The 53969-nt window shown below is 71.2% G+C and carries 42 protein-coding genes and 1 tRNA gene (1 of these 43 running past the window's edge); 25 read left to right on the top strand and 18 right to left on the bottom strand.

Annotated features, from left to right (window positions below; all coding sequences use genetic code 11):
* Positions 1-152 precede the first annotated feature (152 nt).
* Entirely contained in the window at positions 153-1745 is a 1593-nt protein-coding gene (locus J2Y42_RS18110; protein WP_309861439.1) for a S53 family peptidase, read from the bottom strand.
* Between the two features lie 45 nt (positions 1746-1790).
* Entirely contained in the window at positions 1791-3404 is a 1614-nt protein-coding gene (locus J2Y42_RS18105; protein WP_309861436.1) for a phospholipid carrier-dependent glycosyltransferase, read from the bottom strand.
* A 57-nt stretch (positions 3405-3461) separates the two neighbouring features.
* Between J2Y42_RS18105 and rsmI the strand changes: the two genes are divergently transcribed.
* The 5 genes from rsmI (at position 3462) to J2Y42_RS18080 (ending at position 9178) form a co-directional block, all read left to right on the top strand.
* Entirely contained in the window at positions 3462-4280 is an 819-nt protein-coding gene (gene rsmI, locus J2Y42_RS18100) for a 16S rRNA (cytidine(1402)-2'-O)-methyltransferase (protein WP_309861433.1), read from the top strand.
* A 100-nt stretch (positions 4281-4380) separates the two neighbouring features.
* The gene (gene metG, locus J2Y42_RS18095) at positions 4381-5970 is read left to right on the top strand and encodes a methionine--tRNA ligase (protein ID WP_309861431.1); all 1590 of its coding nucleotides are present in this window, start codon (positions 4381-4383) and stop codon (positions 5968-5970) included.
* Positions 5967-6896: a TatD family hydrolase gene (locus J2Y42_RS18090; RefSeq protein ID WP_309861427.1), complete on the top strand. Its 930-nt coding sequence runs from the start codon at positions 5967-5969 to the stop codon at positions 6894-6896. Before metG ends, J2Y42_RS18090 begins: the two co-directional genes overlap by 4 nt.
* Entirely contained in the window at positions 6893-7744 is an 852-nt protein-coding gene (rsmA, locus tag J2Y42_RS18085; protein WP_309861424.1) for a 16S rRNA (adenine(1518)-N(6)/adenine(1519)-N(6))-dimethyltransferase RsmA, read from the top strand. The genes J2Y42_RS18090 and rsmA overlap by 4 nt, the downstream gene beginning before the upstream one ends.
* A 498-nt stretch (positions 7745-8242) precedes the next feature.
* On the top strand, positions 8243-9178 hold the full coding sequence (locus J2Y42_RS18080) for a 4-(cytidine 5'-diphospho)-2-C-methyl-D-erythritol kinase (RefSeq protein ID WP_309861421.1): 936 nt from the start codon (positions 8243-8245) through the stop codon (positions 9176-9178).
* Between the two features lie 465 nt (positions 9179-9643).
* On the opposite strand, the gene J2Y42_RS18075 is transcribed toward J2Y42_RS18080, so the two are convergent.
* Together J2Y42_RS18075 and J2Y42_RS18070 are read right to left on the bottom strand one after the other, a co-directional pair.
* The gene (locus tag J2Y42_RS18075) at positions 9644-12475 is read right to left on the bottom strand and encodes an AAA family ATPase (RefSeq protein WP_309861418.1); all 2832 of its coding nucleotides are present in this window, start codon (positions 12473-12475) and stop codon (positions 9644-9646) included.
* Between the two features lie 130 nt (positions 12476-12605).
* Positions 12606-14411 carry an ABC-F family ATP-binding cassette domain-containing protein gene (locus J2Y42_RS18070; protein ID WP_309861415.1) on the bottom strand — a complete coding sequence of 602 codons (1806 nt, stop codon included), beginning with the start codon at positions 14409-14411 and terminating at the stop codon, positions 12606-12608.
* Between the two features lie 43 nt (positions 14412-14454).
* Between J2Y42_RS18070 and J2Y42_RS18065 the strand changes: the two genes are divergently transcribed.
* Both J2Y42_RS18065 and J2Y42_RS18060 read left to right on the top strand, forming a co-directional pair.
* Positions 14455-16086: an acyl-CoA dehydrogenase family protein gene (locus J2Y42_RS18065; RefSeq protein ID WP_309861411.1), complete on the top strand. Its 1632-nt coding sequence runs from the start codon at positions 14455-14457 to the stop codon at positions 16084-16086.
* A 161-nt stretch (positions 16087-16247) separates the two neighbouring features.
* Positions 16248-19514, top strand: coding sequence for a ricin-type beta-trefoil lectin domain protein (locus J2Y42_RS18060; RefSeq protein ID WP_309861408.1), 3267 nt, complete (start codon positions 16248-16250; stop codon positions 19512-19514).
* Positions 19515-19529: 15 nt separating this feature from the next.
* Here the strand turns inward: J2Y42_RS18060 and J2Y42_RS18055 are convergent, their stop codons facing one another.
* Both J2Y42_RS18055 and J2Y42_RS18050 read right to left on the bottom strand, forming a co-directional pair.
* Positions 19530-22028, bottom strand: a complete 2499-nt coding sequence (locus J2Y42_RS18055) for a glycosyltransferase (protein WP_309861405.1) — start codon at positions 22026-22028, stop codon at positions 19530-19532.
* Positions 22029-22112: 84 nt separating this feature from the next.
* Positions 22113-22616 (bottom strand): MarR family transcriptional regulator, encoded by a 504-nt coding sequence (locus tag J2Y42_RS18050; protein ID WP_309861403.1) that lies wholly within the window; start codon positions 22614-22616, stop codon positions 22113-22115.
* Positions 22617-22683: 67 nt separating this feature from the next.
* On the opposite strand from J2Y42_RS18050, the gene J2Y42_RS18045 reads away from it, so the two are divergent.
* The 3 genes from J2Y42_RS18045 (at position 22684) to J2Y42_RS18035 (ending at position 25206) form a co-directional block, all read left to right on the top strand.
* Positions 22684-22755, top strand: a tRNA-Gln gene (locus J2Y42_RS18045).
* Positions 22756-22785: 30 nt separating this feature from the next.
* Positions 22786-24228, top strand: coding sequence for a bifunctional UDP-N-acetylglucosamine diphosphorylase/glucosamine-1-phosphate N-acetyltransferase GlmU (gene glmU, locus J2Y42_RS18040; RefSeq protein ID WP_309861400.1), 1443 nt, complete (start codon positions 22786-22788; stop codon positions 24226-24228).
* Entirely contained in the window at positions 24229-25206 is a 978-nt protein-coding gene (locus tag J2Y42_RS18035) for a ribose-phosphate diphosphokinase (RefSeq protein WP_309861397.1), read from the top strand.
* Here J2Y42_RS18035 and J2Y42_RS18030 read toward each other — a convergent pair.
* Positions 25163-26506, bottom strand: coding sequence for a nucleotide disphospho-sugar-binding domain-containing protein (locus J2Y42_RS18030; RefSeq protein WP_309861394.1), 1344 nt, complete (start codon positions 26504-26506; stop codon positions 25163-25165). The two genes, J2Y42_RS18035 and J2Y42_RS18030, sit on opposite strands and share 44 nt — an antisense overlap.
* Positions 26507-26578: 72 nt before the next feature.
* Between J2Y42_RS18030 and J2Y42_RS18025 the strand changes: the two genes are divergently transcribed.
* Entirely contained in the window at positions 26579-27244 is a 666-nt protein-coding gene (locus J2Y42_RS18025) for a TetR family transcriptional regulator (protein WP_309861391.1), read from the top strand.
* Between the two features lie 233 nt (positions 27245-27477).
* On the opposite strand, the gene J2Y42_RS18020 is transcribed toward J2Y42_RS18025, so the two are convergent.
* Positions 27478-27828 (bottom strand): hypothetical protein, encoded by a 351-nt coding sequence (locus tag J2Y42_RS18020; RefSeq protein ID WP_309861388.1) that lies wholly within the window; start codon positions 27826-27828, stop codon positions 27478-27480.
* A gap of 110 nt (positions 27829-27938) precedes the next feature.
* Positions 27939-29396, bottom strand: a complete 1458-nt coding sequence (gene gndA / locus J2Y42_RS18015; RefSeq protein ID WP_309861386.1) for an NADP-dependent phosphogluconate dehydrogenase — start codon at positions 29394-29396, stop codon at positions 27939-27941.
* Positions 29397-29622: 226 nt separating this feature from the next.
* Here gndA and J2Y42_RS18010 point away from each other — a divergent pair, with 226 nt between their 5' ends.
* Complete coding sequence (locus J2Y42_RS18010; RefSeq protein ID WP_309861383.1) at positions 29623-30126, top strand: gluconokinase; 504 nt, start codon at positions 29623-29625, stop codon at positions 30124-30126.
* A gap of 80 nt (positions 30127-30206) precedes the next feature.
* On the opposite strand, the gene J2Y42_RS18005 is transcribed toward J2Y42_RS18010, so the two are convergent.
* Positions 30207-30665 (bottom strand): MarR family transcriptional regulator, encoded by a 459-nt coding sequence (locus J2Y42_RS18005; protein WP_309861380.1) that lies wholly within the window; start codon positions 30663-30665, stop codon positions 30207-30209.
* Complete coding sequence (locus J2Y42_RS18000) at positions 30658-31092, bottom strand: polyketide cyclase (RefSeq protein WP_309861377.1); 435 nt, start codon at positions 31090-31092, stop codon at positions 30658-30660. Before J2Y42_RS18000 ends, J2Y42_RS18005 begins: the two co-directional genes overlap by 8 nt.
* Before the next feature lie 227 nt (positions 31093-31319).
* On the opposite strand from J2Y42_RS18000, the gene J2Y42_RS17995 reads away from it, so the two are divergent.
* The gene (locus J2Y42_RS17995) at positions 31320-31937 is read left to right on the top strand and encodes a 50S ribosomal protein L25/general stress protein Ctc (protein ID WP_309861374.1); all 618 of its coding nucleotides are present in this window, start codon (positions 31320-31322) and stop codon (positions 31935-31937) included.
* A 9-nt stretch (positions 31938-31946) separates the two neighbouring features.
* Positions 31947-32561, top strand: coding sequence for an aminoacyl-tRNA hydrolase (gene pth, locus J2Y42_RS17990; RefSeq protein WP_309861372.1), 615 nt, complete (start codon positions 31947-31949; stop codon positions 32559-32561).
* A gap of 218 nt (positions 32562-32779) precedes the next feature.
* On the opposite strand, the gene J2Y42_RS17985 is transcribed toward pth, so the two are convergent.
* Positions 32780-33250, bottom strand: coding sequence for a hypothetical protein (locus tag J2Y42_RS17985; RefSeq protein WP_309861368.1), 471 nt, complete (start codon positions 33248-33250; stop codon positions 32780-32782).
* A 98-nt stretch (positions 33251-33348) separates the two neighbouring features.
* Between J2Y42_RS17985 and J2Y42_RS17980 the strand changes: the two genes are divergently transcribed.
* Together J2Y42_RS17980 and mfd are read left to right on the top strand one after the other, a co-directional pair.
* Complete coding sequence (locus J2Y42_RS17980) at positions 33349-34053, top strand: alpha/beta fold hydrolase (protein ID WP_309861365.1); 705 nt, start codon at positions 33349-33351, stop codon at positions 34051-34053.
* Positions 34054-34109: 56 nt separating this feature from the next.
* Positions 34110-37730, top strand: a complete 3621-nt coding sequence (gene mfd, locus J2Y42_RS17975; RefSeq protein ID WP_309861361.1) for a transcription-repair coupling factor — start codon at positions 34110-34112, stop codon at positions 37728-37730.
* A gap of 86 nt (positions 37731-37816) precedes the next feature.
* Here the strand turns inward: mfd and nhaA are convergent, their stop codons facing one another.
* Positions 37817-39010, bottom strand: a complete 1194-nt coding sequence (gene nhaA / locus J2Y42_RS17970) for a Na+/H+ antiporter NhaA (protein ID WP_309861358.1) — start codon at positions 39008-39010, stop codon at positions 37817-37819.
* A gap of 113 nt (positions 39011-39123) precedes the next feature.
* Here nhaA and J2Y42_RS17965 point away from each other — a divergent pair, with 113 nt between their 5' ends.
* Positions 39124-39831 carry a MazG family protein gene (locus J2Y42_RS17965; protein WP_018191599.1) on the top strand — a complete coding sequence of 236 codons (708 nt, stop codon included), beginning with the start codon at positions 39124-39126 and terminating at the stop codon, positions 39829-39831.
* Positions 39832-39846: 15 nt separating this feature from the next.
* Here J2Y42_RS17965 and J2Y42_RS17960 read toward each other — a convergent pair whose 3' ends face one another.
* The 5 genes from J2Y42_RS17960 to J2Y42_RS17940 are packed head-to-tail and all read right to left on the bottom strand — an operon-like array spanning position 39847 to position 44419.
* The gene (locus J2Y42_RS17960; protein WP_309861355.1) at positions 39847-40314 is read right to left on the bottom strand and encodes a heme-degrading domain-containing protein; all 468 of its coding nucleotides are present in this window, start codon (positions 40312-40314) and stop codon (positions 39847-39849) included.
* 59 nt (positions 40315-40373) lie between these two features.
* Positions 40374-41189 carry an ABC transporter ATP-binding protein gene (locus J2Y42_RS17955; protein ID WP_309861352.1) on the bottom strand — a complete coding sequence of 272 codons (816 nt, stop codon included), beginning with the start codon at positions 41187-41189 and terminating at the stop codon, positions 40374-40376.
* A 1-nt stretch (position 41190) separates the two neighbouring features.
* Positions 41191-42273 carry an iron chelate uptake ABC transporter family permease subunit gene (locus J2Y42_RS17950; RefSeq protein ID WP_309861349.1) on the bottom strand — a complete coding sequence of 361 codons (1083 nt, stop codon included), beginning with the start codon at positions 42271-42273 and terminating at the stop codon, positions 41191-41193.
* The gene (locus J2Y42_RS17945; protein ID WP_309861346.1) at positions 42270-43358 is read right to left on the bottom strand and encodes an iron chelate uptake ABC transporter family permease subunit; all 1089 of its coding nucleotides are present in this window, start codon (positions 43356-43358) and stop codon (positions 42270-42272) included. The genes J2Y42_RS17950 and J2Y42_RS17945 overlap by 4 nt, the downstream gene beginning before the upstream one ends.
* A 5-nt stretch (positions 43359-43363) precedes the next feature.
* Positions 43364-44419, bottom strand: coding sequence for an iron-siderophore ABC transporter substrate-binding protein (locus tag J2Y42_RS17940; protein ID WP_309861343.1), 1056 nt, complete (start codon positions 44417-44419; stop codon positions 43364-43366).
* Positions 44420-44874: 455 nt separating this feature from the next.
* Between J2Y42_RS17940 and hisS the strand changes: the two genes are divergently transcribed.
* From hisS to J2Y42_RS17900, 8 genes are all read left to right on the top strand, one after another.
* Positions 44875-46167: a histidine--tRNA ligase gene (gene hisS / locus J2Y42_RS17935; RefSeq protein WP_309861341.1), complete on the top strand. Its 1293-nt coding sequence runs from the start codon at positions 44875-44877 to the stop codon at positions 46165-46167.
* A gap of 66 nt (positions 46168-46233) precedes the next feature.
* A complete protein-coding gene (gene eno / locus J2Y42_RS17930) occupies positions 46234-47514 on the top strand; it encodes a phosphopyruvate hydratase (protein ID WP_026307240.1) in 1281 nt (426 codons plus the stop codon).
* Between the two features lie 152 nt (positions 47515-47666).
* Positions 47667-47912 (top strand): hypothetical protein, encoded by a 246-nt coding sequence (locus J2Y42_RS17925; RefSeq protein WP_309861340.1) that lies wholly within the window; start codon positions 47667-47669, stop codon positions 47910-47912.
* Positions 47913-48021: 109 nt separating this feature from the next.
* Positions 48022-48555, top strand: a complete 534-nt coding sequence (locus J2Y42_RS17920) for a septum formation initiator family protein (protein ID WP_018191589.1) — start codon at positions 48022-48024, stop codon at positions 48553-48555.
* Positions 48556-48559: 4 nt separating this feature from the next.
* Positions 48560-49075 carry a DUF501 domain-containing protein gene (locus tag J2Y42_RS17915; protein ID WP_309861337.1) on the top strand — a complete coding sequence of 172 codons (516 nt, stop codon included), beginning with the start codon at positions 48560-48562 and terminating at the stop codon, positions 49073-49075.
* 8 nt (positions 49076-49083) lie between these two features.
* Positions 49084-50487, top strand: a complete 1404-nt coding sequence (locus J2Y42_RS17910) for a S8 family serine peptidase (RefSeq protein WP_309861336.1) — start codon at positions 49084-49086, stop codon at positions 50485-50487.
* 40 nt (positions 50488-50527) lie between these two features.
* On the top strand, positions 50528-51943 hold the full coding sequence (locus J2Y42_RS17905) for an FAD-dependent oxidoreductase (protein ID WP_309861333.1): 1416 nt from the start codon (positions 50528-50530) through the stop codon (positions 51941-51943).
* A 179-nt stretch (positions 51944-52122) separates the two neighbouring features.
* Positions 52123-53969, top strand: the 5' portion of a protein-coding gene (locus J2Y42_RS17900; protein WP_309861331.1) for a hypothetical protein. It continues 184 nt past the right edge of the window; 1847 of the gene's 2031 nt are visible here — the first part of the coding sequence; the start codon lies at positions 52123-52125; the stop codon falls past the right edge of the window.

Genomic DNA, 53969 nt, shown 5'->3' with positions numbered 1-53969 from the left:
GGCGCCGGCCTCGGGGGGGCCCTCCGCGCCCCCCCCCCGGGGCGCGGCGGGGGGGCCCCCCCCCCCCGCCCGCGGCCCCCCCCCCCCCCGCCCCCCCCCCCCCCCCCCCCGCCCCCCCCCCCCCCCCGGCCGCGCGTCCGTGCTGCTGCCGGTCAGAGCGACGACAGCAGCCGCGTCCCGTCCGGCACGCCCAGGCCGGTGCACGCATCCCACCCGGCCGTGGCCCGGTAGGCGCCGTTGTCGCCGGTCGTGATGTCGCGGAAGCCGTCCGCGACCTGCCCGGCGGGCACCGAATCGTAGAGCCGGGGCTGGAGGAGTCCGAGCGGCTTGCCCGTCGACTGCACGAGCCGCGCGACGAGCGCAGCCCAGAGCGGGGAGACCGCGCTGGTGCCGCCGATCACGGTGTCCTGACCGTCGACGCGGATGCGGTATCCGGTCTGCGGGTCGGCGACCGCCGACACGTCGGGCACCCCGCGTCCGCCCGGGCCGTTGGCCGAGCCGCCGGCGTCGGTCCCGTCCGCACCCGACGGCACCCCGACGCCCGCCTGCCATGAGGGCAGCGGGAAGACCGCGCTGACGCCGCCGCCGGTCGCGCCGCCGCCCGTGCCGTTGTTCCAGACGATCTCCGAGCGCACGGTGCCGGTCGAGGTGTCCGCCTCGAGCCGCGTGCCTCCGCAGGCGAGCGCATGCGGCGAGGAGGCCGGGAAATCGACGTGCGGCCGGCCGTCGCCGACCCGGTCGCTGCTCCCGTCGTCGCCCGCAGCCGCGGTGGTCGTCACGCCGAGGGCGGCGGCGTCCTGCAGGGCCTCATCGAATGCCGTGCGCGCCTGCGCCGTCCAGCCGTCCTCCGACTGACCCCAGCTGATGCTGATCGCCGCGGGGGTGGGGTCGGCGTGCGCGGCGGTGGTCACCGCATCCAGGAAGCCGGCGTCGGTGTTGGGCGCGAAGTAGACGACGATCTCGGCCTTGGGGGCCAGCGCGCCCGCCACCTCGATGTCGAGCATGACCTCGCCGTCGGCGCCGTTCGGGTTGCCGTCCGGCGCGTTCGAGCCGCCGTCGACCCCGACCGCGCGCACGCTCGGCGTCGGGATGCCGAGACCGGCGAAGTACACGTCGAGGTCCTCCTGCACGTAGCCGCCGCCCAGTTCGATGATGGCGATGGTCTGCCCGCTCCCGTCGGTGCCGTCGGGGAACGCGTAGACCGTGCCGAGCTGCGGCGGTGTGTAGCTCGTGTTGACCGCGGCCGCGGGGACGTAGCGGTACTGCGCCCGCGCCTGGGGCCGGTCGTCGAGACCGAGGACGGCGGTCACCACGCCGGCGAGCGCGGCCGGGATGCTGAGCCCGCCGGTCCGCTGCCGGTAGACGGTCGCGCCCTCGCCCGCGTCTTCGGCGCTCGACTCGGCGAGGTCGGTGCCGAACACTCGGGCGACGGTCTGAACGGGACCGGAGATGCGGACGCGACGCGCGCCCGCATCCACCTCGTCGACCGTCAGCCCCAGGCCTTCGAGCGTGCTGCGCACCAGCTCGACGTCCTCAGGCGACGCGCCGTAGCGTTCCGCGAGCTCGTCGCGGCTCAACGGCTCGGCGAAGGCGCTCTGCGGGAGTGCGGCGCGGCGGCGCAGGACGAGCGTCGCATCCACCCGGGAGTCGGGCGCGAGGCCGCCGTGCGCGCGGAAGCCCGGACGTTCCGGCCGTTCGCTTCCGGGAAGGGGGACGAGGTCGAGGGGCTGTTCCGCATCGGTCATACCACTCGGTCTACCACCGGCCTCCGACACCGCACAGGTCCGCAGCTACACCCAACTGGGCAGCCACATGTGGATCTGCCAGAACCAGAACGGCACCTGCTGGCCCGTCCAGATCGGCCAGAAGAACGCGCTCACCAGGGTGCAGGCGGCCAGGAAGACGCCGGTCCAGAGAATGCCGCGGCGCCGTCGCGGCTCCGGATCGGTGCGTTTCCCGAGCACGATCGCGACGGCCGCCGTGAGCGCGAGGATGAGGTACGGCTCGAAGGCGATCGAGTAGAAGGTGAAGATCGTCCGGCCCATGTAGAGCCACCACGGCAGGTAGCCCGCCGCCAATCCGGTCAGGATGAGGCCGATTCGCCAGTCGCGGTAGCGGATCAGCCAGTACACCAGGAACAGGATGGCCGCCGTGCCCGCCCACCAGATGAGCGGGTTGCCGAGCGAGGTGATCGCCGCCGAGCAGGAGTCCCACTGGCAGCCCGCCTGCCCTTTCGTCGTCCCGACGTAGTACATGCTGGTCGGCCGCAGCATCAGGGTCCACGTCAGCGGGTTCGACTGGTAGGGGTGCGGGGTGTGCAGGTTGATGCTGTAGTCGTACATCTGCGTCTGGTAGTACCAGAGGTTCTGCACCCACAGCGGCACCCAGCTGAAGGCGCCTGTCCACTGCGCGTGCGCGGCTTCGGCCCAGTGTCGGTAGTAGCCGTTGCTCGACAGGATCCAGCCCGTCCAGGTCGCGACATACGTGACGAACGCGAGGGGGACCATGAGGACGAAGGTCGCCGGTGCCTGCTTGAGCAGGGCGCCGCTCGCGTAGAACGGCAGCCTCTCCCGGCGGCGGGCCACCGCATCCACAACCACGGTGTACACGGCGAAGAAGGCGAGGAAGTAGAACCCGGTCCACTTGACCCCGGCGCACAGCCCGCAGAGGATGCCCGCGGCGATCAGCCACGGACGCCACCACAGCACGGGCCCCCACGCAGGATCGCGACCCGCCGACCGGGCGGCCGCGACCTTCGCCGCCAGCCGGTCGGCCGCCCAGCGCCGGTCGAGCAGGATGCAGCAGAACGCCAGCAGCGCGAAGAACATCACGAAGTTGTCGAGGAGAGCGACGCGGCTCATCACGATGGCGTGACCGTCGATCGCGAACAGGAAGCCGGCGATCGTGGCGAGCATCGTGGAGCGGAACAGGGTGCGCGCGATGAGGAAGACGAGCAGCACGGCGATCGTCCCGGCGATCGCGGTGGACACCCGCCAGCCGAACGAGTTCGCCGGGCCGGTGGCCGCCATCCCGAGCCCGATCAGCCACTTGCCGAGCGGTGGATGCGCGACGAACGACGGATCCGCGTCGAAGATCTGCGTCTGGCCGGCGGCGAATCGCGGGTCGGCCTTGTCGGGCCAGCTGCCCTCGTAGCCGAGGTTCCACAGGCTCCAGGAGTCCTTCACGTAGAAGGTCTCGTCGAACACGAGCGCGTGCGGTTGACCCAGGTTCCACAGTCGCAGCACGGCGGCGAGCAGGGTCACCGCGACGGGCGCGCCCCACATCCACAGCCGCAGGCGGGCTGGTGTTCCGAGGACGCGCGCCCACCAGTCGTCGAGGCGCGTGCCGACGGGGACCGCGGCGACGTGCGCGGCCGGGAGGTCGGTCGGAGGAGCAGAGGTCACCCAGCCATGCTAGGGGCGGAGGCTCGGTGTCGCCTTTCGACTGCCACACTAGAAGCCATGATCATCCTCGCCGCGACCCCGATCGGCAATCTCGGCGACGCGTCCCGGCGGCTGGTGGAGGTGCTGTCCGAGGCGACGGTCGTGGCGGCGGAGGACACGCGGGTCGCCCAGCGGCTGCTGGCGGGGCTCGGCATCGAGAACCGCCCCCGGTTGATCGCCCTGCACGACCACAACGAGCGGGATCGGGCGGCGGAGCTCGTGGAGCTGGCGCGCGATCAGGATGTGGTGCTGCTCTCCGACGCCGGGATGCCCACGGTGTCCGACCCCGGATTCCACCTGGTCGAGGCGGCAGCGGCGGCGGGGGTGGGCGTGACGGCGCTGCCCGGGCCGTCGGCGGTGCTGACCGCGCTCGCCGTCTCCGGCCTCCCGACCGACCGCTTCACCTTCGAGGGCTTCCTGCCGCGCAAGCAGGGGGAGCGGCTGTCCACCCTGCGGGCGGTCGCCTCCGAGCCGCGGACCATGGTGTTCTTCGAGTCGCCGAACCGGCTCGCCGCCTCCCTCGGCGACATCGCGACGGCGCTCGGCGACGACCGGCGCGTCGTCGTCTGCCGCGAGTTGACGAAGCTCTACGAGGAGGTGCGTCGAGGCACCGCGGCGGAACTGGCCGCCTGGGCCGCGGAGGGCGTGCGCGGGGAGATCGTCGTCGTCGTCGCCGGGGCTCCGGCGCGAGCGGCGGACCCCGAGGCGGCGGTGCAGCAGGTGCTCGCGCTGGTCAGCTCGGGCACGCGGCTGAAGGATGCGGCGGCCGAGGTCGCCGAGGCGATGGGCCTCGGGAAGCGCGACCTCTACCAGGCGGCGCTCGAGCGCCGCGGCTGACGAGTCCGTCCACGGCGCTCGTTCCCCACAGCACAACCCGTTCTCCACAGGCGGAGTAACACACCGGATCGCGTGCTCCTGCGCCCGTAGGATAGTCACCATGTCCGACGGCTCTTCCTTCTACATCACCACGCCGATCTTCTACGTGAATGATGTCCCGCACATCGGGCATGCCTACACGGAGGTCGCCGCCGACGTCCTCGCCCGCTGGCACCGCCAGGCCGGCGACGACACCTGGCTGCTCACCGGCACCGACGAGCACGGGCAGAAGATCCTGCGCACGGCGACCGCCAACGGCACGACGCCGAAGCAGTGGGCCGACAAGCTGGTCACCGAGGAGTGGCTGCCCCTCCTCGACACCGTCGACATCGCCAACGACGACTTCATCCGCACCACCGATGAGCGGCACGAGGTCAACGTCCAGAAGTTCCTGCAGAAGCTCTACGACGACGGCTACATCTACGCCGGCGAGTACGAGGCCCTCTACTGCGTGGGGTGCGAGGAGTTCAAGCCGCAGAGCGAGATCGTCGACGGCACGGGGGAGTACGAGGGTCAGAAGGTCTGCGCCATCCACTCGAAGCCGCTGGAACTGCTGCAGGAGAAGAACTACTTCTTCCGGATGAGCCAGTTCGCCGACCGGCTGCTGTCGCTCTACGAGGAGCGCCCGGACTTCGTGCAGCCCGAGTCGGCCCGCAACGAGGTCGTCAGCTTCGTGCGCCAGGGGCTGAGCGACCTGTCCATCTCGCGATCGAGCTTCGACTGGGGCATCAAGGTGCCGTGGGACGAGTCGCACGTCGTCTACGTCTGGTTCGACGCCCTGCTCAACTACATCACCGCCGTCGGCTACGGACAGGACGACGAGGAGTTCGCCCGCCGTTGGCCCGCGAACCACCTGGTCGGCAAAGACATCCTGCGATTCCACGCGGTCATCTGGCCCGCCATGCTGATGGCGGCGGGTCTCGAGGTGCCGAAGCGCGTGTTCGGTCACGGCTGGCTCCTCGTGGGCGGCGAGAAGATGTCCAAGTCCAAGCTGACGGGCATCGCGCCGACGCAGATCACCGACACGTTCGGCTCCGACGCGTTCCGCTACTACTTCATGCGCGCCATCAACTTCGGGCAGGACGGCTCGTTCAGCTGGGAGGATCTGGCGGCCAGGTATCAGGCCGAGCTCGCCAACGGTTTCGGCAACTTGGCGTCGCGCGTGATCGCGATGGTGACGCGGTACTTCGAGGGCATCGTGCCGCCGGCGGGCGAGTACCAGGAGGTCGACCTGCACGTGCAGGAGGTCGTTCGCACCGCGGCTGCCGACGCCGACGCGGCGATCTCGCGGCTGGCGATCCACGACGCCCTGACGGCGATCTGGCGGATCGTCGACGAGCTCAACGGCTACATCACCGAGCAGGAGCCGTGGTCCCTGGCGAAGGACGAGGCCAAGCGCGAGCGCCTCGGCACCGTGCTGTACACGGCGGCCGAAGGGCTGCGGTCCCTCGCCGTGCTGCTGTCGCCGGTGATCCCGGCGGCGACCGGCAAGCTGTGGGAGTCGCTCGGCGTCTCCGGCGAGCTGGGCGCCCTCGATGCGCAGCCGCTCCGGACGGCGGGCGACTGGGGTCAGCTGCCCGCGGGCACCGAGGTCAACGGTCTCGAGGCGCTGTTCCCGCGGATCGACGCGGAGGCGGTCGCCGCGGTATGACGGACCCGTCGTTCGTCCGGCAGCGGCACGTCACCGACGGCCGCGACCTCAGCTACCCTCCGCTGCCCGAGGCGCTGACCGTTCCCGTCTACGACAACCACACGCACCTGGAGATCGCCGACGGCGAGCAGCCGCTCGACTACCGCGAGCAGCTCGACCGGGCGTCGAGCGTCGGCGTGCGCGGCGTCGTGCAGGTGGGCAACGACGTCGAGACGTCCCGCTGGTCGGCCGAGACGGCGGCCGTCGAGCCGCGGATGCTGGCGGCTGTCGCGCTGCACCCGAACGACGCACCGGACTACGACGAGCGCGGAGAGCTGGATGACGCCCTCGCCGTGATCGCCGAACTCGCAGGCCGGCCCCGGGTCCGCGCCGTCGGCGAGACCGGCCTCGACTTCTTCCGCACGGAGGAGGGTCCGCGGCGCGATGCGCAGTTCCGCTCGTTCGAGGCCCACATCGAGATCGCGAAGCAGAACGACATCGCGCTGCAGATCCACGACCGCGACGCGCACGCGGCCGTCGTCGCCACGCTGAAGCGAGTAGGAGCCCCCGAGCGGACGGTGTTCCACTGCTTCTCGGGCGATGTCGAGCTGGCCCGCATCTGCGCCGAGAACGGCTGGTACATGTCGTTCGCGGGCAACGTCACCTTCAAGAACGCGCCCAACCTCCGTGCCGCCCTGGAGGCGGCCCCGCGCCACCTGGTCATGGTGGAGACGGACGCCCCCTTCCTCACGCCGATGCCGTTCCGTGGCCGCCCGAACGCGCCCTACCTCATCCCGCACACCCTTCGGGCGATGGCCGAGGTGATGGGAACGGACGCCTCGACCCTCGCGGCACAGATCAACTCCAACACCGAGCTCGTCTACGGCCGGTGGGACAGCGAGCCCGTCGGCCCGCCGCCGACCCGCCCCATCGGGATCATCGCGTGAGCGAGCTGCGGCTGCTCGGCCCCGCGGAGATCCGCGACCTGGCGGAGCTGCTCGACGTCACCCCGACGAAGAAGCTCGGGCAGAACTTCGTGATCGACGCCAACACCGTCCGCCGGATCGTCCGCGTCGCGGAGGTGCAGGCCGGCGACAGCGTCGTGGAGATCGGGCCGGGCCTCGGATCCCTCACCCTCGGCCTGCTGGAGGCCGGAGCCGACGTGGTGGCCGTCGAGATCGACGGCCGTCTCGCCGCGCAGCTGCCCACGACGGTCGCCCAGCTGGCGCCGGACGCAGCACCGCACCTGACCGTGGTGCATCGCGACGCGCTTGCCATCACCGAGCTGCCGGTCGATCCGGTGCGCCTGGTCGCGAACCTCCCGTATAACGTCTCCGTGCCCGTGCTGCTGCACTTCCTCGAGCACTTCCCGACCCTCCGCTCCGGTGTCGTCATGGTCCAGGCCGAGGTCGGTCACCGGATCGCGGCACAGCCCGGCTCGAAGGTCTACGGCGCCCCGAGCGTGAAAGCCGCCTGGTACGGCACCTGGCGCACCGCCGGTTCCGTCAGCCGCCAGATCTTCTGGCCGGTGCCGAATGTCGACTCCGTCCTCGTCGCGTTCGAACGCCGCGACGACCCGCCCGGCGACGAGCAGCTCCGCCTGCGCACCTTCGCCCTCGTCGACGCGGCCTTCCAGCAGCGCCGCAAGACCCTCCGCCAGGCCCTCGCCCCCGTCTACGGCGACCCCGCGTCGGCGGAGGCGGCTCTGCTGGCGGCGGGGATCTCCCCGTCCCTGCGCGGTGAACAGCTCGCCCTGAGCGACTTCGCGCGCCTGGCGGCGGCCGGCGCGGAGTAGCGGCGGCGGCATCCACGCGGCGGCATCCACGCGGTGGCATCCCGGCGGCGGCATCTCCGTGGCGGCCTCCCGGCGCCGGCATCCACGCGGCGGCATCCACGCGGCGGCCTCCCGCGGCTGCAGCGCCCGTCCACCGACGCGCGGTCTTAGCGGCCGGTGGTCGCGACCTCATGGTGACCGCCATGGTGCCGACCTGCGCCGCCCGACGGCCCGGCGCGGCCCGACGTAACCTGACGCAGCCCGGGCCTGCCCGGCGCGGCTCGACGTAACCTGACGCAGCCCGGGCCTGCCCGGCGCGGCTCGACGTAACCTGACGCAGCCCGGGCCTGCCCGGCGCGGCCCGACGTAACCTGACGCACCCCGAGCCTGCCCGGCGCGGTCCGGCGCGGTCCGGCGCGGTCCGGCGCGGCCCGGGGGCTGGCCCGGCGCCGCCCGCGACGCGAACAGACGCTCAGGCCGTGCCCAGCGTGGACGTTCCGGTGTGTGTAGGTTGGAGGCATGGTGGACGCGTGGGACGTCGACGGCGTGCATGTTCGCGCCCCGGGCAAGATCAACGTGTTCATGCGTGTTGGAGCCGTCATGGAGGACGGCTACCACGACGTCGCGACCGCTTACCAAGCCGTCTCCCTCTACGAGGATGTCCGGGCGTATCACGCCGATGACTTCTCGGTGAGTTTCGGCGGCACCGTCGACACGAGCGGCCTGCCGCGCGACGAATCCAATCTGGCGATCAAGGCCGCCCGTCTGCTCGCGAAGCGGACGGGCTACTCCAGCGGGGTGCGCCTGGAGATCGACAAGCACGTTCCCATCGCCGGCGGGATGGGCGGAGGCTCGGCCGACGCCGCCGCCACGCTCGTCGCGTGCGATGCCCTCTGGGGCACCGAGCTCGGGCGCGAGGAACTCCTCACGCTCGCCGCGAAGCTGGGCGCCGACGTGCCCTTCGCGCTGGTCGGCGGCACCGCCATCGGCACGGGTCGGGGCGACCGGCTGAGTCCCGCCCTGGCGACGGGCCAGTTCCACTGGGTGCTCGCGCTCCCGGACGGCGAGCTGAGCACACCGCGCGTCTACAGCGAGCTGGATCGGCACCGCGAGCGCCACGCGGCCGACATCGCTCCGGCGCAGGTCTCCCCGACGGTCGACTCGGCCGTGCTGCAGGCCCTCCGCGCCGGCGAACCTGCCATGCTCGCCGAGGCGCTGACGAACGACCTGCAGGCTCCGGCCATCCACCTCGTGCCCGAGATCGCCGATGTCATCGAGCTGGGCGAGATGAACGGCGCGCTGGCCGGAATCGTGTCCGGATCCGGCCCGACAGTCGCCTTCCTGGCGGCCGATCTGGACTCGGCGATCGATCTGCAGATCGCTCTCAGTGCCGCGCGCGTGAGGGCCGTCCGGGCCACCGGGCCCGTGCATGGAGCACGGATCCTCGGCGACTGATTGCGTGGCGCCGACCGGAAGGTCGGTAACGGCGGTGCTCGCGGGTGTGGCGCACCAGGTGCGGTGATGTCGGGTCATGGATCCAGCATCCCGGCAGCAGTCTCGAGGCATATTCCGATCGCGGAATCTGTGGAGAACCCGCGCCGCGCACCTTTGGGTGCAACGTAGGAGAAAGTGCCGCAAATCTCCGACCGGCCGCGGTGCGGATGGAGATTCGGAGCGATCAGCCGCGAATCTCCGACGCAAGCGCCCGGAGGGCCGACGCAGGCGCCCGGAGGGCCGACGCAAGCGCCCGGCGATCCGACGCGACACGGCGGACTGCCCGAGGATGCCCGGCCACGACACGCGTCGGGTTGAGACGATTCGTCGGAATGTGAAGCGTATCCACGTCCCGGGCCGGGCATCCCAGGTCTCTCCACCTTAACCAGCGCTCGGCCCCGGAAAGGTGCCGGCAGCGCGAAACCGTCAAGACTTGACGGGTCTCCTTCGGGACAGGGTCCGGAGGTCGCGGCGCGAGCGCAGCCCGAGCTTCGAGAGGATGTTGCGGACGTGGAAGTTGACGGTCGTCACGGACACGTAGAGGCGCTCCGCGATCTCCTTGTTCGTCATCCCCGCGGCGAGTGCGTGCGCCACCTGCCGCTCCCGCGTCGTGAGCGTCGCGAGCGGGTCGACGGCCGACGTCGCGACCGCCGTCTCGTCGAGCAGACGTACGGAGCGGGCGAGGTATCCCGCTGCTCCGAGCCGGCGGAAGGTCTCGGCCGCAGCGTCCAGCTGTGCCCGCGCCCGCTCGCGGGTTCCGGCCGTGGCTCCCGGCTGCGCGGCGGCGAGCCGCCCGGCGTCCAGGGCAGCCACCGCGAGGGGGAAGGGGAAGCGCTCCGCCCCGGGCTCGGCGACCGCGTCTTCGTAGGCGTCGAGCGCTTCGGCCGCGCGGCCCTCCGCCTCGAGCACGCGCCCCTCCAACCAGCGCAGCGATCCGTAATACGGTCGCCACATCGGCGACGACGCCGCGCGCTCGTACGCCTCCCGCACCTCCACCGGCCGCCCGAGGGCAGCGAGAGCGTCGACCCGGTAGGTCAGCCAGCCGAGCGTGGAGCCGCGGGAGGCGGCAGCCTCCGCCTGTTCGGCTGCCGCCAGCTGATCCTGCGGCCGGCCCAGAGCGCGCCCGAGTTCCGCACGCGCGAGGTGCGGCAGGTCGCCGTCGTACGATCCGGTGATGCGCGGGTCGGCCTGCGCGGCGGCGCGGAGCCGCTCCTCGACCGCTTCCGCCTCGCCACGGCCGGCCCGCACCAGCGCGGAGGTCCACAGGGCGATCGGCCAGCAGGACAGGTCCGTCTCGTCGAGCGCGAGCGCGACGGCCGTGTCGGCCAGCGTGACGGAGTCCTCCCATTCGCCCACCAGGAACAGGATGTGCGCGTACATCGTGCGTGCGAATCCCGCCGTCCAGCTGGATGGGAAGCGACGCACCAGGTCCGCCGCGCGCGCCAGGTCGGCACGCGCCCGGCCGATGTCGCCGCTCAGGATGAACACGCGCGAGCGGCTGACCAGCGCATCCACCGCGGCCGGCGACTCGTGTCCGACGAGCAGCTCGTCGAGTTCGACGGTGAGCGGACCGAACAGGTCTGGCCGGCGGGAGTGCGCGGCGGAGTTGATCGCCCAGCCGAGCAGACGCGTCAGGTCGTCCTGCGGTGCGGCCAGCCAGCGGAGGGCCGGATCCGCGACCTCGTTCGGCGTGGGGGAGGCGGCGATGTGCTCGCGCGCTGCGTCGAGGTGGTCGATCACGCCGGCGAAGTCGCCCATCGCCATGAGCACCTTGGGGAGCGCCTCGGCCACGTGCGACCGGAGTGCCCGCTCGTCCGGTGTGAGTGCCGGTCGCCGCTCGAATTCCAACGCCAGCGCGAGCGCGCCCGGGAGATCGCCCGAGAGCGTCCGCAGTTCCAGCAGGACCGCGTCGCGGCAGGGCGATGCCGGGGTCGCCTCGAAGGCGGGCCGGAGGTCCAGGATGCGCTCGTGCATCCGGAACCGCATCGCGATGAGACCCAGCTCGAGCAGCGCGCGCTCCGCGTCGCCGCTGTCCGCGAGGTCGACGGCCGATCGTGCGTAGCTGAGCGCCTGCTCCGCCTGCCCGAGATCGGACACCGTGAGCGCGGCGGAGAGCAGTTCGGCGACGAGGGTCGGGTCGGCATGGTCCGCGGCCTCCACCCGGTGCCGCAGTGCCCGATGACCGGAGAGCACCTCGGAGGCGACACGGTGGATGGCGACGCGCCTCTCCAGCGACAGCTCGCCGGCGAGGGCGTCGGCGAGGATGGCGTGCGCCGGCTCGACGCGGACCACGCCGTCGCGCGTCTCGGCGAGGACGAGTCCGCGGGCGACCGCACCGTGCACATCCACATCGATCCCGAGGCGCTGCGCGATGGTTCCGACCACCGGCAGCGGCAGCGGGTCGCGCAGCACGGCGACGAGTTCGGCCGCCGCGCGCACCGACGGGTCGGCGCCCTCCAGCGAGGCGGCGATTGCGGTGGCGAGCGGGGTGATCGCGGTGGCGGGGAGGTCCCATCCGGCCGGGTGCAGCGCCTGGGCGAAGGTGTCGCGCAGCTGGCCGAGCAGAACGCTCAGCAGCAGCGGAGACCCCTGCGTCGCCTCCGTCAGTCGCGTCGCGGTACGGCGGGAGACGGGGTGCCCGAGGATGTGACGGGCGAGCTCCTGCGTGTCGCCGACGGCCAGCGGCGTGAGCTCGACGCGGGCGTGGTTCGTGGTGGTCGACGCCAGGTCGTCGAAGAGGGCGCTGACGCTGTTCGGCTGCGACCGAGCCGCCGCCGTGAACAGGAACGACTGCTCCGCCAGCCGACGCACCAGGAAGCGGAGAGCACGCGCGGACGGCTCGTCCACCCATTGCGCGTCGTCGACGATGAGGCACACCGGGCCGTCGATCGCGTCGATGGCGTCGAGCAGCAGCCGGCCGACCGTCAGCGGGTCGTCGCCGGGCGACGGCGGGCGGATGGCGGTATCCGTCCCGCGTTTCGTGCCGGTCCGCTGGGCGTTGAGGCCGCGGACGAGGGTCTCCACGGTCGCGTATGCGAGGTCGGACTCGAACGAGTCGGCGTGCACCCGCAGCACCGTCCAGCCCTCGAGCCGTTCGGCGACATCGGCGAGCAGCGCCGTCTTTCCCATGCCGGCCTCGCCGGTGACGAGCACGGCCCCGCCGCGCTCCTTGGCGCGGTGCGCGACCAGGAGCATCGTCTCGCGGGCACGGTCCCGTCCGAACAGGGGCCGCTCGTCGGCCCGTTCCTGGTCAGTCACGTGGCGCTCCCGTCCCCGTCGGCCGCGTCGGGTCGGGTTGCGCGACCGATCCTCAGGATCATCGCACAGCGAGAAGCCGAGTTCGTTCCCCAGTCCGGGGGAGTGGACGCGGGATGCCGCGCGTGCCGGATCAGCCCTCCAGCTGCTCCGAGAGCTCCAGCCAGCGGGTCTCCAGGTCGGCGATCTCGCCCTCCAGCGTCCGGAGTTCCTCCGTGAGCCGGCCGAGTCCCTGGTAGTCGCTCTGGTCGTGCCGCGCCAGCTCCTCGTGCTTGGCGGCGACCTGGTCGCCCACCTTGGCGAGCCGGCGGTCGAGCGCCGACAATTCCTTCGCGGCGGCGCGGAGCGCGGCGCCCGAAAGGGCGGGAGTGACGGGCGTCCCCGGTGTGGATGCGACGCTCGCGACGGCATCGGAGCCCGCGCCTCCGACCGCGCCCTGAGCGCGCCGCAGCCGCAGGTACTCGTCCACACCGCCCGGAAGGTGCCGCAGGCGGCCATCGAGCACGGCGTACTGCTGGTCGGTGACGCGCTCGAGCAGGTACCGGTCGTGGGAGACGACCAGCAGCGTCCCCGGCCACGAGTCGAGGAGGTCCTCCATCGCCGCCAGCATGTCGGTGTCGAGGTCGTTGGTCGGCTCGTCCAGGATGAGCACGTTCGGCTCGTCGAGCAGGATGAGTAGCAGCTGCAACCGGCGCTTCTGGCCGCCCGACAGATCCTTCACCGGGGTCGAGAGCTGCGCGTTCGAGAAGCCGAGACGCTCCAGCAGCTGGCCCGGGGTGACCTCCTTGCCGCCGGCGAGGTAGGTGGTCCGCTTGCCGGCGACGACCGCGGAGACCCGCTCGTCCTGCACGTCGTCGAGCTCGGCGAGCTGCTGGGTGAGGGTGGCGATGCGCACTGTCTTGCCGCGCTTCACGGTTCCGGAGTCCGGCTTGACCGTTCCGGCGACCAGCCCGAGCAGTGTCGACTTGCCCGCTCCGTTGACGCCGAGGATGCCGGTGCGCTCACCGGGGGCGATGCGCCACTCGACGTCGCGCAGCACCGTCTTCGGCGGGTACGAGACCGAGACGTCGATCAGGTCGACCACGTCCTTGCCGAGGCGGGACGTGGCCAGCGTCGTCAGCTCGACGGTGTCGCGGGGCGGCGGCTCGTCGGCGATGAGGGTCGCGGCCGCATCCATCCGGAACTTCGGCTTCGAGGTGCGCGCCGGAGCACCACGACGCAGCCACGCCAGCTCTTTGCGCATCAGGTTCTGCCGCTTCGTCTCGGCGACCGCGGACATCCGGTCGCGCTCGACGCGCTGCAGGACGTAGGCGGCGTACCCGCCCTCGAAGGGTTCGACGATGCCGTCGTGCACCTCCCACGTCGTCGTGGACACCTCGTCGAGGAACCAGCGGTCGTGCGTCACGACGACGAGCGCGCCGGACGCCGCCGACCAGCGGCCCTTCAGATGCTGGGCGAGCCAGGCCACGCCCTCCAGATCGAGATGGTTCGTGGGCTCGTCGAGGAAGAGGATGTCGTGGTCGTGTACCAGCAGCGCGGCCAGGGCGACGCGGCGGCGCTGGCCGCCGGAGAGCTCCCCGATCGTCGCCTCCCAACGGATGTCGGAGACGAGCCCGGCCAGCACGTCGCGGACGCGCGGATCGCCCGCCCAGAGGTGCTCCTCCCGGTCGCCGACGATGGCATGCCCGACCGTCAGCTGCGACGGAAGTTCGTCGCGCTGGTCGAGCATCCCGACCGTCACCCCGCGGCGGCGGGTCACCCGGCCCGAGTCCGGCTCGATGCGCCCGGCGAGCAGCTGCAGCAGCGTGGACTTGCCGTCGCCGTTGCGGCCGACGACGCCGACGCGGTCGCCCTCGGAGAGCCCCAGCGTGACGGAGTCGAAGACGGTGCGCGTCGGGTACTCCAGGTGAAGGGATTCCGCGCCGAGAAGGTGAGCCATGAGGGTCTCCAGCCTACCCGGCGGGCGGAGCTAGACTCCCGCCATGGTCACCCACACCGTCGTGAACCAGGCGCCGCCGCGCGTCGACGTGGACGAGTTCGCGGCGAACCTGCCGCTCCGGGAGGGCGTGGAGCGCTACGACGCCGCGTGGGCCATCCCCTCGCTCGGCGACATCGGCCGACTGGTCGGCTCGGCGGCGTTCCAGCGCGATGCGGAGCTCGCCAACCGGCACGAGCCGGAGCTGCACGCCTTCGACCGGTGGGGGAACCGGATCGACGAGGTCGAGTACGACGACGGATACCACCGGGTCATCGCCGCGGCGGTGGCGGCCGGCGCCCACACCTCCGCTTGGGCCGACCCGCGGCCCGGGGCGAACGTCGCCCGCGCCGCCGCCTTCCTGCAGTTCGCGCAGATCGAACCCGGTCACGCCTGCCCGGTCTCGATGACGCACGCCGTCGTCCCCGCGCTCGCCGCCTCCGACAGCCTCTCCGCCGAGTGGATGCCGCGGCTGCTCAGCCGCGACTACGACGGCCGGTTGCTCCCGGGCAAGACCTCCGCGCTGTTCGGGATGGCCATGACCGAGAAGCAGGGCGGATCGGATGTGCGGGCCAACACGACCCGCGCGCTCGCCGACGGGGACGGACGGTGGCTGCTCACCGGCCACAAGTGGTTCTGCTCCGCGCCCATGTCGGACGCGTTCCTCGTGCTCGCGCAGACCGCGAACGGGCTCTCCTGCTTCCTCGTGCCGCGCGTGCTGGAGGACGGCGCGCGCAACGTGTTCCTCATCCAACGGCTGAAGGACAAGCTCGGCAACCGCTCCAACGCGTCGTCCGAAGTCGAGTTCGACGAGACGGTCGGGTACCTGCTGGGGGAGGAGGGCCGGGGCGTGCGCACCATCCTCGAGATGGTGAACCGTACCCGTCTCGACTGCGTCTACGGCAGCGCGGCGGGGATGCGGCAGTCGGTCGCCGAGGCGGCCTGGCACGTGCGGCACCGCGCGGCGTTCGGGCGCCGGCTGATCGATCAGCCGGCGATGACGGCGGTGCTGGCCGACCTCGCACTGGAATCGGAAGCCGCGACCGCCGTGTCCCTCCGCTTGGCGCGCGCTCACGATGCGGATGCGCCGGAGGGGGATGTGGCGCTCCGCCGGCTCGCGACCGCCGTCACGAAGTACTGGGTGTGCAAACGCGGTCCGGGGCACGCGTACGAGGCGCTGGAGTGCCTCGGCGGGAACGGCTACACCGAGGCGTTCCCGCTGGCCCGGCGGTATCGGGAGCAGCCGGTGATGGCGATCTGGGAGGGCTCCGGCAACGTGATCGCCCTGGATGTACTGCGCGCGCTGCGTCGGGAGCCCGCGGCGGCCGAGGCGTTCGACGCCGAGCTCGCCGCCGCGCGCGGCGTGTACCGCACCTTCGACGGACACCATGACCGCCTGCGGGCGCGCCTGGCGACCGCCGCGGCGTCCGCCTCCGACGACCCCGCGTCGGCCGAGGCGGCGGTGCGCCCGCTCGTCGCGGCGCTGGCTGTCGCGTTGCAGGCGTCACTGCTCATCCGCACAGCACCCGCCGCCGTCGCGGACGCCTTCGTCGCCGCCCGGCTCGGCCCCGAACGCGGAGCCCTCTACGGAGAGCTCCCCTCCGGCCTCGATCTCGCCGCCCTCACCGCCCGAGCCTGACCCCATCCCGTCCGCCCCCACCGTCGAGTACGCGATTCCTTACCGCGACGCGCCGCCGCGGCGTGCAGAAATCGTGGACTCGACGGCGGGGGGTGGGGCGCGGGAGAGGTATAGATGCGAGAGGGCGTCATGGAGGGAATGAGCGGCGCGTCGTAAAGGGCGTGTTGCGTTATTCTCTCGGGCGCTGGGCCGCTGCGGCCGTCGCCGTCGTCCTGCTCGTCACGTCGGGTGTGTTGGCCGCCGATCGCCCCGCCCTCGCGTGGGTGGATGCGGTGAGCAACTCCCGCTGCTCGCCGACCCAGCCTGTGCGTCCGGCGATGCACGTGACGTACGACCCGGCACTCCCCGCGAACTACCGGACGGCCGTCCGCGCGGCGGCCGCCGCCTGGGAGGAGGCGCTGCCGGGGCTCATCACCCTCGAGGTGTCCGCCGAGCCGCCGGCGACCTTCCACGCCAACACGTCCTACGTCACGGTCTACCCGGCGACCGGTCGCCGCGACGCCTACGCGTCCGCGGGCGCTTCGGCGTGCGGCACCGCGGGGACCGGCACCTACGACACCGGGCGGATCGACGCGTACCGGGCACAGATGGACGGACTCACCCAGCTCGAGAAGGCCGCGGTGATGATCCACGAGTTCGGCCACCTGCTGAGCCTCAACCACCCGGTCGTGAACGACCGCTGCCGGTCGGTGATGAGCCACATCGGCTGCCCGGGTCAGGACATCGGACCGTACCCGGACGACATCGCGGGCGTCCTCGCCTCCCTCGCGCCGAACGCCACACCCGGTTTTCCGGCGGACGCTCCGATCGTCATCGACGCGGGCCTCGCCCTGCACGGCGGGGGAGAACCCGGCGGTGCGCTGTTCATGAACCGACGGGCGACCGACACGTCGGCACGCTGGACGTTCGTCCCGCAGGAGCGAGCCGGCGTCGGGCCGGCCGGCGAACGGGCGGGAGTGATCGTGAACACGCTGTCGGCCCTGTGCCTCGCGTCATGGTCGACCGACAACGGTCATGAGGTCGCGACGGAGCAGCAGTGCTACGAGAGGAGCGATCGCGCCGGGCTGTTCTGGTCGGTGCAGGAGCAGGCGGACGGCACGACGACCCTCCGCAACCAGAAGGACGGGCAGTGCCTGCTCGCCCGCCTCGGTGTGCTCGGCATCCACGCGGTCCTGGGCGGCTGCGACTCGCAGAACGCCCGCATGATCATCTCCCACCCCGAGACGGCCGCGTCGCCGGCGGTTCCCGGTTCGCAGGCGTACCCGCTGGTGGGGCAGCAGTCCGGTCGCTGCATCGACGTGCCCGACAGCGACACGAAGCCCGGCCGGCAACTGGGGATCTGGGACTGCAACAACGGAAGCAACCAGAAGGTGCGGTTCCACGACGAGGGCCGGTCGATGACGGTGTTCGACCTCACCGGCCCAGGAGACGTGGACGGCCCGGACCTGACCCTCTGCGTCGCAGCCTCCGGAGTCTCCGACAACAGCACGATCGTGACGGCGCGCTGCCGCCAGGGCGACGCCCTCCAGGTCTGGCATCACCGCGGCGACGGGACGATCTACAACCCTGTCTCGAACAAGTGCATCAACGTGGCCGGCGGAGCGACCGGAAACGGCAGCCGCTTGATCCTCTGGTCCTGCACGACCACCGAGAACGAGGTCTTCAACGACGTCGGGGCGCTGGGCCGCGAGCCGCGGGTCAGCGTGCGCACACTGCTCGGCACCGGCAAGGTGCTGACGGCGACCGCCGGCAACGGGGTGATCGGCAACGACGTCAACGGCGAGAACCAGAACTGGGCCTGGGCGGCCTCCCCGACGGATCCGGCCTCCGGGATGCTGACCTCCTGGCGGTCGACGTCCGGGACCGAGGAGCTCCAGTGCCTGACCGCATCCGCCGAGTCGGCGCCCACCATCGTGCGCACCTGCAGCAAGGACGACCTGGCGCAGCGATGGAAGCCGTCCACCAACACCAACGGATCGACGACGTTCACCAACGTCCGCTGGAGCGGCCAGTGCCTCGACGTGACGGAGGGCAAGACCGACGAGGGGACCGCCATCGTCAGCTGGGCGTGCAAGACGTCGGGCGACCGCACCAATCAGCAGTGGCGCATCCTGCCCGAGAACCCGCCGGGCGCCGTGCCCGCCGTCCCCGCACCGACCGCGGAGGTGTCGCTGTCGGCACGCGCGAACTCCCGGCAGGTCACGGTGGTCAGCTACGAGTCGAACGTGCTGTGGCCGAAGGCGACCACAGTGGGAGCCGACGAGCTGTTCGACCTCGTCTTCAACAACGACGACCTCGGGTCGGTGTCGTTCCGCTCGCGGAGCGCCGGCCGCTTCGTGACCGTCGACGCCACCTCGACGGAACTGCGGGCGACCGCCGGCTCCATCGGCGATCGGGAGAAGTTCACGCTCACCGAGTCGACGGAGGGATGGGTGGCGCTGCTCTCGAAGGCGACGGGCAAGTATGTCGTCGCCGAGTCCGGGGGCGACGGCGTGCTCCTCGCGAACCGGGCGGCGATCGGCCCGTGGGAGAAGTTCGCCCTGAGCGGCAACCACCACCTCCCCGAGATCGCCTGGAACCCCGGCCTCGGCGGAACGATCGCGAGCGCTCCCGCCGTCACGTTCGACCCCGGGCAGAGCCGCTATGTGGCGGCCGCGCGTACGACGAGCGGGGCGATCGCCTGGAAGGTCCGGGCGACGACCTGGACCGGCTGGAACACCATCTCGCCGCCGGCCGGAACGACGATCGTCGGCCGACCGGCACTGACCGCATCGCGCGGCCGGATCGAGCTGTGGGCGCTGACCAGCAACACGCGTGTGTACTCGATCACCAGCACGGACAGCGGAAAGACCTGGGGCCCCTGGACCGACCCCGGACTGCCGACCGCCCTCGAACCTCCCGCAGTCGCCTTCGATGCCGTGTGGGGCGACTCCCATGTCGTCGTCCGCAGCACCGACGGAACCACCTGGCACTCGGTGCGCACCCTCGCCGGCCAGTGGGTGGGGTCGCAGAAGATCCTGTTCGGCGTGCCCCTCGTCGGCGAACCGGCGATCACGGTGTTCGGCTCGTCGGTGGATGTGTTCGCCCGCGGCGCCGACGACAAGCTCTACCAGACCTACAGTCGCACCAACGGCTCGCAGTGGACGGTGGTCGAGGGCGTCGCCCTCACGGGCGGGCTGACCGGCAGTCCGGCGGCAGCATACGACCCGGCGGCGAACGTCCACCTGGTAGCGGTGAAGGGCGCGGACGGCAAGGCGTACCTCAACAGGTGGAACGCCGACTGGTCCGGGTGGAAGGCCATCCCCGGTCCGACCGGAGGGACGTTCACCGACTCGCCGGCCCTGGTCGCGTACGGCTACACCGCTCAGCTGTTCGCCCGCGGGACGGACGGATACGGCTGGTACACGCCGGTCTCGGCGTACTACTGAACCGCCGCCGGGCGGTCAGGCGCCCGGCGCGCCGATCGCCCGGTAGAACTCGCCGACGGCCTTGCGGTTGTACGCGTGGTAGTCGAAGTGGCTGTCGGGCACGTCTCCGCGGAGGAAGGCGCGCATCCCGTCCGCCACACCGTCGACCGTCTGCGGCACGATCATGCCGCTGCCCGCGGGGAGGGCGTTCTTCGCCGAGGCGAACTCGACCGTCACGATCGGCAGCTGCAGCACCAGCGCCTCCAACAGCACCATCGGCTGACCCTCGTAGTCGCTGGACAGCACGAAGCAGTCGGCCTTCGCCATGATCGCGTGCGGGTTGCGCTGCATCCCGGTCAGGAACACCGAGCCCTCGAGACCCAGCTCGGCGACAAGACCTTCGAGCTCGCCGGCCAGCGGGCCGGACCCGACGATGACGAGCCGTGTCCGCGGGTTGTCCGCATGCACCGCGGAGAACGCGCGGATCAGCCTCGCCTGGTTCTTCTCGGGCGACAGACGGCCGACGTTGACGAACGTGGTGACGTCGTCGTCGGCGAGCAACAGCTCGGCCCAGTCCGGGATGCTCCCGGTCTCCTCGTCGAAGGTCAGCTCGTGCAGGTCGGCGCCGGCGTTCTCGAGGATGTGCTCTGCGTCGACCGTGTTCAGCGCCGACACGAACTTCTCAGGCGCCGCGTACTCGGCGAGCGACGTGCGGTTGATCTCGGACAGCGTCGGCGACACGGACACGAGGTGGTCGTACTGGCCGTACAGGGTGAAGATCTGCGTGAGGCTGTGCAGCATCCGCTTCTCGCCGTTGACCTCGCGGTGCGCGTCCGACGCCAGGTCGTTGTGCAGCCAGATCGCGCGCTGGGCGTCGGGGGAGTGCAGCAGGAGCGTCGCCCAGAACGGCCCGTACCCGGAGAAGTCGACGACGTAGTCGAACCGGCTCTCGCCGAAGCAGCGGTACCACTCGTCATCCCACAGCCGGTTCTGGGCCGGGATGTCGGCGTGCTGGGCGATACGCCCGCGCCGGAAGTCGAGGTGCCGGGCGACATGCAGCAGCTTGGTGCCGTTCATCCCGCCGACGCGCGGGAACTGCCGCACCGATGGATGGATCTGCCGCTGCTTCCCGATGACGACCGGCGACCGGCTCTGGGCGAAGAACGCGGAGACGTCGTAGCGGTCGTGGTCGAGGTTGTTGAGCAGGTTCAGCGCGGACGTCGTGATGCCGTTCGGCCGCATCCCGCCGAGGTACAGCAGGATCTTCTGCCGCCCGTCGTCCGCGAGGTCGGTGCGCAGGCGGTACCCGTCGCGCACACCGCGGAACACGATGTCGACGACCCGGCGCGACGCCTGGCCGTCCTCGTAGGGGGTGAACCGCCGCTGCATGTCGAGGTAGCGCTCGCGCGACTCGGCCGGGACGGTGTCGCCGGCCTCGGCGATGGCGTGCAGCTCGTCGCCGACCTCGCGGGCCGACAGCAGCACAGGGCCCGGCCACTCCTCCGGCTCGAAGTAGAGCCCGCGGGTGCCCGCGTAGTCGGCGAGGTCCGGCGTGAAGAACACGATCGGCCGGCCGGTCTGCAGGAAGTCGAAGAAGATGCTCGAGTAGTCGGAGATGAGGATGTCGGTGGCGCCGAGCACGAGGTTTGTCGGGATCTCGTTGGGCACGAGCATCCGCTTGAGCTCCGGCCGGTGCGCGGCCAGCGCGTGCACGGTCTGGTGCGTCTTCAGCAGGACGGCGTACCGGCTGGTGTCGATGCGCTCCTCGATCTGAGCGATGTGGGCGAGCAGCGCGTCCAGGTCGTCCTCCGGACGGCCGAAGGTCTGCCCCTTCCACGTCGGCGCATAGAGGACGATCTTCCGGTCGCCGATCGGGATGCCGGCGGCGATGAGCCGCTGCCGCACCGTCTCGCGCCCTGCGTCGTCGAGGAACTGCCGGTCGATGCGCGGGTACCCCTCCTCGACGAGGGTGCCGCTGTAGATTCCGGTCAGCTTGTAGCCGGTCTCGTACATCTGCTCCGACATGAACGGGTTCGCCGAGAGCAGGTAGTCGGCCTGCACGAAGTTCCGGATGATGTTCGCGGTCGCCAGCGCGCCGTCCTCGATGTCGTAACCCATCCGCTTCAGCGGCGTGCCGTGCCACGTATTGAGGTAGACCTGGCCGGGACGCTTCGAGAAGTCCGGCGGGAAGGTCGCGTTGTTCACGAGGTACTGACTCGTGGCGAGCGCGCGGTAGTAGGCGGCGGAGCCGTAGCGGACGAAACTGACGCGGTCGTTTCCGGCGAACTCCTCGACGGCGGCGCGGTACTGCGTCAGATCCGACAGCGCCCAGATGTGGGTGAGCTGGCCGAGGTCGGGGCTCGCGAGCAGCTCGCGGAAGATCGCCTCGGGGTTGTCGAGCATCCCGTTGCCCGAGAACGACTCGTAGAAGACGGAACCCTGCACGATCGGCTGACGGCGCCAGTGCGCGTGGATCTCATAGCGCGCGGCGCGCTTGACCCGAGAGGGGAGTCGCTTCAGTCGGGAGAGTCTCATCGCGCACGAGTTTATGAGAGCGGGATAACAGCATCCTGGGAGCGGATCATGCGGCGGCCGTGAGCGCGGCACTCGCGTGCGGCGTCACCCTTCGGTGTCGAACCCGAGGCTGAGCTTGCGCAGCAGCCCGGCGAGGCGCTCGGCGTCGGCGGCCGAGAGACCGTCGAGGAGGTCGGCCTCCGCATCCACCAGGCGGGTGATGGCCGCATCCACCCGGGTGAGGCCCTGCGCGGTCATCTGGACGAGGATGCCGCGGCCGTCGTTCGGGTCGGTCCGGCGCTCGACGAGGCCCCGCGCGACCAGGCGGTCGATGCGGTTCGTCATGGTGCCGGACGAGACGAGGGTCTGCTGCAGCAGCGACTTGGGACTCAGCTGGTACGGCGCGCCCGCGCGACGGAGGGCGGCCAGCACGTCGAACTCCCACGAGTCGAGGTCGGAGCGCTCGAAGGCCCCGCGACGGGCGCGGTCGAGGTGGCGGGAGAGCCGGTCGACGCGCGAGAGCACCTGCAACGGCGCGAAGTCGAGGTCCGGGCGCTCCCGCAGCCAGGCGTCCACGATGCGGTCCACCTCGTCGCGTGCGTCGGCCATCCCCCCATGCTATTGGGGGTTCGGTCGGGACACGTCTGGCAGACTGTCATCTGCGCGAAACGCGCGTTCCGCCTTGGTGTAATGGCAGCACGACAGCCTTTGGAGCTGTGAGGTCCAGGTTCGAGTCCTGGAGGCGGAGCGACCGACCGCCCGACCCCCTGGAGGGACATTGACCGACCAGAATCTCGCCATCGTCGTTCTCGCGGCGGGGCAGGGCACGCGGATGAAGTCCGCCACCCCGAAGCTGCTGCACCCGCTGGGCGGCATCCCGATCGTGTCCCACGTGCTCGCCACGGCGCGCGAGCTGGACGCCGCGCACGTCGTCGCCGTCGTGCGTCACGAGCGCGACCGCCTCGCCGAGGTGATCGAGGCCGACCTGCCCGAGGCCGTCATCGTCGACCAGGACGAGGTGCCCGGCACCGGCCGTGCGGTCGAGCTGGCGGTCGAGGCGCTCCCCGCCGACTTCTCCGGGGATGTGCTGGTCGTGAACGGCGACGTCCCGCTGCTCGACGCGGGCACCCTCCGCGAACTCATCGAGCGGCACCGTGCGGGCGAGGCGGCTGCGACCATCCTCTCGTCGTTCCCGGCCGACGCCACCGGATACGGCCGCATCGTGCGCACTCCCCAGGGCCACCTCGACCGCATCGTGGAGCACAAGGACGCGAGCGAGGAGGAGCGGGCGATAGGCGAGATCAACGCCGGCATCTACCTGTTCGGGCTCGCCGCTCTCCGCGACAAGCTGGCGCTCGTCTCCACCGACAACGCGCAGGGCGAGAAGTACCTGACCGACGTGATCGGGCTGCTCCGCGAGGCCGGCTTCGACGTGGATGCGCTCCCCGTCGCCGAGTCGTGGCTGGTCGAGGGCATCAACGACCGCGCGCAGCTGAGCGATGCCGCGGCGAAGCTCAACGCGCTGATCGTCCGCACCTGGCAGCTGGCCGGCGTGACCGTGCAGGACCCGGCGACGACGTGGATCGACGTCAAGGCGAAGCTCGCCCCCGACGTCACCGTCCTCCCGGGCACGCAGCTCCGCGGCGCCACCGTCATCGAGACCGGTGCGACCGTCGGACCGGACACGACGCTGACCGACACCGAGGTCGGCGAGGGCGCGACCGTCACCCGCACGGACGCGACGCTCGCCGTGATCGGCGCCGGCGCGACCGTCGGCCCGTTCGCGTACCTCCGTCCCGGCACCGTGCTGGGCGCTCGCGGCAAGATCGGCACCTTCACCGAGACCAAGAACGCGGTCATCGGCGAGGGCACCAAGCTCGCGCACTTCAACTACGTCGGCGACGCCGAGGTGGGGGAGAAGGGCAACCTCGGCGCCGGCGTCATCACCGCCAACTACGACGGGGTGAACAAGCACCGCACGGTCATCGGCTCCCATGTCCGCATCAGCACGAACACCGTGCTCGTCGCGCCGGTTAGGATGGGTGACGGAGCGTACACGGGGGCGGGCACGGTCGTCCGCAAGGACGTCCCCGCCGGAGCCCTCGCCATCACCGTCGCTCCTCAACGCAATATCGAAGGCTGGGTCGCGGAGAAGCGGCCGGGCACGGACGCCGACAGAGCGGCTCGCGAAAGCGACGCGTCGGAAGAGAGCGGAGCGTAAGTGTCAGGGATCACCGCGACCGGCCAGAAAAGACTCGTCCTCATCTCCGGTCGCGCGCATCCTCAGCTCGCCCAGGAGATCGCCGAATGCCTCGGCAGCGAGCTCATCCCGACCGACGCGCGCACCTTCGCCAACGGCGAGATCTACGCGCGCTTCGACGAGAGCGTCCGCGGGTCGGATGCGTTCGTCATCCAGTCGCACACCTCGCCGATCAACGAGTGGCTCATGGAGCAGCTCATCATGGTGGATGCGCTGAAGCGCGCATCGGCGAAGCGCATCACCGTCGTCGCCCCCTTCTACCCCTACGCCCGTCAGGACAAGAAGGGCCGCGGACGCGAGCCGATCTCCGCGCGGCTCGTCGCCGACCTGTTCAAGGCGGCAGGCGCTGACCGCATCATGTCCGTCGACCTGCACGCCGCGCAGATCCAGGGCTTCTTCGACGGCCCGGTCGACCACCTGTTCGCCATGCCGGTGCTGCTCGAGCACATGCGCCGCGAGCTCGACCCCTCGACGCTGACCGTCGTGTCGCCCGACATGGGCCGCGTCCGTGTCGCCGACATCTGGAGCGACAAGCTCGGCGCACCGCTCGCGATCATCCACAAGCGCCGCGACCCGCTGGTCCCGAACCAGGTCTCCGTGCACGAGATCGTCGGCGACGTCAACGGCCGCGTCTGCCTGCTCGTCGACGACCTGATCGACACCGGCCGCACCATCGTGAAGGCCGCCGAGGCGCTGAAGGATGCCGGCGCGACCGGCGTCGTCGTCGCCGCGACGCACGCCGTGTTCAGCGACCCGGCGGTCGAGCTGCTGCAGAGCGACGCGATCGACTCGGTCGTCGTGACCGACACCCTCCCGCTGCCGGAGCACAAGCGCTGGGAGGGCCTCACGGTCCTGCCGATCGCGCCGCTGCTGGCCAACGCGATCCGCGAGGTCTTTACCGACGGTTCGGTGACGTCGATGTTCGACGGGGCCGCGTAGCAGCCGCTTCGCGAACGGTGTCGACCACCGCGCGCTCCAGGCCGTCCAGCCCCGAGGATGCGCGGATGGCCCGGCCGATCGCCGCGCTGCGCTCCGCGTAGCCGGGGTCGTCGAGCACGGTCCGCACCGCCCGGGCGATGGCCGCGGCTTCCGGGCGGTTGGTCGGCAGCTTCACCCCGACACCCGACCACGCCACTCGCGCGGAGACCTCGGTCTTGTCCTCCGTGGTGCCGGCGACGACCACGGGGACGCCGTTCTCCATGGCGTAGTGGATGCCGCCGTATCCGCCATTCGTGACGTACACCGCCGTCCGCGGGAGCAGTCGGTCGTAGGGCAGGTAGGACGCGACACGGGCGTTGCGCGGCAGGCCGGCGCCCAGCTCGGCCACGGGGCGTCCGCCGGTGCTCGCCACCACCCACACGTCCTGGTCCGCGAGCGCGTGGATGGTGGGCAGGATGAGGTCGTTCAGGTCGCGGTTGGCCACCGTCCCCTGGGTGACGTGGACGACCGGGCGGCCGTCGTCCAGATCGCCCCACCACGCCGGCAGGGGTGTGTCGGAGGGTTGCGTGCGGGAGACGGGTCCGACGAAGTGGATGGGCACGCGCACGTCTGCGCGCGGGTACTCGAACTCGGGGACGGTGAACTGCACGACGCCGTCCGCGTGCGACGGCCAGTCGAGCACGAACCCGTCCAGGCCGGTCCCCGCCTCCTGCCCGATGCGCTGCGCGGCCCGCTGGACCGGGGCGAACACGATCTTCTCGGCGATCGCCGTCAGCGCGGCGTTGCGGACACGGCCGAGGGCTCCCGGTCGCGGCGGGACACCGAGCCCGAACGGAGCGGTGTCGCGGCTCTTCACCCCGAGCGGCACGATGCCGAGGTTGAGCAGGGCCGGCCGGTCCGCGGGCGGGCGCGCGGCGAGGAGGGCCGCTCCGAGGAAGAGGCTCTCCGCGAGCACGACGTCGATGTCCAGCTCGCGGATGACCGCATCCATCGCCGCCAATTGCGTTCGCGCCGGGCGCAGGAAAATCTCGGTCATGTCCCACCGGATCCCGGCCGGGCCAGTGAGCCCGACGCGGCCGGGGAAGGCGGCGTCGATGTCGGTGTCGTCGTAGTCGGCCTCGGCCGGCAGCCGGAGCACCGACGCGCCGGTCGCGGCCGCGCGCTCGAGGTACCGCTCGCCGGTGAGGAAGTGGACGCGGTGGCCGCGGTCGACCAGGGCGCGGCTGACGGCGAGAAGGGGCGTGACGTGTCCGTGCACGGGCGTGCTGCAGAGAAGGATGTCGAGCGGGCGGGCGTTCATGGTGCGGTCCTCGTTTCGGGTAGAGTCGAATAAACGTCAACAGTATTCACTACACCCGAAAGGTAGTCAATAGTGGCCGGCACGCGCCCGTACCGTTCGACCCTCCGGCAGGAGCATGCGCAGCAGACGCGGCGCCGCATCCTGGAGGCCGCCGCCGAGGTGTTCTCTGCACGCGGCTATGCGAGCGCCTCGCTCGCGGACATCGCGACGGCCGCCGGCGTCTCGGTCGAGAGCGTCAAGGTGCACGGGCCGAAGCGGGCGCTGCTGCTCGCCGCTTTCGAGCTGAGCTTCGGCGGGGAGGCGGGGGAGGCGTCGCTCACCGAGCGGCCCGAGATCGCGGCGATCGCCGCCCTCGACGATCCGCAGGAGATGCTCGACCGGCTCGTTCCCTTCATCGCCGCCGCCAACGCGCGGACGGCGGGCCTCTGGGCGACGTTCACCGCCGCGTCGCGCGACGATGAGGCGGTTCGCGCCGCGTACACGGAACTGCTCGGGCGCCGCCATGCCGACTACCTGGCGATGGTGGGTCTCCTGGGAGAGCGCGGGATCGCCTCCATCGCGGCCCTCCCTCCGGCCGGGCGCCGCGAGCTCGCCGACGCCCTCTCGTTCGTCATGTCGCCCGAAGGCCACCAGCAGCTCGTCGGCGAGAGCGGATGGAGCTTCGAGCGCTACTCGACGTGGGTGCTCGCGACGGTGCGCGCGCTCATCACGGAAGCCGGTGCGGCGTCGACGGGATGAGGCCCAGCGGCGCTACGCGGACGGAGGACATGCCGCCGTGTCGCGCCGAGTCACCCTCCGTTTTTGCGCCTTTCTGGGTGGCCACTGCCGCATCCGCCTCCCTTTTTCTCACCGCCTCGACCCTCACGCCCCCGAGCGCGAACGGAGGAGATGCGCGTGCCAGCCCCGGCGTGTCGCCACGAACGGAGGACGCGGCGTTCGGCCGCACCCGGGAACGCCTCCGTTCGCGAGGCCTACGGAAGCCGGTGTGGCGTCGACGGGATGAGGCCCAGCGGCGCCACCCACGTCGCGTCGCCCTCGGTGTTGAGCGCGTAGCACTGCCATCCCGGCCCGACCGGCCCCGCGAGCTCGAAGCGCGCGGACGATCCCTGCGCCTCGGGCTGGTAGTGCTGTGCGTAGACCGAGCACGTGTAGTCGGCGGTCTGCGTCTGGATGCTGATCGTCAGCAGGATGCCGGGCAGCAGCAGCGCGCTCAGGGCGACCACGACGAAGACCCGGCTGGCGACCGTCATCGTCCGCCCGCGGAGCGGTCGCTCCCCGAGCGGCTCGAACTCCGCGAGCTCCGGATGGTCGTCGTACGTCACCCTCCCATCCTCCCTCTCCACCGCCGTCGAGTACACAAAAATTGCACGCCGATCGCGCGATCAGCGTGCAATTTTTGTGGACTCGACGGCGGGCGGAGGCCCGAGACGGGTCAGTGGGTGGAGGGTTCGGTTTCGATTTCGGTGCGGTCGCCGGACCACAGGGTGTGGAAGACGCCGTCCTTGTCCACGCGCTTGTAGGTGTGCGCTCCGAAGAAGTCGCGCTGGCCCTGCACGAGCGCGGCGGGGAGGCGCTTGGAGGCGAGCGAGTCGTAGTACGACAGTGCGGAGCCGAAGCCGGGGACGGGAACGCCGGAGAGCGCGGCGGTGGCGACGATGCGACGCCAGGCGGCCTCGCCCTCGCGGACGGCGTCGGCGAAGTACGGCGCCTCGAGCAGCGTGGCGATGTTGGGGTTCTCGTCGTAGGCGTCGGCGATGCGGTTGAGGAACTGGGCGCGGATGATGCAGCCGCCGCGCCAGATCTTGGCGATCTTGTCCTTGTGGATGTCCCATCCGTACTTCTCGGCGCCGGCGATGATCGCGTCGAAGCCCTGCGCGTAGGCGACGACCTTCGACGCGTACAGCGCCTTGGACACGTCGTCGGCGAACGCGGCCACGTCGTCGGTCTTCTGCACGTCCGGCCGGGACTGGATGGTCGCCTGCACCGCCGCACGCTGCGCCGGCTTCGAGGAGACGGCGCGGGCGAACACGGCCTCCGCGATGCCGCCGACCGGGACGCCCAGGTCGAGCGCGTTCTGCACGGTCCAGACGCCGGTGCCCTTGGACCCGGCCTGGTCGAGGACGATGTCGATGAACGGCTTGCCGGTCTCCGCATCCACCTGGCGCAGCACCTCCGCGGTGATCTCGATCAGGTACGACTCCAGGTAGCCGTTGTTCCACTCGGCGAACACGTCCGCGATCTGCGCAGGCTCCAGCCCGCCGATCGTGCGCAGCAGGTCGTAGGCCTCGGCGATGAGCTGCATGTCGGCGTACTCGATGCCGTTGTGGATCATCTTCACGAAGTGACCGGCGCCGTCGGTGCCGACATGGGTCACGCACGGCTCACCCTCGGCGACCGCGGCGATCGATTCCAGGATTGGTCCCAGCGTCTTGTACGACTCCACCGAACCGCCCGGCATGATCGACGGGCCGTTCAACGCACCCTCCTCGCCGCCGGAGATGCCCGCGCCGACGAAGTGGATGCCCGTCGGCGCGATCCGCTTCTCCCGCTCGATCGTGTCGTGGAAGTTCGCGTTGCCGCCGTCGACGATGATGTCGCCCGGCTCGAACCGCTCCACCAGCTGGTCGATCACCGCGTCCGTGCCCTTACCGGCCTGCACCATGATGATCGCGGTACGCGGCTTCGACAGCGACGCGACGAAGTCGTCGATCTCCTCCGAACCGACGAAACCCGCCTCCGGGTGCGCGTTCATCAGGTCTTCCGTCCGCGAGAAGGTGCGGTTGTAGACGGCGACGGTGTTGCCCTCCCGCGAGGCGAGGTTGCGGGCCAGATTCGACCCCATCACCGCCAAGCCGACGACGCCGATGTTCGCGGTTGCTTCCTGTGACACGTAATGCTCCTTCGTGTAGCCGCGACGGACGGAGGCCGTCCGCCACGACGGGGATGTAGTCGGGGGTCAGCTCTCCCGCTGGTGGCAAGATTCGAGCAGTCCCTCCAGCGTAGCGCGATGCCCGGCACCGGCCCACGTCCGCACCAGGCGGCATACTTGCCGGTGGACCGTCTGCTCGACGGCTCGACGCACGACTGGTGACCGGGGACGCACGGAAGGAGCGCACGTGGAGCGTGTGCAGGTGGTGGTGATGGGCGTGTCCGGTTCGGGCAAGAGCACGGTGGGGGAGCTGCTCGCGGCGCGCCTCGGTGTGCCCTTCGTCGACGGCGACGCCCTGCACCCGCCGGCGAACGTCGCGAAGATGGCGTCTGGTGTCCCGCTGACCGACGACGACCGCATCCCGTGGCTGCGCGAGGTCGGCCGCGTGCTCGAGACGACCGCGCCGGAGGGCGTCGTCGTGGCGTGCTCGGCGCTCAAGCGGGCGTACCGCGACCTGATCCGGTCGGAGGCGCCGGGCGCGGTGTTCGCGGAGCTCGACGGTTCCCGCGAGCTGCTCGCGTCACGGATGGCCGCCCGGCCCGGCCATTTCATGCCCGTTTCGCTGCTCGACTCGCAGCTCGCCACCCTCCAGCCGCTGCAGGACGACGAGCCGGGGATGCGCCTCGATGTCGGCCGCCCGCCGAACGAACTGGCCGACACCATCGCGCGGGAGCTGTCCGCCCGCGCCTGATTCTGTACCGCTGTGGGTCGCAACACGCCGTTCTGGCGCGGCCATAACGGCGTGTTGCGACCCACGGATGCGTGCGGCGGTCAGTCCGGCGGGGCCGCGAGGGCAGCCAGCTGCGTCGCGAATGCGGCCGCATCCACCGACGCGAAGAACGCCGCGTCTGCGGCCTCGACATCCGCCGTCGCCCCGCGGGCGGCCGCGACACCCTCCGCCGTGGGCCGGAGCACGCGAGCGCGGCCGTCGGTGGGATGCGGCAGCCGCTCGACCAGCCCGGCGCGTTCGAGGGTGCGGACGACCTGCGAGGTCATCATCGGATCCGTCGCGGCGAATCCTGCCAGGTCGGCCTGCGTCACCAGCCGCTCCGGCTCCCGATCGCTCAGCCAGGTGAGGGAGGCGAGCAGCACGTACTGCACGTGTGTCAGCTCGTGCGGCGCGAGGGCCGCGCGCATCGCCGCCTGCCAGCGGTTCGTCACCCGCCAGAGCAGGAGGCCGGGGCTCTGCGCGGCGGCGGGGAACCGGCTGCCGAGGCCGCCGTCACGCATGGGCCGCCGTGCGGGTCTCGGCCGCGTGCAGCAGTTCTGCCATCGCTACGGGGAAGTCGCCGGCGATCTGCGGGCCGAGCTCCGGGCCGACGGCGTCGGCGCCCTCGCCGTCGATCTCGAGCGTGTGGGTCACGGCGGTCCGGTCGTCCGCCTCCGGCATGATCGTGTGGCGGAAGGTGAGGGTGAGGCCGCCGAACGCGGTGCGATCCGCGTAGACCCGCTCGGGCACGAGCTCCACGATCTCGGAGGTCATGGCGTCCTGTCCTTGCGGGGTGACGGTGATGGCCGTCCCGACCGCGAAGGGTCCGTGCAGCTCGAAGCGGTCGCTGGCCGGGCCGAGCGGCGTGCCGCTGTGGAGGTCGCGCAGCGCCGACCAGACGGCGGAGGCGGGGGCGGTCGTCAGGTCGCGGTACTGGGTGGTCCACATGGTGTTCTCCGATCCGAAACTAATAAGCGCGCTTAGCTTATCGGCATCGGGTAGACTCGGCAACTGAACTTCGGCGAGGGATGCTGCCCCAGCATCCGTGATCGACGCGGTGGAGCAGGCTACGCAGTCTTTCCTCGCGCACTTCGATGCGTTCGAGTCGAACAACAACCACACTGCGGGCCTCGCGGCTCGCCCGACAGCCGGACCACGTCCGGCGAGGAGACACCATGGCAGACGAGTCCAACAAGGTCGCAGCCGAGCTGCGCGAGAGCTTCGGCAAGGGCGCGGCGCGCAAGATCCGTGCCGCCGGCAAGATCCCCGCCGTCATCTACGGTCACGGCACCGACCCTGTCCACATCACCGTCCCGGCGCACCAGGTCGGCCTGCTGCTCCGCAAGGCGAACGCGGTCCTCGACCTCGACATCGCCGGCAAGGCCGAGCTCGCGCTGGTCAAGGACGTGCAGAAGGACCCGGTGTCGCAGATCATCGAGCACCTCGACCTCATCCTGATCCGCCGCGGCGAGAAGGTCACCGTCGAGGTGCCCGTGCACGTCGAGGGCGAGCCGTACTCCGGCACCATCGCGATGCTCGAGGTCAGCACCATCCGCCTCGAGACCGAGGCGACCCACATCCCGGAGCGCATCGTCATCGACGTCACCGACGCGCCGGAGGGCACCCAGTACCTCGCGAAGGACTTCGACCTCCCGCAGGGCTCCACCCTGGCCGAGGACGAGGAGCTCCTCATCGTCAACATCGCGGTGCCGGCCTCCGCCCGCGCCGAGGACGAGGAGACCGCTGCGGCAGAGGCCGCCGCCGACGCCGAGGCCGCCGGAAGCGCCGAGTAAGCACCTCCCATGGAATCCACCCGTCAGGCGTCGTCCACGGGACCGTCCGACGGGCCGTGGCTCGTGGTCGGGCTCGGCAACCCCGGGCCCGGCTACGCCGCCACACGTCACAACGTGGGCCAGATGGTGCTCGACGAGCTCGCTTCGCGCGGCCGCCTCACCTTCAAGACCCACAAGACGAACGCGACGGTCGCCGAGGGTCGGTTGACCCCCGGCGGCCCGCGTTTCGTCCTGGCCAAGCCGAACACGTACATGAACGTGTCCGGCGGGCCGGTGTCGCAGCTGCTGCGTTTCTACTCGCTCGACCCGTCGCACCTGATCGTGGTGCATGACGAGCTGGACATCCCGTTCGACACCCTCCGTCTGAAGTACGGCGGCGGGCACGGCGGCCACAACGGGGTCCGGGATGTCATCGCCGCGATCGGCACGGGCGACTTCACCCGCGTGCGCGTCGGTGTCGGCCGTCCGCCGGGTTCATCGGCTGCCGCCGACCACGTCCTCAAGGGCTTCTCGGCGACCGAGCGCAAAAACCTTCCCATCCTCGTGGCGGATGCCGCGGACGCGGTCGAGCAGATCGCCGCCGACGGCCTCGCCACCGCGCAGAACCGCTTCCACGCGCGCTGACCCGTCCGCCGCGAACGGAGGACATCCCAGGCTCAGCCGGCCCGAACGCCTCCCTTTCGCGCGCCCACCGGCGTGCCGAGCCGGAACCTCCTCCCTGTCCCGCACGCGTCGAGGCGGCCGGAAAGGGAGGAGAAACGGGTGCGCGACCCGCGTGTCGGCCGGAAACGGAGGTGGATGCGGGCGTCAGGCACGCGGAAGACCTCCGTTTCCGGCGGCCGTCACGCGGCGGGGAGCGTCGCCCCCAGCGCCGCCGCGTACACCGCGAACGACACGATCGGCGCCGCCGCGGCCACGATGATGGCCACGACGCCGAACGGCCGTCCGCGCTTCGTCGCGACCGCCACGATGCCGAGCACGAGCGCGAGGATGCCGAGCGCCGTCCCGAGCAGCATCTGCACGCCCATGAGGAGCGCGACGGGCGCGAACGCCTGCGCCTGCTCCGGCGTGAGATCGCTCGTGTTGAAGGAGAAGCTGGATGACGTGCGCGACGCGAGCGGACCGGCAGCCGTGCCGACGACCACCGATGCGATCACCGAGAGGATGAAGACCGGGATCGCAATGGACATCGCCGTGATGCCGAGCGCACGCGAGCGCGGGGGAGCGGGCGGCGCATCCCACCCGGCGGGCGCGTACGGCGACGGCGGCGGCGGATAGGAGTTGTAGTACGCGGGCTGATTCGGGTCGGTCACGGTTCCCCCTCGGATTCGGGCCGCCTCACGGCGGATGCTCAGCCAGAGCGTAGCGGACACCCTGCCTCGGACCAGGCACGACGCGTACCGTGACCGGCATGAAGTTGTACACCCGCGAGTGGGGCACCGGAGACCGGCTCGCGATCCTCGTCCACGGGGTCATGTCGGACTCGCGCAACTGGCGCCGGGTCGGGCCGGTGCTCGCCGAGCGCGGCTACCACGTCATCGCCGTCGACCTCCGGGGCCACGGCCACAGTCCCCGCACGGAGCAGTACTCCGCCGAGCTGATGGCGCAGGACATCGTCGACACGGTGCCCGCGCATCCCGAACTGGTCATGGGTCACTCGCTGGGCGGTCTGACCGTGAGCCTCGCGATCGAGCGGCTCGACCCGCAGCGCGTGATCTACGTCGACCCCGCATTCTCGTGCCCGGCCGCGAACCGGTTCCAGCAGATGCTCGCGCCGGCCTTCCTGCGTACCCTCGCCCGGCAGTCGGCCGCACGCATCGCGAAGCGCAACCCGCGCTGGGATCCGGCCGATGTCGCGATCGAGGTCGAGACGTTCAAGGCGTTCGACCGGGCCGTGCTTCCGGTGGTGGTGACACCCTCCGCGATGCGTGCGCCCGAGGTCATGACGGTGCCGTCGATGGTCATGCTGGCCGACAACTCCCAGCTCGTGAAGCCGGAGCTCGCCGAGCGGCTGCGCACCGAAGGGTACGAGGTGCGCGTCGTCCCCGGATCCGGCCACGTCATCAACCGTGACGACCACGAGGGCTTCATGCGGGCCCTCGAGGGATGGATCTGAGTCTCGTCCCTTCCGCACCCCTCGACCTGTCGGTGGGCCCACGTAGAATTGACCGAGTGATACTCCAGGGTCTGGTCGCCGCGCTCGCACGCGAGTCCTCGTTCAACGATGCGCTCGGCTATGCGGCGCGCGACGCCGACTTCTCGCTGACGGACGGCCTGCGGGCTCCGCTCCTCGCCGGGCTGCTGCGCAGGCGCGCCGAGCAGGGCGCATCGCAGGCGATCCTGCTCATCACGGCGACCGGTCGCGAGTCGGAGTCGATCCGCGGCGCCCTTCCCTGCATCCTGCCCGAAGGCGAGATCGTCGAGTTCCCCGCCTGGGAGACGCTGCCGCACGAGCGGCTGAGCCCGAGCCCCGAGATCGTCGGCAAGCGCCTGAGCGCGCTCCGGCGTCTGGCCGACTGGTCCGAGGGCGACCGCAGCACCCCGTTCATCCTGGTCGCGTCGGTGCGGGCCGCGCTGCAGCCTCTCGCCGACAACCTCACCGACTACTCGACGGTCGCCCTGAAGTCGGGGGCACGCGGGTTCGACCTCGGCGGCCTCGCGTCGCAGCTGATCGACCTGGCCTACGGACGCGTCGACATGGTCACCCGGCGCGGCGAGTTCGCCGTCCGCGGCGGCATCCTCGACGTGTTCCCGCCGACGGCGGACCACCCGTACCGCATCGACTTCTTCGGCGACGAGGTGGATGCGATCCGCGCCTTCTCGGTGGCCGACCAGCGGTCGATGCCCGAGCCGATCGCCGAGGTGAGCCTGCCGCCGAGCCGCGAGCTGCTGCTCAGCGACTCCGTGCGTCAGCGCGCGCGGGAGATGGAGCACGAGTTCCCGAGCCTCTCGGCCATGCTCGCCAAGATCGGCGAGGGCATTCCGGTCGAGGGGATGGAGTCGCTGGCTCCCGCGCTCGTCGACCGTCTGGTGCCGCTCACGCACTACCTGCCCGACGGCGCGGCCGTCGCGGTGCTGTCGCCGGAGCGCGTCGCCTCCCGCGCGGTCAGCCTGGCCGAGACGAACCGCGAGTTCCTCTCCGCGGCCTGGAGCGCGGCGACCGTCGGCGCCGCCGCGCCGATCGATCTCGCCGCCGGAGACTTCCTGACGCTGCAGCAGCTCAAGGACTCGGTCAAGTTCAGTCGTCCCGGAGCTCCGAGCCCCGACCATCCGTGGTGGACGATGAGTGGCTTCCAGGCGAACGACGTGCTTCCCGAGGAGCGCGAGCTGGAGGAGCACCTGCAGGTGCGCATCCACGCCGAGGCGGTGCCCAGCTTCCAGGGCAACGTCTCCGGCGCCGTCGAACACGTCGCCGCGCGCCTGCGCGACGGCTGGAGCGTCGCGATCGTCGCGGCCGGCAACGGCCTGGTCGAGCGCGCCGCCGACGTCCTGGCCGAGTCGGAGCTGCCCGCACGGCCGGTCGACGAGTTCCCGACCGACCCGGAGCCGGGCATCGCCTACCTCGTCAAGGCGACGGCCGAGCACGGCTTCGAGGTTCCCGAGACCAAGCTCGCGCTGATCAGCGAGGCCGAGTTCTACGGCCGCGCGGTGGGCTACGACTCCCGCCAGGTCAAGAAGCTGGCGGCGCGGCGCAAGAACGTCGTCGACCCGATGCAGCTGAAGCCGGGCGACTACGTCGTGCACGAGACGCACGGCATCGGCAGGTTCGTTGAGCTGACCCAGCGCGAGGTGTCCAGCGGCGGCCGCAATGCGGTCAAGTCGAAGCGCGAGTACCTCGTGCTCGAGTACGCGCCCTCGAAGCGCGGCTACCCCGGCGACAAGCTCTACGTGCCGACGGACCAGCTCGACCTCCTCACCCGCTATGTCGGCGGCGAGGCGCCGCAGCTGTCCAAGATGGGCGGCAGCGACTGGGCCGCCGCGAAGGGCCGGGCGCGCAGGGCGGTGCGTGACATCGCCGTGGAGCTGGTCAAGCTCTATTCGGCCCGCATGGCGAGCAAGGGTCACGCCTTCGCTCCGGACACCCCCTGGCAGCGCGAGCTGGAGGAGGCCTTCCCGTTCGCGGAGACGCCCGACCAGCTGCAGACCATCGACGAGGTGAAGGCCGACATGGAGCGGCCCATCCCGATGGACCGACTGATCTCGGGCGATGTCGGCTTCGGCAAGACCGAGATCGCCGTGCGTGCCGCGTTCAAGGCGGTTCAGGACGGCAAGCAGGTCGCGGTGCTCGTTCCCACCACGCTGCTCGTGAAGCAGCACGCCGAGACGTTCCAAGAGCGCTTCGCCGGCTTCCCCATCCACCTGCGCCAGCTCAGCCGCTTCCAGACCGACAAGGAGGCGCGCGAGACCCTGCGCGGCATGGCCGACGGCACGGTGGATGTGGTGATCGGCACCCACCGCATCCTGGCCGACGGCGTGAGCTTCAAAGATCTCGGACTCGTGATCATCGACGAGGAGCAGCGGTTCGGCGTCGAGCACAAGGACGCGCTGAAGAAGCTGAAGACCAACGTCGACATCCTGGCGATGAGCGCGACGCCGATCCCGCGAACCCTGGAGATGGCGGTCACCGGCATCCGCGAGATGTCGACGCTCGCGACGCCGCCGGAGGACCGGCACCCGATCCTCACCTTCGTCGGTCCGTACTCGGACAAGCAGGTGGCGGCGGCGATCCGTCGCGAGCTGCTGCGCGAGGGTCAGGTGTTCTTCGTGCACAACCGCGTCGGCTCGATCACGAGCATGGCCGCGAAGCTGGCGGAGCTGGTGCCGGAGGCCCGCATCGGCGTCGCCCACGGCAAGATGAACGAGCATGCGCTGGAGCAGGTGGTCGTCGACTTCTGGGAGCGGCGCTTCGACGTGCTGGTCTCCACGACGATCATCGAGACCGGCCTCGACATCGCCAACGCGAACACGATCATCATCGACCGCGCCGACAAGTACGGCCTGAGCCAGCTGCACCAGCTGCGCGGTCGTGTCGGCCGCGGCCGCGAGCGCGCGTACGCGTACTTCCTGTGGGATGAGAACAAGCCGCTGAGCGAGACCGCCCACGACCGGCTCTCGACCATCGCCGCGAACAACGACCTCGGCAGCGGCATGCAGGTCGCGCTGAAAGACCTCGAGATCCGTGGAGCGGGCAACCTGCTCGGCGGCGAGCAGTCGGGTCACATCGCGGGCGTCGGCTTCGACCTCTACCTCCGCATGATCGGCGAGGCCGTCTCCACGTTCCGCGGCGAGGTCGCGGAGGGCCAGACGGAGCTGCGGCTGGAGCTGCCTGTCGACGCGCACATCCCCGAGGAGTACGTCGACAGCGAGCGGCTGCGGCTCGAGGCGTACCAGAAGCTGTCGACCGCGAGCTCGCCCGCCGCGAAGGATGGCCAGATCGACCTCGTGCTGGAGGAGCTGACCGACCGCTACGGCACCCCGCCGGAGGCCGTCACCAACCTCGTCGCCGTGTCGCGGCTGCGTCGCGCGGCGCAGAAAGCCGGGCTCGGCGAGGTCGTGGCGATGGGATCCAACCTGCGGTTGGCACCGGCGATCCTTCCGGACTCGCTGCAGGTGCGCCTGCAGCGGATGTACCCGGGGTCGAAGTACCACGCGGCTCCGAAGGTCGCGACCGTCCCGCTGCCCCGGGTGAACGGAGAGGCGCTCGACGACGCGTCCCTGATCTCCTGGGTCGCCGACCTGCTGGGTGCGCTGTTCCCGGAGAAGGAGACGGCCGCCGCCGAGCGCGCTTCCTGACGCGACCCGGCGAAGCATCCATGGGTCGCAACACGCCGTTATCCGGCGTCCATAACGGCGTGTTGCGACCCACGGATGCGGCGGGGTCAGGCAGACGGTTCCGCCTGCGATTCCGGATGCGGCCGCTTCCGCGGGTCCGGGTGCGGATGCTCGCGCCGGTTGCGCCGGGCCAGCGCGCTGACGAGGAAACCGGAGACGACGATCGCGACAGCCGACCCGAGCAGGACGGCCAGCGTGCCCTCCGCCCGCACCTCCTCCGATCCCGCGAACGCCAGCTCGTTCATGAGCAGGGACACGGTGAAGCCGATCCCGCCGAGTGCGGCGACGGTGATGAGCCCGAAGAACGAGATGCGCCCGCGTTCGGCACCGCGCTTCGTGAACGAGCCGAGCCATCCCCCCAGCGTGATGCCGATGAGCTTGCCGACCGGCAGGGCGACAAGGATGCCCCAGAACGCCGGTGACAGCTGCGACGGCGACACGGCGGGGATGGGGACCAGAGCCGCCGAGAACGCGAACAGCGGCAGGATAAGCCCGTTCGACCACGGTTCGAGCGCGTGCGTGACCTTTCCGGCGGGCCGGCGCGCCATGACGAGCCCGAGGGCCACGCCCGCGATGGTCGCGTGCACGCCGGAGTCGTAGACCAGCCACCAGGTGAGCAGCGCGAGCAGCACCATGAGGACACCGAGCGGCCAGCGCATCCGCCCGCGCAGCATCCGGCTCAGCACGCCGAAGACGGCGACCGTGACGGCAGCGAGCGCCAGCTCCAGCAGGTTCGGGTCGGTGGTGAAGAACACGGCGATGATGACGATCGCGATGAGGTCGTCGAGCACCGCGAGGGCGAGCAGGAAGACGCGCAGCCGGTTCGGCAGGCCGCGGCCGAAGACGGCGAGCACGCCGAGCGCGAAGGCGATGTCGGTCGCCGTCGGGATGGGCCACCCCTGCGACACGCCGGTGCCGACGGTCAGCGCCAGGTAGATCCCCGCAGGAACGATCACACCGGCGACCGCCGCGATCGCGGGATGGATGGCCTTCTGCACACTGTTCAGCTCGCCCACGACGAGCTCGTGCTTGAGCTCGACCGCGACGATGAAGAAGAAGATCGCGAGCAGGCCGTCGCTGATCCAATGGCCGACGCTCAGGTCGAGCGGCCCGGCTCCGAGGTGGGCGTGCTGCACGTCGAGCAGCGCGGGGCCCACGGCCGTGTTGGCGAGGAGGAGGCCGAGCGCGGCCGCCCCGAGGAGGAGTCCGGCGGCGGTGCGCTCGGATCGGATGAGGCTCATGCGGTCACCAATCATGCGGGGTCACGAAAACGACGCCGACCAGACTTCCCGGCACACCGCTCACGACTCTACCCGGTGGCAGGATGGATGAATCGTAGAGCGAGGAGGTCGGCATGGGCGAGGCAGTGGGTCAGGATGCGGGACCGGTGGTCGTGCCGGAGGCCGCGACGAAGCTCGACGAGCTGGTCGCCGTGATGGCCCGCCTGCGCGCTCCGGGCGGGTGCCCGTGGGATGCCGACCAGACCCACGAGTCGCTGGTGCAGTACCTGATCGAGGAGACCTACGAGCTCATCGACGCCATCGAGACCGGTGACCGCGACGAGCTGCTCGAGGAGCTGGGCGACGTGCTGTACCAGGTGCTCTTCCACGCCGACATCGCGGCGCACACGCCGGGGGAGGACTTCGACATCCAGGATGTCGCCGCGCACATGACGGCGAAGATGGTCGGCCGCCACCCGCACGTCTTCGGCGACCGGACCGCCGCCGACGCCCGCCGGGCCGAGACCGCGGACGACGTGGTGGGGTTCTGGGACGAGCTGAAGAAGCAGGAGAAGCCGGGCCGCACGAGCGTGCTCGACGGCATCCCCCAGGGCATGCCCTCGCTCGCGCTGGCCGACAAGCTGCTCGGCCGCGCGCAGAAGGTCGGTCTGCTCGACCTGCAGGAGTCGGGCGGCGTGCAGGTGGCCAGCGAGGACGAGCTCGGCCCGCTGCTGCTCGCCATCGTCGCGTCGGCCAAGGCGCAGGGGCTGGACGCGGAGCGCGCCCTGCGCTCGACCCTGCGCGATCTGCAGGACGAGATCCGCGAGCAGGAGGCGGTTTAGCTCACCGCCGCTACCTCACTCCCCGAGCGAAGCCAGGTATTCGCGGATGCCGTCGGTCACCAGCAGGTGGTCCTCCTCCGAGGTGAGGCCGGAGGCGGTGACCGCTCCGACGACGCCGGTGCCGGTGACCCGGATCGGGAACGAGCCACCGGTCAACGCGTAATCGCGGGCATCGAGCCAGCCGAGACCCTCCACATCCACGTCGGCCAGCCGGAGAGCCACCAGGGCGCTGCTCGCCTCGAACCGGTGCACGACGGCCGCCTTCTTGCGGATCCAGTCCTGCTGGTCGACCGTCGTTCCCGGCAGCATGGCGCGGAACAGGATGTGGTCACCGCGCCGGATGTCGACGGCCACACCGGCGTCGGCCGCGAGCGCGCGCTCGATGATGAGACTTCCCAGACGCCAGGCTGCGGCGAGGTCGAACGACGGCAGGACGAGCTCCCGCTCCTGCTGCTCGAGAAACGGGATCGAGAGGTCGGTCATCGTGGTCCTCCGGTCGGGGTCGCCGCACGGCGTGTCACGCCGACACTAGCCGAGCGGGCCTACGCCGTGTGGTGCCGTCCGAGCGGTACGACGAGCGGCGTCCCGGTCACCGGGTCGTCGGCGATGACCGACTCGACGCCGAACACGTCGCGCACGAGCTCCGCCGTGACCACCGCGGCGGGGTCTCCCGCCGCCACGACCGAACCCGAGCGCATAGCGATCAGGTGTCCCGCATACCGCGCGGCCAGGTTGAGGTCGTGCAGCACCATGACGACCGTTGTGCCGCGGGCGGCATTGAGGTCGAGCAGGAGGTCGAGCACATCCAGCTGGTGGCTGAGGTCGAGGAAGGTGGTCGGCTCGTCCAGCAGGAGGATGTCGGTGCGCTGGGCGAGTGCCATCGCGATCCACACGCGCTGCCGCTGACCGCCGGAGAGCTCGTCCACCGGCCGGTCGGCGAGGTCGGTGATCCCGGTCGCCGTCATCGCCTCGGCCACGGCTTCGTCGTCGTCGGCCGTCCAGCGCCGGAACCAGCCCTGGTGCGGGTACCGGCCACGCGAGACCAGGTCCGCGACGGTGATGCCGTCGGGCGCGGTCGGCGTCTGCGGCAGCAGTCCGAGGCGCTGCGCCACCTGTTTGGTCGGCAGCGAGTGGATGTCGGAGCCGTCGAGCAGAACGCTGCCGGAGGCCGGCTGGAGCAGCCGCGACAGCCCGCGCAGCAGGGTCGACTTGCCGCAGGCGTTCGGCCCGACGATGGCGGTCACGCGGCCGGCCGGTATGTCGAGGTCGAGTCCGTCGACCACCACCCGTCCCTCGTAGGCGAGCGACAGATCGCGGGCGGCCAGCTCCGGCACGGCGGAAGGGGTCTCGTATGTCATGTCAGCCTCCACGGCCGATGCGGTTGGTCCTGGCGAGCAGCCAGAGCAGGTAGGGGGCGCCGACGATCCCGGTGACGACGCCGACCGGCAGCACGACGCCCGGGAGCGCGAACTGGGCGACGATGTCCGAGACGACGAGGATGAGCGCGCCGAGCAGCGCCGACGGGATGAGCGCGAGCGACCCGCGGCCCAGCAGCCGCCGGGCGATCGGCGCGGCGAGAAACGCGACGAAGGAGACCGGACCGGCGACGGCGACGGCGAGCGCCGCGAGCGCGACGGCCACGGCGACCACCAGGAGGCGGGTGCGCTCAGGCCGCACACCGAGCCCGGCGGCGAGGTCGTCGCCGAGGGACAGGGCTCCGAGCGGACGTCCGATCAGCAGCGCGCAGGGCACCAGCAGCACCGTCCCGACGCCGAGCACCAGCAGGGAGGTCGGGTCGACGGAGTTGAGGCTCCCGGTGATCCACACCAGCGCCTGCTGCACGTCGGAGAGGTCGGCGCGGGTGAGCACGTACGAGACGATGCCCGCGCAGAAGGCCGCGATCCCGATCCCGACCAGCACGAAGCGGTAGCCGCTGACACCGCGGCGCCAGGCCAGCAGGTAGATGGCCGCGGCAGCGACGAGCGTCCCAGCGAGCACGATGCCGGAGAGTGCGAGACCCGTGAGCCCGAACCAGATCAGGGCGACGGAGCCGGTCGCGCTCGCCGCCGCGGTGATGCCGATGATGTCGGGGCTCGCGAGCGGGTTGCGGGCGACCGACTGGATGAGCGCACCGGAGAGCCCGAGGCACGCGCCGACCAGGGCGCCCGCGATCAGCCGGGGCAGCCGAAGCTCCAGGATGACGAACGACGTCAGCCGGTCGGCGCGGCCGACCAGCGCGGCCAGCACATCCGCGGGGGAGACCGCCACAGCGCCGAGCGTCAGGGAGACGGCGGCGACGAGCACGAGGAGCACGGCCAGGGTGATGGACACCCGGAGGGCGCGCGAACGGCCGTGGCGCCGGTCGGCGCGCACCGCATCCACCGTGCCGGCTGCCGACGTGCCCCCGGCCCGTGACGGCGGGGACACCGGTGCGGCGCTCACAGGCTCACCAGCCGTCGGCGCCGCACCAGCGCGATGAACACCGGCGCGCCCACGAACGCCAGCACGACGCCCACCTGCAGCTCGCCGGGAGGGGCGACGACGCGGCCGAGGATGTCGCACGCGAGCAGCAGGGTCGGTGCGGCGACCGCCGAGTACGCGAGGATCCAGCGGTAGTCCGCGCCGACCACGCGCCGGGCGATGTGCGGGATGATCAGGCCGAGGAACGCGATGGGCCCGACCGCCGCGGTCGCCGAGCCGCAGAGCAGCACGATCGCCACTCCGCAGAGCACGCGGGTCACTCCGACGCGCTGGCCGAGCCCGCGGGCGACGTCGTCGCCGAGCGCGAGACCGTTCAGCAGCCTCCCGAGCCCGAGCGCCAGGATCGCGCCGACGGTGAGCGTCGGGAGGATCTGCCACAGCACTCCGAACCCGCGGCCGGCGAGCGACCCGACCTGCCAGAAGCGCATTGCGTCGAGCGAGGCGCGGCTGGTCAGCTCAACCGCGGTGATCAGCGAGCCGAGGGCGGCGGAGACGGCCGCTCCCGCGAGCGCCAGCTTGACCGGCGTCGCGCCCTCGCGCCCGAGGGAGGAGACGGCGTAGACCAGCACGGAGGCGAGCGCGGCGCCGGCGAACGCGAACCACAGGTACCCCGTCGGCGCGGTGATGCCCAGGAACGCGATGGCGACGACCACGGCGAGCGACGCCCCGAAGTTGACGCCGAGGATGCCGGGGTCGGCCAGCGGGTTGCGCGACAGACCCTGCATGACGGTGCCGGCGAGCCCGAGGGCGAGCCCGGTGACCAGGCCCAGCAGCGTGCGGGGGAGGCGGCTGTCCACGACCACGAGCGAGTCCGGGTCGCTGCGCGAGTAGTGCAGCAGGGCGTGCACGACGTCGGCCGGGGCGATCGTGCGCGCGCCGACCATGAGGCTCAGCACCGAGACGACCACGAGCAGGGCGGCCGCGACGGCGAAGCCCGCGAGCAGGCGGCGGCGCCGGGCGCGCGGGGACGACCCCGCGCGACCGGTACCCGCCCCGCCAGGACCGGACGGACCGGCAGCGGCGGGCGCGTCGACGCTCGCGGACATCCGCGCTACTTGACCTTGTCGGCGGCCTCGGCCAGCTGCGGCACGTATCGGTCGAGCATCCACGGGATGCTGAGCACGCTGGGCGCGCTGGTCGCGGCGACGAACGACCGTCCGATGATGGGGGCGAAACGGCCCTCCTTGATCGTCGGCATCGCGGCGACGAGCGGGTCGGAGGTGAACGCATCCACCGCGGCCTGGTCCTCGAAGTACATCACCAGCAGGTCCGTGTCGATCTTCGACAGGTTCTCGTAGCTGAGCTGGTAGAAGAAGCTGCCGTCGCCCTTCGAGGAGTCGAGGGAGGCGATGCTCGGGGAGTTCTTGAGCCCCAGGTCGTTGAGCAGCTGCACGCGCGGGTCGTCAGCCCGGTAGACGTTGAGCTTGCCCGGCTCGTTGGCGGCGGCGTAGAAGAAGGTCTTGTCCTTGAGCACCGGGTACTTCGCGGCGAGCGCCGTCACGGAGTCCTCGGTCTTCGTGACGAGGGCGTCCGTCTCCTTCGTCATGCCGAGCGCCTTGCCGACGATCTCGGTCTGGTCGCGCCAGCTGGTGGCCCACGGCTTCTCCGGGTAGGCGACGACCGGGGCGATCTTGCTGAGCGTGTCGTACTCCGCCTGCGTCAGTCCCGAGTACGGGGCGAGGATGACGTCGGGCTTGGCCGTGACGAAGTCCTCGAACGGCACCTCTCCGGTGTCGGCGGGGATGATCTTCGGCGTCTTCCCGCCCAGCTCCTTGATGCGGTCGGCGTCCCACGGCAGGATGCCGTCCGCGGTGCCGCCGTAGGCGAACGCCGGCATGGCGACCGGGACGATTCCGAGAGCCAGCACGATGTCCTGGGCACCCCATCCCCAGGTCGCGATGCGCTTCGGCTTCGCGTCGATCGTCGCCTCGCCGAGGGCGCTCTTCACCGTGACGGGGAAGGCGCCGGTGCCGCTGTCCGAGCTGCTCTGCGCGGCGGGTCCGCCGGCGCTGCAGCCGGTGAGCACGAGGGCGGCGGAGGCCACGATCGCGGAGGCGATCACAGCGAGACGCGACCGGCGTCGGGCGGCGCGGGGGACAGGCAGCATGGTTCTCCTCGGGAGGGGATGGGATGGGCGGCAGCCGACGACGTGGTCCGTGCGATGTAAGGCAAGCCTAACCTAAGAGATCGCGGGCGACCAAGACCTCTGCGTCGACCACCCGGACGGGAGCGCGCGTGGCGGCCGGCGGCGCGGAGATGGCGGGCGGCGCAGGGATGGCCGGCAGCGCGTCCACCCGGTCAGGTCGCCATTCGGGTGAGGCGGCGCCTCGCGGCGGCGCTCTCCTGGTCTCGGCGGACGCGTTGTCGGCCCGTGTCTGGCAGCGAGCACGCGTTCGTGGTCGGACGGGTGCGACTCATGCCAGGTCCTGTATTGAGGACGCCACCGAGCCCCGCGCAATGGCGGAGCCTCAGGGTGGCAACGCCTGGATTTTACGCCGGCACGTGGATGCGCACCATACCCCCGGCACCGGCCGTCGGCCGCCTTCATGGAAGAATCGACGCATGGCCTCACCGATCACCCCGCCCCGCGGCATGCGCGACTTCCTCCCCGCTGAGAAGGCCCGCCGCGAGCATGCTCTCGGGGTGATCCGCCGCAGCTTCGCCGCGCACGGGTTCGACGAGATCGAGACCCCGGTCGTCGAAGACGTCGAGCGCCTGCACTCGGGACTCGGCGGCGACAACGAGAAGCTGTCCTTCAGCATCCTGAAGCGCGGACTCGACGGCGACGACCTCACGGCCGCCATCGACTCGGGCGACCTGCTGAGCCTCGCCGACCTCGGGCTCCGGTTCGATCTGACGGTTCCGCTCGCCCGCTTCTACGCCACCCATCGGGCGGAGCTGCCCCCGGTCTTCCGCAGCATTCAGATCGCGCCGGTGTGGCGGGCGGAGCGTCCGCAGAAGGGCCGCTATCGCCAGTTCGTGCAGTGCGACATCGACATCATCGGCGAGGCGACCCAGCTGGCCGAGGTGGAGCTGATCACGGCGACGGCTGCGGCGCTCGAAGCGCTGGGCCTCAGCGACTGCACGATCCGGATCAACGATCGGCGCATCCTCAACGGGCTGCTCGAGTACTGCGGCTTCGACGAGACGCGCTGGCCGCAGGTGCTCATCTCCATCGACAAACTGGACAAGATCGGCGCGGAGGGCGTTGTCGCCGAGCTCGCCGAGGGCGGGGCCGACTCCGCGGCCGTGCTCGGCGGCATCCTCGCCGACCTGGAGCCGCACCTGGCCGACGGGGGCGTCGCGCTCACCGTCGACGCGATCACCGGCATCCTCCCCGAGGGGATGGACACCGACGCCGTCGCCGACCTGGAGGCGCTCGCGCACGCCCTCGACACCCTTCCGCCCGGCGTCGCCCTGCGGTTCGACCCGACGCTCGTGCGCGGCATGGGCTACTACACCGGCACCATCTTCGAGATCGCCCACCCCGGCTCCGGCAGCTCGGTCGGCGGCGGCGGGCGCTACGACGGGATGATCGGCCGCTTCCTCGGCACCGACGTGCCCGCCGCGGGCTTCTCCATCGGCTTCGAGCGGGTCGTCGACCTGATCGAGCTGCCGGAGGACGCCTCCGCGGAGTCCGTCGTGCTCGTGTACGACCCCGCCGTTCCGCTCGACCGCCTCGTCGCGATCAAGTCGGAGCTGATCGCGCGCGGGCACCGCGTCCGCCTCGACCGGCGGGCGAAGAACCTCAAGGCCGTGCTCGACCGTGCGGCCTCGGCCGGCTTCCGCTCGTTCGCGTTCGTCAACGCCGACACGGCGGATGCGGCCGCCCTCGAGGTCAAGCCGCTGAACTGAGCGGCTCACCTCGCATCACTAGACTGACGTCGTAAAACCCACGAAAAACCACGCAAGGAGACAGTTGTGGCTGCAATCGAAGCTGTAGGCGCTCGCGAGATCTTGGACTCGCGCGGCAACCCGACCGTCGAGGTCGAGGTGCTCCTCGAGGACGGCACGGTCAGCCGTGCCGCCGTCCCGTCCGGCGCGTCCACCGGGGCGTTCGAGGCCTACGAGCTGCGAGACGGCGACAAGGAGCGCTACCAGGGCAAGGGCGTGCTCAAGGCCGTGGATGCGGTGCTCGACGAGCTCGGACCCGCGATCGAGGGCTTCGAGGCCTCCGAGCAGCGCCTGGTCGACGAGGCCCTGATCGACCTCGACGGCACCGACAACAAGAAGCGCGTCGGCGCCAACGCCATCCTCGGCGTCAGCCTCGCCGTCGCCAAGGCCGCGGCCGACTCGGCCGACCTGCCGCTGTTCCGCTACGTCGGCGGACCGAACGCCCACGTCCTGCCCGTCCCGATGATGAACATCATCAACGGCGGCGCGCACGCGGACACCGGCGTCGACATCCAGGAGTTCATGGTCCTCCCGCTCGGCGCGGAGACCTACTCCGAGGGCCTCCGCTGGGGCGTCGAGACCTACCACTCGCTCAAGGCGCTGCTCAAGTCGAAGGGCCTCAACACCGGTCTCGGCGACGAGGGCGGCTTCGCCCCGGAGCTCGAGCACAACCGTGCGGCGCTCGACCTGATCTCCGAGGCCATCGAGAAGGCCGGCTTCACCGTCGGCCGCGACATCGCCCTCGGCCTCGACGTCGCCTCCACCGAGTTCTTCGAGAACGGCGTGTACCGCTTCGAGGGCCAGGAGCGCACGGCCGCCGAGATGAGCGCCTACTACCAGGAGCTCGCGGCGAACTACCCGCTCGTCTCCATCGAGGATCCGCTGGCGGAGGACGACTGGGAGGGCTGGGCGCACCTCACCGCCGAGCTCGGCACCAAGCTGCAGCTCGTCGGCGACGACCTGTTCGTCACCAACCCGAAGCGCCTCGCCGAGGGCATCACCAAGCACGCGGCCAACAGCATCCTCGTCAAGGTCAACCAGATCGGCACCCTGACCGAGACGCTCGACGCCGTGTCGCTCGCGCAGCGCAGCGGCATGACCGCCGTGCTCTCGCACCGCTCCGGTGAGACCGAGGACACCACGATCGCCGACCTCGCCGTCGCCACCAACGCCGGCCAGATCAAGACCGGTGCCCCGGCCCGCTCCGAGCGCGTCGCGAAGTACAACCAGCTGCTCCGCATCGAGGAGGAGCTGGGCGACGCCGCCGTCTACGCCGGCCGCAGCGCCTTCCCGCGCTTCACCGCGTAACCGCACCCACCGCAACGGCCCCCGGGGTTCCCCCGGGGGCCGTCCGCGTCTGCGGCTGCGTGAGGTGCACGTAGTGGCGCTTTCGCACGGCGTGTCGAGCGCCACTACGTGCACCTCGGCCACGGGCGGGCGCCCGACGGTAGGGTGCTGGAGTGACCACGGAGTCGGAGGTCGTCCCGCTCGTCCTGTTCCTCGCGCTGGCGGCGCTGTTCGCCCTCCTCGGGCTGTTCCTGACGCTACGGCCGGACCGGAGTGCCGAGTTCTTCTCGGACGAGGATGCGCACCGCCGCTTCCGGGCACGCGACGCGCGGGCTCTCGGCGTGGTCTTCCTCGTCGGCGGCGGGGCGCTGGTCGCACTCGGGGCCGTGCGCCTCGCGGGCATCCTGGCCGCCGGCTGAACGCATCCCGACACCCCGCGCCGCCACGGGTGGGACGGGCGTGATCACTTACGATGGGAGGGGGCCGCCCGGTCCCGATCCGCCACCAGCATCCCGAACCGGAGGGCCCATGCCGAAGCCGCGCACGCAACGCGTCCCGGTGCGCATGTCCCGCCCGACCGGCACCGGTCGCTGGCTGCGCCAGCTGCACTTCTCGGCGTTCTCGCTCGTGATGATGGGCGTCCTCGTGCTCGCCGTGCTCATCCTGGCACCGACGGTCCAGGCCTTCCTGTCGCAGCGGCAGCAGATCGCCGACCAGCAGCACGCGGTCGACCAGCTCGCGGCTCAGGTCGACACCCTCAAGGACCAGCGCGCGCGCTGGAACGACCCCAGCTACCTGCGCGCCCAGGCCCGCGACCGGCTCTACTACGTCATGCCCGGCGAGGTCAGCTACCTCGTCATCGACGACCGGCCGCCGGCGGCGAAGCAGGACACGACCCCCGTCAGCTCCAAGCTGGTCAAGACGCAGACCGACTGGGTCGGCTCGCTCTTCGGCTCCTTCATGGGAGCCGGACTGACGCAGGCGACCCCGCAGCAGCTGAGCGGAACCCCGGCTCCCGACCCGACGGCTCCCGCCACCGGGTCGCCCACCCCGAAGAAGTAACGCCATGACCAGACCCCCGTTCGACCCCGTGACCGACGAGGACATCGCCGTCGTCTCCGAGCAGCTGGGCCGCCCCGCCCGCAACGTCGTGGGCATCGCCGCGCGCTGCGTGTGCGGCCGCCCGACGGTGGTCTCCACGGCGCCGCGCCTCGACGACGGGACGCCGTTCCCGACCTTCTACTACCTGACGCATCCCGCCGCGACCGCGGCCATGTCGGCGCTCGAGGCGACGCAGGTCATGGCCGAGTACAACGACCTCCTCGCGGAGGACGACGATGTCGCGACCGCCTACCGCGCGGCGCACGAGCAGTACCTGGCGGACCGCGAGTCCATCGCCGTGGTGGACGAGATCGCGGGCATCTCGGCGGGCGGCATGCCCTCTCGCGTGAAGTGCCTGCACGCCCTCGCCGCGCACGCCCTCGCCGCCGGCCCGGGAGTCAACCCGATCGGCGACCTCGCGCTCGCCCGCGGCGACTGGTCGCCCGCGGTGTGCGAGTGCCTCATCGACGTCGCCGGCTAGGACGCCCCGTGGGGGACCGGATGCGGCGGCCGGCCGCACATGACGCCCGAGTCGCCGCAGGCGGCCCGGAGACCCCGGTCCGCCCGCGCGACGGCCGCCCGCGCGACGGCAGCCCGCGCCCCACTCGCTCCCGCCCCGCCCGCCGCCTCGCCTCCATCGCCGCCGCTGTAGCGATCGCCATCGCGTCCACCCTCGTCCCCGCCACGGCCGCCCGCGCCGATCAGGTGCGCGACCTGCAGTACTGGCTGAACGACTACGGGTTCGCCCAGGCCTGGAACACGACCCGCGGCGCCGGAGTGAAGGTCGCCGTCATCGACACCGGCGTCGACGGTTCGGTGCCCGACCTCGCCGGTGCGGTCGTCGGAGGCACCGACGTCTCCGGTGTCGGCGCCGCCTCCGGCCAGAAACCGCTGGGCGACGCCGAGAGCGCAAATCACGGCACCTGGGTCGCCTCCCTGCTGGCCGGCCGGGGGACCGGGCCGGACAGCGGTGTGCTGGGCGCGGCGCCGGACGCCACCATCCTCAGCGCGTCCGTCGCTTTGGGCAAGGCGATGGGACCGGTCGGAAGCGACGAGCAGATCGCCGAGGCCGTCCGCTGGGCGGTCGACAACGGTGCGTCGGTGATCAACATGTCGCTGACCCGCAACACCCTCGACTGGCCGACCAGCTGGGATGAGGCGTTCCAGTACGCCTTCTCGCACGACGTGGTCATCGTGGCCGCCGCCGGCAACCGGGGGAGCGGCACCAGCGAGGTCGGCGCCCCGGCGACCATCCCCGGTGTGCTGACCGTCGCCGGCGTCGACCGCGCCGGCAAGGCCAGCTTCGACGCATCCGCCCAGGGCATCACGATCGGCGTCTCGGCGCCGAGCGAGCAGCTCGTCGGCGCGAACCCGGGCGGAGGGTACGTGCAGTGGGCGGGGACCAGCGGTGCAGCTCCCCTCGTCTCGGGGGCCGTCGCCCTGGTGCGCGCCGCGCATCCCGAACTCAAGGCGGCGGATGTCATCGAGCGGATCATTCGCACAGCGAAACCCGCGGGCGGCGCCGTGCCGAGCCCGATCTACGGCTACGGACTCTTGGATGCCGCCGCCGCGGTCACGGCCTCCGTCCCGCATGTCACCGTGAATCCGATGGGCGATCTGGGCGATTGGATCCGCATCCACCGACGCGCCGAATCGCCCTCGACCCCCGCCCCCTCGACCCCCGCTCCGGGCGGCGATCCGCAGGCCGCTCCCGTCCCCGCGAAACTCACCCCCGAGCGCGCGGTACCATGGAATCGGTTCTTCTGGCCGCAATGGAGCGTCCTCACCGCATTCTGGCTGCCGTTCGGTCTGATTGCCGGCTTTCTCGCTCTCGTCGCCCTCGGCGGCGTCGGCGCGTGGTCGCATTTCAGGCGGATGCGCAGCAAGGAGTAATGTAAGGCCCAAACTTATCGGTTAGAGGAGACGCTTCACTGTGCCCAAAATCCTGATCGTCGGCGGCGGATACGCCGGCTTCTACACCGCGTGGAAGCTCGAGAAACAGCTCCGCCCGGGCGAGGCTGAGGTCACCATGGTCGACCCGCTGCCGTACATGACGTACCAGCCGTTCCTCCCGGAGGTCGCCGCGGGGTCGATCGAGCCGCGTCACGCGGTCGTCGCGCACCGCCGCCACCTCAAGACCACCAACATCATCACCGCGAAGGTCACGTACGTCGACCACGCACGCAAGGTGGCGACCATCCAGCCGCCCATCGGCGAGGCGTACGAGTTCGAGTACGACATCGTTGTGGTCACGGCGGGCGCCGTCTCGCGCACGTTCCCGATCCCGGGCGTCGCGGACCAGGCGGTCGGCCTCAAGAACATCGAGGAGGCCGTGTACATCCGCGACCAGCTCCTCACCAACTTCGACAAGGCGGCCGGCATGCCGGCCGGGCCGGAGCGCGACCGCCTCCTCACCGTGGTGGTCGTCGGCGGCGGCTTCGCCGGCATCGAGATCTTCGCCGAGCTGCGCTCGTTCGCCAGCGCCCTGCTGAAGCGCTACCCGGAACTGTCGTTCGAGGACACGCACTTCCACCTGATCGAGGCCATGGGCCGGATCATGCCGGAGGTGTCGCTCAAGACCAGCCACTGGGTGATCAAGAACCTCGCGGAGCGCGGGGCGCAGATCCACCTCGACACCCAGCTGCAGAGCGCGGTGGACGGCGTGATCCAGCTGTCGACCGGCGAGACCTTCGAGACCGACCTGATCGTGTGGACCGCCGGTGTCATGGCGAACCCGACGATCGTGCGGCACACCGACCTCCCGATCGAGGAGCGCGGCCGCCTCCGCGTCCGCGCCGACCTGCGCGTCGGCACCGACGAGGAGATCGTCGAGGGCGCCTGGGGCGCCGGAGACGTCTCGGCCGTGCCCGACCTGACCGGTGGCGGCGTCGGCGGCTACTGCGTGCCGAACGCCCAGCACGCGGTGCGTCAGGGCAAGCTGCTCGCGAAGAACATCGTGGCCTCGCTGCGTGGCGAGCTGCCGCGCCAGTACTACCACAAGAGCCTCGGTGCGGTCGCCGGCCTCGGCGTGGGCGTCGGCGTGCTCCAGTCCGGCAAGATCGCCATGAAGGGCGTCATCGGCTGGCTCGCCCACCGCGGCTACCACGGGCTGGCCATGCCGTCGTGGGAGCGCAAGTGGCGCGTCATCTGGGGCTGGTGGAACAACGTGTGGCTCGGCCGCGACATCGTGTCCCTCGAGGCCGTGCAGCACCCGCGCGCCGGTTTCGAGGAGTTCGCCGCCCGCCCGAAGCCGGCCGTCGAGGCCGCTCCGGAGGAGCCGGCGAAGAAGGCTCCGGCCCGCAAGAAGCCCGCTGCCGAGAAGCAGCCGGCGGAGGTCACCGCGAAGTAGTTCGCGGAGCGAACGCCGCGCGAAGGCCCGGTCCCCTCAGGGGGCCGGGCCTTCGTCGTTCGGTGGACCGGTCCGGTGTCGTCGCGCAGCAGCTGTATTTCGGGTCGAGGCGGGGGATGCCACGGTGGTGCTTGCAGTGCCGCATCGTGCGGTCACGGGGCGAGCGAGGCGGTGGCACGATGGCGAGACGCATCCGACGCGGAGGCCGGCAGGCGGGCAGCCGCTGGTGGGCAACCGTGGCTCTGGTGGCTGCCGTCGCATCCCTCGCCCTTGCACCCGCTGCCGCGACCGCAGCGTCGCTCGACGCACCGCTCGACGCCCCGCTCGACGCACCCGTCACTGCTCCGGTCGCCGCCGAGAGTGAGCTGGCGGACGGCGGCAACCGCGACGGTCACTACTGCGATGGATGCGCCCCGCCGATGGAGTACTCCGGCGGGCCTGTGATGGAGACCTCCGGTGACGCCGGGATCGTCATCACGCCGGTGTTCTGGGCCCCCGACGGTTTCGCTTTCCCTCCCGGGTACGTGGACGGCATCCTGCTTTACCTGCACGATGTCGCGGCGGACAGCGGCGGCGATGCCAACGTCTACTCGCTGGCGACCGAGTACCCCGGCGACGCGGACGGCGAGACGGTTCCCCTCGACTACCGCCTCACCGACGCCCCGGCCGTCGTCGACCCGTCGGCCTTCCCGGCGAAGGGATGCGCGCCCGACGACGACGTCAGCAGCGTCTGCCTGACCGACGACGAACTGCGCGCCGAACTCGCGCGGCTGGTCGCTGTCGGACAGGTGCCGACGGGCATGGACCGCTTCACGCCGGTCTTCCTGCCGCCGGGCGTGGAGGCGCAGGATCGTGACGGGACGACCTCCGCATCGACGTTCTGCGGCTACCACCGCATGTTCGGTGAGGGTGAGGAGGCCGTCGTGTACAGCAACGAACCGTTCGAGGCGGCCAACTGCGACGCGGGACAGGCCCCCAGCGGCAGTCTCGCCCTCGACGGCGCGATCAGCACCCTCAGCCACGAACTGGCCGAGGCGATGACGGATCCCGACACGGAGAATCCGGCATGGCTGGACGAGACGGGGCACGAGATCGGCGACCTGTGCGCCGAGGACTTCGGCACCGCGCTCGGGTCGACCGACCCCGACGATCCGTACGGGACTCTCTACAACCAACTGATCAACGGCCACCCGTATTACACCCAGACGGAGTTCAGCAACGGCTCCTTCGATGCGTACGGCGCCGGTTTCGGCTGCGCGCAGAGCGTGACGCAGGCGACGACAGATCCGTCCGAGGCCCCGGGCGATGTCGCCGAGATCTTCACCGATGTCACACCGAACAGCCTGGAGGGCACGGACGTTGCGACTCTCGAGCTGAGCATCGTCGACCGGGCAGGCGAGCCGGTCGTCGGAGACCGGATCACGCTGAGCACCTACGCGGTCCGCGGCGACGGCACCTGCGGGACCTTCGCCGCGACGACGGCGACCACCGACGGCAACGGTCGCGCCACCGCCACCTACACGGGCTCGGGCGATCCGGTCGTGTGCGCGCTGGTCGCGCTCGAGGCGAAGGGCGGGTACTCCGCCATCAGCCGGGTCTACCAGGGGTCCACCGCGGCGACCGCGCCGAACGCCGAGGCCGACTTCCCGGCGGCCCTGGAGGCCGGCGGCGATGCCCGCTACGTCACCGCCACCTTCACCAACCCCGCGTCCGACCGGATCGACGGGGCACGCGTCGAGCTCGACGTCTTCCCGGCGGAGGGCAGCCGTACGCCGGTGGATTCGTCCCAGCTGCACGTCGACTACTCGCTCTCCGGAGAGGCCGGCCCGTTTCATCCGGTCGAGTTGACCGGCTCCACGGCGGAGGACGACGTGATCCGCGGCTATGTCGAGCCGGATGGCGGTCTGTCGATCGCCCCGCACAGCACCGACCAGGTGCTGCTCCGTGTGCAGCTCGCCTCCGGCGTTCCCACCTCCCCGCCGGGGCCGCAACTGTCGGCCGAACTCTTCCTGGATGCGGTCAACAC

The sequence above is a fragment of the Leifsonia sp. 1010 genome, assembly GCF_031455295.1.
Taxonomy (GTDB): domain Bacteria; phylum Actinomycetota; class Actinomycetes; order Actinomycetales; family Microbacteriaceae; genus Leifsonia.
Note: the sequence above shows the minus strand (reverse complement) of the source record. Positions and strands in the feature narration are given on the sequence as shown.

Coding starts and splice junctions, on each gene's coding strand:
- J2Y42_RS18110 (WP_309861439.1), bottom strand. CDS start 1,745: ATGACCGATGCGGAACAGCCCCTCGACCTCGTCCCCCTTCCCGGAAGC.
- rsmI (WP_309861433.1), top strand. CDS start 3,462: ATGATCATCCTCGCCGCGACCCCGATCGGCAATCTCGGCGACGCGTCC.
- metG (WP_309861431.1), top strand. CDS start 4,381: ATGTCCGACGGCTCTTCCTTCTACATCACCACGCCGATCTTCTACGTG.
- J2Y42_RS18090 (WP_309861427.1), top strand. CDS start 5,967: ATGACGGACCCGTCGTTCGTCCGGCAGCGGCACGTCACCGACGGCCGC.
- J2Y42_RS18080 (WP_309861421.1), top strand. CDS start 8,243: ATGGTGGACGCGTGGGACGTCGACGGCGTGCATGTTCGCGCCCCGGGC.
- J2Y42_RS18070 (WP_309861415.1), bottom strand. CDS start 14,411: ATGGCTCACCTTCTCGGCGCGGAATCCCTTCACCTGGAGTACCCGACG.
- J2Y42_RS18065 (WP_309861411.1), top strand. CDS start 14,455: ATGGTCACCCACACCGTCGTGAACCAGGCGCCGCCGCGCGTCGACGTG.
- J2Y42_RS18055 (WP_309861405.1), bottom strand. CDS start 22,028: ATGAGACTCTCCCGACTGAAGCGACTCCCCTCTCGGGTCAAGCGCGCC.
- J2Y42_RS18050 (WP_309861403.1), bottom strand. CDS start 22,616: ATGGCCGACGCACGCGACGAGGTGGACCGCATCGTGGACGCCTGGCTG.
- J2Y42_RS18030 (WP_309861394.1), bottom strand. CDS start 26,506: ATGAACGCCCGCCCGCTCGACATCCTTCTCTGCAGCACGCCCGTGCAC.
- J2Y42_RS18005 (WP_309861380.1), bottom strand. CDS start 30,665: ATGCGTGACGGCGGCCTCGGCAGCCGGTTCCCCGCCGCCGCGCAGAGC.
- J2Y42_RS18000 (WP_309861377.1), bottom strand. CDS start 31,092: ATGTGGACCACCCAGTACCGCGACCTGACGACCGCCCCCGCCTCCGCC.
- J2Y42_RS17995 (WP_309861374.1), top strand. CDS start 31,320: ATGGCAGACGAGTCCAACAAGGTCGCAGCCGAGCTGCGCGAGAGCTTC.
- pth (WP_309861372.1), top strand. CDS start 31,947: ATGGAATCCACCCGTCAGGCGTCGTCCACGGGACCGTCCGACGGGCCG.
- J2Y42_RS17980 (WP_309861365.1), top strand. CDS start 33,349: ATGAAGTTGTACACCCGCGAGTGGGGCACCGGAGACCGGCTCGCGATC.
- nhaA (WP_309861358.1), bottom strand. CDS start 39,010: ATGAGCCTCATCCGATCCGAGCGCACCGCCGCCGGACTCCTCCTCGGG.
- J2Y42_RS17965 (WP_018191599.1), top strand. CDS start 39,124: ATGGGCGAGGCAGTGGGTCAGGATGCGGGACCGGTGGTCGTGCCGGAG.
- J2Y42_RS17960 (WP_309861355.1), bottom strand. CDS start 40,314: ATGACCGACCTCTCGATCCCGTTTCTCGAGCAGCAGGAGCGGGAGCTC.
- J2Y42_RS17955 (WP_309861352.1), bottom strand. CDS start 41,189: ATGACATACGAGACCCCTTCCGCCGTGCCGGAGCTGGCCGCCCGCGAT.
- J2Y42_RS17945 (WP_309861346.1), bottom strand. CDS start 43,358: ATGTCCGCGAGCGTCGACGCGCCCGCCGCTGCCGGTCCGTCCGGTCCT.
- J2Y42_RS17940 (WP_309861343.1), bottom strand. CDS start 44,419: ATGCTGCCTGTCCCCCGCGCCGCCCGACGCCGGTCGCGTCTCGCTGTG.
- hisS (WP_309861341.1), top strand. CDS start 44,875: ATGGCCTCACCGATCACCCCGCCCCGCGGCATGCGCGACTTCCTCCCC.
- J2Y42_RS17920 (WP_018191589.1), top strand. CDS start 48,022: ATGCCGAAGCCGCGCACGCAACGCGTCCCGGTGCGCATGTCCCGCCCG.
- J2Y42_RS17915 (WP_309861337.1), top strand. CDS start 48,560: ATGACCAGACCCCCGTTCGACCCCGTGACCGACGAGGACATCGCCGTC.